The sequence below is a fragment of the Cohnella rhizoplanae genome, assembly GCF_948329515.1.
GTDB lineage: Bacteria > Bacillota > Bacilli > Paenibacillales > Paenibacillaceae > Cohnella > Cohnella rhizoplanae.
In genome coordinates this window covers 228,248-285,918 of record NZ_CAOJCN010000006.1, presented here as the reverse complement: position 1 = coordinate 285,918, position 57,671 = coordinate 228,248, and the positions used below count along the sequence as shown (strand labels likewise).

General features: G+C 61.7%; 45 protein-coding genes (2 of these 45 running past the window's edge). 13 read left to right on the top strand and 32 right to left on the bottom strand.

The annotated features are described in order from the left end of the window. The 14 genes from PQG80_RS12755 to PQG80_RS12690 all read right to left on the bottom strand — a co-directional run. Nucleotides 1–992, bottom strand: partial view of a glycosyltransferase gene (locus PQG80_RS12755; protein ID WP_271751739.1) — the 5' portion only. Its footprint begins 223 nt before the window's first position; only the first 992 of its 1,215 coding nucleotides appear in the window; its start codon is at nt 990–992; its stop codon lies off the left edge, out of view. Next, nucleotides 989–2,125 carry a glycosyltransferase family 4 protein gene (locus tag PQG80_RS12750; protein ID WP_271751738.1) on the bottom strand — a complete coding sequence of 379 codons (1,137 nt, stop codon included), beginning with the start codon at nt 2,123–2,125 and terminating at the stop codon, nt 989–991. Before PQG80_RS12750 ends, PQG80_RS12755 begins: the two co-directional genes overlap by 4 nt. Beyond that, a complete protein-coding gene (locus tag PQG80_RS12745; RefSeq protein WP_271751737.1) occupies nt 2,122–3,420 on the bottom strand; it encodes an O-antigen polymerase in 1,299 nt (432 codons plus the stop codon). The genes PQG80_RS12750 and PQG80_RS12745 overlap by 4 nt, the downstream gene beginning before the upstream one ends. 43 nt (nt 3,421–3,463) lie before the next feature. Beyond that, nucleotides 3,464–4,813, bottom strand: coding sequence for a UDP-glucose dehydrogenase family protein (locus PQG80_RS12740; RefSeq protein WP_271751736.1), 1,350 nt, complete (start codon nt 4,811–4,813; stop codon nt 3,464–3,466). Between the two features lie 15 nt (nt 4,814–4,828). Then, nucleotides 4,829–5,986 carry a glycosyltransferase family 4 protein gene (locus PQG80_RS12735; RefSeq protein ID WP_271751735.1) on the bottom strand — a complete coding sequence of 386 codons (1,158 nt, stop codon included), beginning with the start codon at nt 5,984–5,986 and terminating at the stop codon, nt 4,829–4,831. Between the two features lie 63 nt (nt 5,987–6,049). Then, a complete protein-coding gene (locus tag PQG80_RS12730) occupies nt 6,050–6,766 on the bottom strand; it encodes a sugar transferase (RefSeq protein ID WP_271751734.1) in 717 nt (238 codons plus the stop codon). Next, nucleotides 6,763–7,461, bottom strand: a complete 699-nt coding sequence (locus PQG80_RS12725; RefSeq protein ID WP_271751733.1) for a CpsD/CapB family tyrosine-protein kinase — start codon at nt 7,459–7,461, stop codon at nt 6,763–6,765. Before PQG80_RS12725 ends, PQG80_RS12730 begins: the two co-directional genes overlap by 4 nt. A 55-nt stretch (nt 7,462–7,516) precedes the next feature. Further along, nucleotides 7,517–8,626, bottom strand: coding sequence for a glycosyltransferase (locus PQG80_RS12720; protein WP_271751732.1), 1,110 nt, complete (start codon nt 8,624–8,626; stop codon nt 7,517–7,519). Between the two features lie 119 nt (nt 8,627–8,745). Continuing rightward, nucleotides 8,746–9,522 carry a YveK family protein gene (locus PQG80_RS12715; RefSeq protein ID WP_271751731.1) on the bottom strand — a complete coding sequence of 259 codons (777 nt, stop codon included), beginning with the start codon at nt 9,520–9,522 and terminating at the stop codon, nt 8,746–8,748. Between the two features lie 354 nt (nt 9,523–9,876). Beyond that, nucleotides 9,877–11,067, bottom strand: a complete 1,191-nt coding sequence (locus PQG80_RS12710) for a right-handed parallel beta-helix repeat-containing protein (protein ID WP_271751730.1) — start codon at nt 11,065–11,067, stop codon at nt 9,877–9,879. Nucleotides 11,068–11,248: 181 nt separating this feature from the next. Continuing rightward, nucleotides 11,249–12,946 carry a right-handed parallel beta-helix repeat-containing protein gene (locus PQG80_RS12705; protein ID WP_271751729.1) on the bottom strand — a complete coding sequence of 566 codons (1,698 nt, stop codon included), beginning with the start codon at nt 12,944–12,946 and terminating at the stop codon, nt 11,249–11,251. A gap of 662 nt (nt 12,947–13,608) precedes the next feature. After that, nucleotides 13,609–14,712, bottom strand: coding sequence for an acyltransferase family protein (locus PQG80_RS12700; RefSeq protein WP_271751728.1), 1,104 nt, complete (start codon nt 14,710–14,712; stop codon nt 13,609–13,611). A 74-nt stretch (nt 14,713–14,786) separates the two neighbouring features. Then, the gene (locus PQG80_RS12695) at nt 14,787–15,842 is read right to left on the bottom strand and encodes a hypothetical protein (RefSeq protein WP_271751727.1); all 1,056 of its coding nucleotides are present in this window, start codon (nt 15,840–15,842) and stop codon (nt 14,787–14,789) included. A gap of 177 nt (nt 15,843–16,019) precedes the next feature. Next, nucleotides 16,020–19,184, bottom strand: a complete 3,165-nt coding sequence (locus PQG80_RS12690; RefSeq protein ID WP_271751726.1) for a glycoside hydrolase family 44 protein — start codon at nt 19,182–19,184, stop codon at nt 16,020–16,022. A gap of 185 nt (nt 19,185–19,369) precedes the next feature. Between PQG80_RS12690 and PQG80_RS12685 the strand changes: the two genes are divergently transcribed. Together PQG80_RS12685 and PQG80_RS12680 are read left to right on the top strand one after the other, a co-directional pair. Then, nucleotides 19,370–20,983 (top strand): SWIM zinc finger family protein, encoded by a 1,614-nt coding sequence (locus PQG80_RS12685; RefSeq protein ID WP_271751725.1) that lies wholly within the window; start codon nt 19,370–19,372, stop codon nt 20,981–20,983. After that, complete coding sequence (locus PQG80_RS12680) at nt 20,980–24,063, top strand: DEAD/DEAH box helicase (protein ID WP_271751724.1); 3,084 nt, start codon at nt 20,980–20,982, stop codon at nt 24,061–24,063. The genes PQG80_RS12685 and PQG80_RS12680 overlap by 4 nt, the downstream gene beginning before the upstream one ends. Before the next feature lie 99 nt (nt 24,064–24,162). On the opposite strand, the gene PQG80_RS12675 is transcribed toward PQG80_RS12680, so the two are convergent. Beyond that, complete coding sequence (locus tag PQG80_RS12675; protein ID WP_271751723.1) at nt 24,163–24,336, bottom strand: hypothetical protein; 174 nt, start codon at nt 24,334–24,336, stop codon at nt 24,163–24,165. Between the two features lie 196 nt (nt 24,337–24,532). Here PQG80_RS12675 and PQG80_RS12670 point away from each other — a divergent pair, with 196 nt between their 5' ends. Beyond that, nucleotides 24,533–24,952, top strand: coding sequence for a GNAT family N-acetyltransferase (locus PQG80_RS12670; protein WP_271751722.1), 420 nt, complete (start codon nt 24,533–24,535; stop codon nt 24,950–24,952). A 131-nt stretch (nt 24,953–25,083) separates the two neighbouring features. Continuing rightward, a complete protein-coding gene (locus PQG80_RS12665; RefSeq protein WP_271751721.1) occupies nt 25,084–26,061 on the top strand; it encodes an SDR family oxidoreductase in 978 nt (325 codons plus the stop codon). Between the two features lie 309 nt (nt 26,062–26,370). Here PQG80_RS12665 and clpB read toward each other — a convergent pair whose 3' ends face one another. The 3 genes from clpB to PQG80_RS12650 all read right to left on the bottom strand — a co-directional run bounded on the left by clpB (nt 26,371) and on the right by PQG80_RS12650 (nt 31,381). Continuing rightward, nucleotides 26,371–29,034, bottom strand: coding sequence for an ATP-dependent chaperone ClpB (gene clpB / locus PQG80_RS12660; protein ID WP_271751720.1), 2,664 nt, complete (start codon nt 29,032–29,034; stop codon nt 26,371–26,373). Nucleotides 29,035–29,124: 90 nt separating this feature from the next. Further along, a complete protein-coding gene (locus PQG80_RS12655; protein ID WP_271751719.1) occupies nt 29,125–30,129 on the bottom strand; it encodes a DnaJ domain-containing protein in 1,005 nt (334 codons plus the stop codon). A gap of 316 nt (nt 30,130–30,445) precedes the next feature. Beyond that, nucleotides 30,446–31,381: a nucleoside hydrolase gene (locus tag PQG80_RS12650; RefSeq protein ID WP_271751718.1), complete on the bottom strand. Its 936-nt coding sequence runs from the start codon at nt 31,379–31,381 to the stop codon at nt 30,446–30,448. 157 nt (nt 31,382–31,538) lie between these two features. Here PQG80_RS12650 and PQG80_RS12645 point away from each other — a divergent pair, with 157 nt between their 5' ends. Continuing rightward, nucleotides 31,539–32,315, top strand: a complete 777-nt coding sequence (locus tag PQG80_RS12645; RefSeq protein WP_271751717.1) for an AraC family transcriptional regulator — start codon at nt 31,539–31,541, stop codon at nt 32,313–32,315. Between the two features lie 82 nt (nt 32,316–32,397). Here PQG80_RS12645 and PQG80_RS12640 read toward each other — a convergent pair whose 3' ends face one another. Then, nucleotides 32,398–32,832: a GNAT family N-acetyltransferase gene (locus PQG80_RS12640; protein ID WP_271751716.1), complete on the bottom strand. Its 435-nt coding sequence runs from the start codon at nt 32,830–32,832 to the stop codon at nt 32,398–32,400. 222 nt (nt 32,833–33,054) lie between these two features. Here PQG80_RS12640 and PQG80_RS12635 point away from each other — a divergent pair, with 222 nt between their 5' ends. Then, entirely contained in the window at nt 33,055–34,146 is a 1,092-nt protein-coding gene (locus PQG80_RS12635) for a cation diffusion facilitator family transporter (protein ID WP_271751715.1), read from the top strand. 44 nt (nt 34,147–34,190) lie between these two features. Here PQG80_RS12635 and PQG80_RS12630 read toward each other — a convergent pair whose 3' ends face one another. After that, nucleotides 34,191–34,493, bottom strand: coding sequence for a FeoC-like transcriptional regulator (locus tag PQG80_RS12630; RefSeq protein WP_271751714.1), 303 nt, complete (start codon nt 34,491–34,493; stop codon nt 34,191–34,193). 165 nt (nt 34,494–34,658) lie between these two features. Further along, nucleotides 34,659–35,522: a DUF72 domain-containing protein gene (locus PQG80_RS12625; protein ID WP_271751713.1), complete on the bottom strand. Its 864-nt coding sequence runs from the start codon at nt 35,520–35,522 to the stop codon at nt 34,659–34,661. 582 nt (nt 35,523–36,104) lie between these two features. On the opposite strand from PQG80_RS12625, the gene PQG80_RS12620 reads away from it, so the two are divergent. Continuing rightward, nucleotides 36,105–39,767 carry a CheR family methyltransferase gene (locus PQG80_RS12620; RefSeq protein ID WP_271751712.1) on the top strand — a complete coding sequence of 1,221 codons (3,663 nt, stop codon included), beginning with the start codon at nt 36,105–36,107 and terminating at the stop codon, nt 39,765–39,767. Here the strand turns inward: PQG80_RS12620 and PQG80_RS12615 are convergent. From PQG80_RS12615 to PQG80_RS12595, 5 genes are all read right to left on the bottom strand, one after another. Then, nucleotides 39,758–40,297, bottom strand: a complete 540-nt coding sequence (locus PQG80_RS12615) for an SRPBCC family protein (RefSeq protein ID WP_271751711.1) — start codon at nt 40,295–40,297, stop codon at nt 39,758–39,760. The two genes, PQG80_RS12620 and PQG80_RS12615, sit on opposite strands and share 10 nt — an antisense overlap. Before the next feature lie 118 nt (nt 40,298–40,415). Further along, nucleotides 40,416–41,522: a Ger(x)C family spore germination protein gene (locus tag PQG80_RS12610; RefSeq protein WP_271751710.1), complete on the bottom strand. Its 1,107-nt coding sequence runs from the start codon at nt 41,520–41,522 to the stop codon at nt 40,416–40,418. Further along, nucleotides 41,519–42,613 (bottom strand): GerAB/ArcD/ProY family transporter, encoded by a 1,095-nt coding sequence (locus tag PQG80_RS12605; protein ID WP_271751709.1) that lies wholly within the window; start codon nt 42,611–42,613, stop codon nt 41,519–41,521. The genes PQG80_RS12610 and PQG80_RS12605 overlap by 4 nt, the downstream gene beginning before the upstream one ends. Continuing rightward, nucleotides 42,610–44,034, bottom strand: coding sequence for a spore germination protein (locus tag PQG80_RS12600; RefSeq protein ID WP_271751708.1), 1,425 nt, complete (start codon nt 44,032–44,034; stop codon nt 42,610–42,612). The genes PQG80_RS12605 and PQG80_RS12600 overlap by 4 nt, the downstream gene beginning before the upstream one ends. 221 nt (nt 44,035–44,255) lie before the next feature. Then, entirely contained in the window at nt 44,256–46,139 is a 1,884-nt protein-coding gene (locus PQG80_RS12595) for a sensor histidine kinase (RefSeq protein WP_271751707.1), read from the bottom strand. A 318-nt stretch (nt 46,140–46,457) separates the two neighbouring features. On the opposite strand from PQG80_RS12595, the gene udk reads away from it, so the two are divergent. Beyond that, entirely contained in the window at nt 46,458–47,087 is a 630-nt protein-coding gene (udk, locus tag PQG80_RS12590; RefSeq protein WP_271751706.1) for a uridine kinase, read from the top strand. 376 nt (nt 47,088–47,463) lie between these two features. Here the strand turns inward: udk and PQG80_RS12585 are convergent, their stop codons facing one another. Both PQG80_RS12585 and PQG80_RS12580 read right to left on the bottom strand, forming a co-directional pair. Next, entirely contained in the window at nt 47,464–48,234 is a 771-nt protein-coding gene (locus PQG80_RS12585) for a MerR family transcriptional regulator (protein ID WP_271751705.1), read from the bottom strand. 85 nt (nt 48,235–48,319) lie between these two features. Further along, on the bottom strand, nt 48,320–49,477 hold the full coding sequence (locus PQG80_RS12580; protein ID WP_271751704.1) for a glycosyltransferase family 4 protein: 1,158 nt from the start codon (nt 49,475–49,477) through the stop codon (nt 48,320–48,322). A 198-nt stretch (nt 49,478–49,675) separates the two neighbouring features. Here PQG80_RS12580 and PQG80_RS12575 point away from each other — a divergent pair, with 198 nt between their 5' ends. The 5 genes from PQG80_RS12575 to PQG80_RS12555 all read left to right on the top strand — a co-directional run bounded on the left by PQG80_RS12575 (nt 49,676) and on the right by PQG80_RS12555 (nt 53,474). Further along, a complete protein-coding gene (locus tag PQG80_RS12575) occupies nt 49,676–50,209 on the top strand; it encodes a phosphatase PAP2 family protein (protein ID WP_271751703.1) in 534 nt (177 codons plus the stop codon). A 495-nt stretch (nt 50,210–50,704) separates the two neighbouring features. After that, on the top strand, nt 50,705–50,863 hold the full coding sequence (locus PQG80_RS12570) for an IS3 family transposase (protein WP_271751702.1): 159 nt from the start codon (nt 50,705–50,707) through the stop codon (nt 50,861–50,863). A 296-nt stretch (nt 50,864–51,159) separates the two neighbouring features. Beyond that, nucleotides 51,160–52,470 (top strand): hypothetical protein, encoded by a 1,311-nt coding sequence (locus tag PQG80_RS12565; RefSeq protein WP_271751701.1) that lies wholly within the window; start codon nt 51,160–51,162, stop codon nt 52,468–52,470. A 51-nt stretch (nt 52,471–52,521) separates the two neighbouring features. Further along, the gene (locus PQG80_RS12560) at nt 52,522–52,935 is read left to right on the top strand and encodes a hypothetical protein (RefSeq protein WP_271751700.1); all 414 of its coding nucleotides are present in this window, start codon (nt 52,522–52,524) and stop codon (nt 52,933–52,935) included. A 380-nt stretch (nt 52,936–53,315) separates the two neighbouring features. Continuing rightward, entirely contained in the window at nt 53,316–53,474 is a 159-nt protein-coding gene (locus PQG80_RS12555; protein WP_271751699.1) for an IS3 family transposase, read from the top strand. A 60-nt stretch (nt 53,475–53,534) separates the two neighbouring features. On the opposite strand, the gene PQG80_RS12550 is transcribed toward PQG80_RS12555, so the two are convergent. The 4 genes from PQG80_RS12550 to PQG80_RS12535 all read right to left on the bottom strand — a co-directional run. Next, nucleotides 53,535–54,446, bottom strand: coding sequence for an N-acetylglucosamine kinase (locus PQG80_RS12550; protein ID WP_271751697.1), 912 nt, complete (start codon nt 54,444–54,446; stop codon nt 53,535–53,537). Nucleotides 54,447–54,493: 47 nt separating this feature from the next. Then, nucleotides 54,494–56,080, bottom strand: coding sequence for a glycoside hydrolase family 3 protein (locus PQG80_RS12545; RefSeq protein WP_271751695.1), 1,587 nt, complete (start codon nt 56,078–56,080; stop codon nt 54,494–54,496). 79 nt (nt 56,081–56,159) lie between these two features. Continuing rightward, nucleotides 56,160–57,305, bottom strand: a complete 1,146-nt coding sequence (locus PQG80_RS12540) for an exo-beta-N-acetylmuramidase NamZ family protein (RefSeq protein ID WP_271751693.1) — start codon at nt 57,303–57,305, stop codon at nt 56,160–56,162. Nucleotides 57,306–57,308: 3 nt separating this feature from the next. Beyond that, nucleotides 57,309–57,671, bottom strand: partial view of a PIG-L deacetylase family protein gene (locus PQG80_RS12535; RefSeq protein WP_271751691.1) — the 3' portion only. Its footprint extends 342 nt past the window's final position; the window shows 363 of its 705 coding nt (coding positions 343–705); its start codon lies beyond the right edge, outside the window; it ends in the stop codon at nt 57,309–57,311.

Sequence of the window (57,671 nt, the reverse complement as noted above, 5' to 3'; positions counted from 1 at the left end):
AGCTCGGGCGTCTCGGTCACGACGACCGGCAGCCCCGCCGCCGCGTACTCGTACAGCTTCATCGGGCTGCGGCCCTTGTTGGCCGCATGGTCGCTGAGCGGCAGCAGGGCGACGTCCGCGTGATGAAGGTACTTCGGCACGTCCTTGTACTTCTTGGGGCCGAGCAGATGCACGTTGGGCCGGCCGGCGAAGACGGCGGCAGTCGCCTCGTCGTACGGTCCGATGACGACGAGGCCGAGCTCCGGCCAGGCGTCCGCCAGCTTGCGCAGCGCGCCGAGGTCGAGACGCCCGTCGAGCGCGCCTACGTATACGGCCCGGGGGCCCGGGATCGACCGCATGTCCTCGGGCTCGTCGCCGCCCTGCGCAAAGTGGGCGTACTCGACGCCGTTCTCGAGCAGCAGGCTCGGCAGCGCGGGGTTGTAGGGCCGCAGCTCGTCGAGCACCGGCTCCGACGTCGAGACCAAGCCGTGCGCCCGCGCCATGATGGCCGCCTCGGCCGCCTTGATCGAGCGGTCGCCCGTCATCTGGGCGTACAGGTCGGTGGGCCTGTACACGGTGACGGCGGGATTCACGATCCGGTCCAGCCCTGCGAACCGGGGCTGGTCGATGAGCAGCAGATCGACGCGGTCCATGCCCTGCGAGCGGAGCAGCCGCTTCATGCGCGGCAGCGTCCAGTTCTTGCCGGTACGGGCGTAGATCGGGCCGGCCAGCTCCCACGGCAGCAGCGACATCGGCACGCTGTTGACCGCCTGGTCGGGCTGCTCCTCCACCCCCCCGCGGTAGATCCGGATCCGCTCGCGGATGTCCCGGTCCTTGTACTTGAGCAGGTGCATCGGGCTGAGCGGCGTGCTCATGTGGATGACGCGATGCCCGAGCCGCTTCATCTCCCGGGCCAGATGGTGGGAGCCGACCACGAACGGCCCGCCCATGTACGTGTGGCTGGCGAAGACGATGTTCATCGGGTGCATCGGGTGCATCGGGTTCGGGTTCATCGGCTCAACCCCCTCTCCGTCTCCCGGACATAAGCCGGCGCGGTCGCGGACAGATGCGGCCGGATCGCGTCCAGCGTCTCCCGGGCGCACTTGTCCCAGGAGAAGAAGGCGGCGCGGGCGAGGCCGCGCTCGCGGAGCTGCGCCCGCAGCTCGCCGCTCGCCATGATGCGCTCGATCTTGTCCGCGATGTCCGCGGGATCGCGCGGATCGCAGTACAGCACGGCGTCCCTGCATACCTCGGGGATGGAGGCGGCGTCGGAGGCCACGACGGGACAGCCGCAGGCCATCGCCTCCAGCGCCGGGAAGCCGAAGCCTTCGTAGAACGAAGGGAAGACGAAGCAGGAAGCCCGGTCGTACAGGGCTCTCAGCTCTTCGTCCGTCACGTAGCCGAGCTGCTTGACCTCGCCGCCGATCCGTCCGCCCGAGGGCTTGAAGATCTTGCTGCTGCCGCCCGCGATGACGATGTCGAAGTCCGCGTCGTCCATCAGCTCGATCGCCTTGGCGACGGACGCGAAGTTCTTGTTCGGACTCATGCTGCTGACCGCCAGCACGTAGGGCCGCGTAAGCCCGTGACGCTCGAATACCGTCTCGTCCGGCTTGATCCGCAGAATATGCTCCCGGCCGTGGTAGATCGTCTTAATCTTCCGCTCGGGGATGCCGAAGTGCTCCGTCAGCTGCGCGCGGGAGAACGCCGAGCAGGTGAGGATCTGCTTGGCGTTCGCGCCGAGGACGCGCTGCAGCACCTTGTACCAGGTGCGGAAGGCGAAGGAGTACGTGTCCGGCGCGGCGTACACCGCCGCGTCGTGCATCGTAACCGCCTGGCGGCGCTTGGTCATCGGCCCCGTATTGCACAGGCTGAGCAGGAATCCGTCCGCGGATAGCGACGGCAGGCTAAGCTGCTCCCAGGCGTGGCCGGTCCCCCGCCCCCCTTGGCGCGTCTCGATATGGCGGAGCCCGGCGGGCTTCAGCTCGCCCTGCGGCGCCAGCACGGTGAATTCGTACCCTTCGACCGCCGCGTCGCGGCTGCCGACCATCGCATCGAGCGAGCGGAGAATCTCGATGGCGTACCGCTGGACCCCCGTGATCGGATGCGTCAGGAAGCGGCCGTTGATATAAATTTTTTGCAGCTTCATGTCCGGTTCACCCCCGAGAGCCGCCAGCTCTTGATTTTGCGCTTATTGTAATGAAGGACGAGCGTGAACAGCAGCAGCGCGACCCAGCAAGGGAAGAAGCGCCCGCTCGTGAAGTACAGGTACCGCGGGAATTCCAGGATGCCTACCATCCAGATGGGGTAGATAAGCATGCCGAACGTATGGTTGTTGCGGAAGTGCGCGTACAGCAATCCGCTGAAGTAGCCCAGGATCCCCATGTAGACCAGCGCGCCGCCGAAGCCGTAATCGTGATACGGCAGCATCAGCCCGGACGGATTGTTGAATTCCGGATTGCCCATCGTCTCCAGGATGTTGTTCAGCAGGTCTCCCGAGCGTCCGCCATGCGCCACTGCATAGGCGTCCCCGCCCGGCGCGATCTTCCATAACCACTCCCAGGTCTGATAAGGAAAAGCGACCGTAGGGAAGCCGAGCTCTCGTATGTAAAGCGTGCCTGTGTTGAGCGCGGTGACGTAATAGCCGAAAAAGCGGGTGACCACGAATTCCCAGAACGAAGGATAAACGTGGACGTAAAAGCTGAGCCAGGAACGGAAGTACTCGCTGATGCCGAAGAACAAGATCACGAACGCGATGCCGATGACCGGATACAAGCGCACGAGCGGCACCCGCTTGCCTTGCTTCAGGCGCATCGAGATCCAGATAATGACGGCCGGCACCATAATCTCCATCAGCGCGAGCCGCTCGGTGAAGAAGATCGAGCGCATCAGCGTGAGCAGGAACACGACCGCCATCGCCGGCAGGAACGTCTTTTTGCCGGTGATGCACTGGTAGTAGGTCGCGAGGATCGTAAAGGCGATGCCGAAGTTCGTGAACGACGTAACGCCGGTGATCTTGTCGAAGTTCTGCTTGATCGAATAGATGGCCCCCGGCTCGCCCTTCAGGACCGACAGGAACAGGGAGAGCGTGAACCCGCTGCGGACCATGATCAAAAAGTAGACGGCGTAGCCGAACAGCGTCGCGGCGAACAAGGCGTAGACGGCGAACTTGATGAAGTTGTCGCGCTTCAGGATCGTGTCGGACAGCACGGAGGCGGGCTTCACGCCCTTGTTCAGCGCCGAGGCCAGCAGTCCGCCCAGCGCGAAGGCCACGGCCGGGTAGACGGCCAGCCAGATGTTGTCGCTGTCGATGAACTTGTCTACCCGGTAGAACATCCGGTAGTTCGCGTCCGGAATCATATAAGCGCCCGTGATGACGACGCCGATCACCATGGCGAACAGGATGGTCGGATTCATCCACCATACCGACGCGTTTTTTCTCATATCGCGGGCACTCCTTCGTCTTGATGGCTCCTGCACGGCAAGCTTACCTGCCGTAGAATGCGGCGGGCTCCGACGCGAACTGCGACAGGCTGCCTACATGCGGCCGGCCGACCGAGTAGTATCGCAGATCCGCCTCGTTCACTTGCTCGCTCGTATACACGTTCCGGCCGTCGATCAGGATGTTCTGCTTCATGAGCGCCTGCACGTCCGGCAGGGAGAGCGCCTTGAACTCGGACCAATCCGTGAGCAGGCAGAGGGCGTCGGCATCCTGCGCCGCCTCGAACGGGGTCTCGCACCAGCGCACCTCCCCTTCCTGACCGAAGATGGCGCGAAAGTTGGCGGTCGCCACCGGGTCATACGCCTGTACCTCGGCACCTTCGGCGAGCAGCGCGCCGACGATGTCCAGCGCCGGCGACTCGCGCACGTCGTCGGTATCGGGCTTGAACGCCAGCCCCCAGATCCCGATCCGCTTGCCGCCCAGCTCGCCGAGCGTATGCCGCAGCTTGGTCATCACGTTGAACCGCTGGCCCTGGTTGACCTCGACGACCGACTTGAGCAGCTTGAACTCGTAGTCCACGTTGCCGGCGATCTGGATGAGCGCGTTCGTGTCCTTGGGGAAGCAGGATCCGCCGTAGCCGATGCCCGCCTGCAGGAACGACGGTCCGATCCGGCGATCGTGTCCCATGCCCTTGGCGACGTCCGTGACGTCCGCCCCGACCTTCTCGCAGATGTTGGCGATCTCGTTGATGAAGGAGATCTTCGTCGCGAGGAAGGCATTGGACGCGTACTTGATCATCTCCGCGCTGCGCACGTCCGTCGTCATGATGCGCTCGGTGAGCGGACGGTGAAGCTCCGCGAGCTTCTCGGCCGCCGCCGGGCTGTCCGCGCCGATGATGATGCGGTCCGGGTGCAGCGTGTCCGCGATGGCCGAGCCCTCTCTCAGGAACTCGGGGACCGAGACGACGTCGAACGGATGCCGCGTCAGCTGCGAGACGATCTCGCGGATCTTGTCGTTCGTGCCGACGGGCACCGTGCTCTTGGTCGCGATGATTTTGTAGCCGTCCATCTCGAGGGCGATGTCCTGCGCGACCTGCTCGATGAACGCGAGATTCGCTTCTCCGTTCGGCAGCGGCGGCGTGCCGACGCAGATGAAGATCACCTCCGCGGAGCGGATGGAGGACGACAGCTCGCCGGTGAAGCGCAGGCGGCCTTGGGCCCTGTTCTTCTCGATCAGCTCGCCGAGTCCAGGCTCGTAGATCGGCACCTCGCCGCCGTTCAGCCGCGCGATTTTCGCCAGATCCTTGTCGAGGCAGGTCACTTCGTTGCCGATCTCCGCAAAGCAGACGCCGGAGACAAGCCCTACGTAGCCGGTGCCGATGAAGGTCAATTTCATGGTTGTCTTTTCCCCCTATAGAACGGCCTGGACGCTGCCGGCCTGACGCGTATTTTGATGCAGCTTGTTCTCCACGTGCTGCTGCAGCTTCTTGCGGAACGACTCCGGCGAAAAGCGCACCGCGTTCTTGCGGCAGTTGGCCGCCTGGATCGCGCCGCCCTCCGCCTCGAACCGCCGCACGGCCGCCACGACTTGCGCAGCCGTCTGTTCCTCGAAGAAGACGCCGGTCGGCTGCGCGACGCCGAGCCCGCGCACGGTCTCGAGCGTCCCGCCCCTGCCGTAGGCGATCACGGGCGTCCCGCAGGCCTGCGCTTCGACAGGCGTGATGCCGAAGTCCTCTTCGGCCGCGAACACGAACGCCTTGGCCCGCTGCATGTGATCGATCAGCACGGCGTCAGGCTGGTAGCCGAGCACCTGAATGTTGGGCGCCTTGGCGGCCTGGGCCTTGACCTTGTCCATATCCGGGCCGTCGCCGATGACGACCAGCTTCTTGTCCGGCATCATGGCGAACGCCTCGGCGATCATGTCCATCTTCTTGTACGGAACCATGCGGGAGGCCGTCAGGTAGAAGTCTTCCTTGTCCTCGCGATAGGAGAAGGCGTTCACGTTGACCGGGGGATAGATGACGCTCGACTCTCTGCGGTACACCTTCCAGATGCGGCTCGCGATGAATTCCGAGTTGGCGATGAAGTAATCCACGCCGTTGGCCGTGCGGTAATCCCACATGCGCATGCGACTCAGCATCCACTTGGCCAGGGCGCCCTTGAGGCCGCGCTGCAGGCCGGATTCCTTGAGATACTGGTGCTGCATGTCCCAGGCATACCGGATCGGCGAGTGCACGTAGGAGATATGGAGCTGGTTCGGTCCCGTGATGACGCCTTTGGCGACCGCGTGAGAGCTCGATAGGATGAGATCGTAGGAGGACAGATCGAATTGTTCGATGGCGAGGGGCATGAGCGGCAGGTACTGTCTGTATTTCTTTTTGGCGAGCGGCATGTTCTGCAAAAACGAGGTCCGGACCTTGCGGCCCTTGAGGAAGCCCCGGTCCTTCTCCGGCAGGAAATCGACCATGGCGAACACGTCCGCCTCGGGGTACACCTCGAGCATTTGCTCGACGACTTTTTCCGACCCCGCGTACGTCGTCAGCCATTCGTGAACGATCGCTACCTTCATCTGGCTATCAACCTCCTGTCCGCGCTTGATGTTTTCTGGTTGTTCGATCGGTTATGCATGCGATTAATAGGCGCCCTTCTTGAGCAGCACGCTCCGTACCGTCGCCAGCAGGATCTTGATGTCGAGCGCGATGGACTTGTTGTACACGTAGTACAGCTCGAGGTCGACGCGTTCGGGATAACCGACTTCGCTGCGTCCGCTCACCTGCCAATAACCCGTGATGCCGGGCTTGACCGACAGGAATTCGCGCTTCTTGTCCCGGTATTCCTGGAGCTCCTGGGCCACGACGGGGCGCGGTCCGACGAGGCTCATCTCGCCCTTCAGCACGTTGAACAGCTGCGGCAGCTCGTCGAGGCTGGTCTTGCGGAGGAAGCGACCGATGCGCGTGATGCGCGGGTCCTCGTGCGGCTCGAGCTTGTAGTTGCTCGCGACGTACTTGGCGTACAATTCCTTGTCCTCCCGCAGCAGTTGCTCGGAGTTGGTGTTCATGGAGCGGAACTTGTAGATGTTGAACATGCTCGCGCCCTTGCCGATCCGATGCTGCTTGAAGAAGACGGGGCCCTTGGGATCCTCGAGCTTGACGAGAAGCGCAATGATGGCAAATACAGGGGAAAGGAGAATCAGTCCGATACCCGATCCAAGCAGGTCGATCGCACGCTTGGCGCTAACGAACAGGTAGTTGGTTCCGCTTGTCTTCACCGTAGGCTGAACGATAGGCTGTGCGGAAGCCGCGGCAGGTGCGCGGCTGGCGATCTCGAGCTCGTGGCCGACTAGACTCATGTGTGATCTCCTCCGTATCCGTAGTAGTTGGCGTAGTTGGATTCAACGATGCCGCGGCTGGTATTGTTCAGGACGGCGCCGAGGATATGCGCGCCGACGTGCTCGAGTCCCAGCCGGGTGCGGCGGACGGCTTCCTTGGTGACTTTGCCCGAGCGGGCGACGAGGACGACGCCGTCCGACATCGCGCCGACGATCTGCGCGTCCGCGAACGACGAGGCCGGCGGCGAATCGACGACGATGACGTCGAACTGCTCCTTGAGCTCCTCCAGGAGTTCTCGCATCGCTTCGGAGCCGAGCAGCTCCGAGGGATTCGGCGGCACCGTGCCCGCCGGGAGCACGAACAGCCCGGCGATATCCGTCTGCTGGATCGTGTCCTGCGGCATGCTCTGCCGGATCAGGATGTCGCTCAGCCCCGTGCGGCTCGAGCGGAAGAAGGCTTGTCCGACCGACGGCCGTCTCAGGTCGGCGTCTAGCAGCAGTACGTTCTTGTTCTCCTGCGCGTAGCTGATCGCCAGGTTGATCGCGGTCGTCGTGCGTCCCTCGCCCGTCACCGCCGAGGAGACGAGAATGACCTTGACCGCCTGTCCCATCGAGGAGAAGCGGATGTTGGTCCGCAGCTTTTTGTAAGACTCGGACACCGACGAGCCCGGGTTGGCCTTGGCGATCTGCCGCGGCTTGCTGTTATCTCTGCTCATTCTGATCCCTGCCTGTCCTTGAGTGTATGTGGGGTGGGCCTGCCCGGCCGGCGCCTTAGGCGTCGATCCGGCTCGGCATCCATTGATAATCGGCCGCCTGGCTCCTGTCGCCCGCCAGCACGGCATGGTAGATTCGCTCCAGCTCCTGCGTCTGCTCATTCAGGTCGAACGATTCGCACGTCCGCTCCCGGCTCCTCGCGCTCATCCGGCGCCACAGCGCTTCGTCGCCCAGCAGCCGGGCGATGCCGGACGCCAATCCGCGCCAGTCGCGCGGATCCGCCAGCAGTCCGGTCTCTCCGTCGCTCACCGCCTCCGGGATGCCGCCCGTGCGGAAGCTTACAGCAGGCAGCCCCATGGCGGCCGCCTCCAGGAAGGAGATGCCGAACGCCTCCTCCGCGCCGGACGGCGTAGGCACGCTCGGCACGGAGAATACCTTGGCCCGGTTCATCCAGGACTTCACGACGTCGGACGGCTGGGTCCCGAGGAACCGGTATTTCCGTAGCTTCCGCGCCGCCATCGACTCCAGCTCCGCGCGCAGCGGTCCGTCCCCGATGACGACGAGCTCGGCGTCCGGCCGATGCCGCTGCACCTCGCTCATAGCCTCGATGAGATACGCGGCGCCCTTCACCTCGACCAAGCGGCCCACGAACAGCACGATGTCGTCCCGGGATGATCGCGAATCGGGGGAAGGCTTGAACAACTGCGTGTCGACGCCGATGTAGTGCCGGATGATCTTGTCGGCCGGGAATCCCTGCGCGATCAGCTTGCCGCGGATGAAGTCCGATACGGCGATGAATGCAGCGGCATCCTGCTTGAGCAGCTCCCGCTTGCGGATATAATTGCGGTGCGTGTAGTAGGACTTGCGAGCGTACTCGTCCTTGACCGTCGCGTCGTAGCCGTGGAAGGTCACGATGAGCGGGATGCGCAGGCGCTTCGCGATCGGCGCCGCCATGACGCCGTCCGGACCGAAGTGCGCGTGCACCAGCCGGAAGTTCATCTGCTTGAAGCGGCTCTCGATCGGGAACCCCATCCCGGTGGCCTTGAACAGCATCTCGCGCAGCCTGCCTCCGGCATCCCCTTCGTTCAGGACGGTGACGCGCCCGGGGTCTAGCGCGAGGCCTTCTTTTCGCTTGCAGCCCGCATAATGGGCGCTGTAGATTCTCATGCCTTCCGCCTGCGAGCGGATAAAGGTTTCCGACGGCGCTAAAAGACTATCTCGGTAAATGAGGATGTTTCGTGATGTCATGGCCTGACGAGTCCGCCTCCTTCGCGTGCCAGGGAGTGTTAGCGCTGTTCCTTAGCAGGCCTCAGCTCTTGCTTGCCTCGGACGGCGGCTTCCCTGGCGAACGGAACCGCGGTGCGGATTCGGCCTTGCGCCAAGTCCTTTTGCTTGATTTTGCCGATGCTCGCGAGCATCGTGATGCCGAGCTCGCTCTCGATGTCGTCTTCGGTTCTGACCTTGTCGTCCAAGTAGTCGACGAGGAAGGCGATGCCGAGTCCCAGCAGCGCGGAGAGCAGGAAGCAGAAAATGTAGAGGACCGTATGACTGCTGTTGACGGGTCCCGGCGCCGCAAGGGGATCCGGCTCGGTGAGCACGGTAATATTGTTAAGCTTCATGAGCGAGGTGACGCTGCTGCGGAAGGCGCTCGATACGCCTTCGACGATCTTCACGGCGGAGCCGTAGGTGTCGTCCTTGGCGACCAGCGTGATGATCTGCGCGTCCTTCATCGTGTTGACCGCGACTTTGTCGCTGATCTGGGAGGCCGTCAGGCCGAGCTCGGGATGCTCGTCCGCGACGCGCTTCATGGTGGACGGAGACTTGATGATCTGCTTGTAGGTGTTGATGAGCATCAGGTTCGTGTTGATCGAGTTCTGGTCGATAACCTGTTGTCCGGCGAGCGTCGACTCCGTCTTGTTGACGATCAGATCCGTAGAGGCCTGATAGACGGGCTTCACGTATTGGTTGGTATACACGTACGCGGCCGTGCAGACGACGACGATCAACAGGGCGGGAATCCACCAGTATCTCTTGACGACCCTTAAGTAATGCTGCAGCTCCATTCCAGATAGCCTCCGCTTCGTTGTTTTAATGTTCTGCGCTTTACCTGACGGCTTGCTCATCTATGTCGTGCGCCATGGGTTTTCACATCGACCTTGGCAAACCTGGAACGAGATCGTCCGTTGGGCCTATACGCGCCGGAATCCTGCGAGAAATGTCCGGTTATGTAGGTTAGGGTCCTGGCTCGTCGGTAGGCCCTCCGTTTATCTCATTCTTGACCCCAACTTAAACACCCAAGTTCCCTTCTGAAACAAACATGTAAAATGTGGCAACGTTTTCATTGGGGTTTTCTCATTTTTGAAAAGCGCGAAAAAGCGCGCCGCTATCGCGCCGGCGCGCCCTTGTCAATAAAATTATTAAAATCCTGTGTTTCCGTCCAGATGGATGTTGCCGCCTTTGAAGTTGGTAGGCGACTTGCTAGAATCGCTGAGCACGTTGTTCGAGAAATAAATATTGCCTAGGTCTCCGTCCCCCCACACCCCGATGCCGTCGTTCACGGCGTTTTTGATCGTGTTCGCATCGAAGGTGATGTCGTCCAGTTTGCCGTGGGAGGCATAGACCAGAATGTTCGGATGGTCCCCGCTCTTACGCATGCCCGTATGCTCGATCGTATTTTTGACGACCTCGATGTTTTTCGTATCGGCCGTCTCCCATTCCTTCTCCACCGAGATATAAATGCCGGCCATCTCCGTGCGCTGGATCCGGTTGTTCTCGATCGTGACGTCCTCGCCGCCGACGACCGAGATGCCTCTGGCCTTGGAATCGTATCCGACGTCGTTGCCCGAGATCGTGACGTCTCGGGTCACGGCGCCGTCCTTGAGATAGCTGACGACCGCGATCGCGTCGTCGCCGGTGCCCGATACTTTGTTGTTCTCTATGCGGATCCGGGTGCTGCCGTCCGTGATATGGATGCCGTCGGCCCCCGTATTCTCGATCGTATTGCCGGCGATCACGCCGTCATCGGAAGCCTCCTCCACGAGAATGCCGGCCGTGCTCGATTTGTCGATGCGCATGTTTTCGATACGGAAGCCGTTCGCCGCCCGGACGGTGACGCTATTTTTCACATTGGCGCCGTTGCCCCGCTCTACCGTCTTCTCGTAGACGTGAGTCAGATCGCTCAGCGACGGGCCGCTTCCCTCCAGGTCGATCGAACCCCGTTCGGGATCGGTCGATACGATCACCGTCTTGTCCGTACCGGCTCCCCGTACCTCCACGCCGTTAATGACCCAGATATCTCCGATTCGGTACTCTCCCTCGGACAGGCGCAGTGGAATGCCCTCCGACTTGGCCTGATGCGTGCACGCTTCGAGCGTCTTCAGATCGTCTTCGCGATCGTCTGCCGCGGCCAGGCACGTGAGCGCGCCGTCCTCGATCTTCCATGCCGGCGGTTCGGCGGACGACGACTGCCCGGACGAGGCGCCAGGTTCGCTGCCCGGCCCCGCGGACTTGTCGTCCCCGTCTCGCGGCCACAGCAAAACGACGGCCAGAACCGCCAGCAAGGCGACTCCCGTCCACAGCGCATAGCGTTTTTTTCGGGTTCTCTCCATTCCAACCTCCAGGCTGCTCTATTTATAGTTTTATCGGACTTACCTGAGTTTCACCCTTTATGCACCTGGGTAAAACAATCTCGCACATTAAAAAACGTTAACAAGCCGCGCAAAATTAAAAAAAGCCAACCCGGAAATCCCGGATTGGCACCCCGTATTCGCACGAGGATCGAGGAAGCGATCAGAAGCCTTTGTTGTTGCTCAGATGAATGGTGCCTGCCGTGAACGTCGTATCCGCTCCGACCGGATTGACCAGCGTATTGCCCGTGAAGTAAATGTCCTGAATCTGTCCGCTGCCCCATACGCCGATTCCGCGGTGGGCCGCGTTCTTGATCGTGTTGCCCGAGAACGTGACGTTGTCGATGACGCCATGGGAGGCGTAGACCAGCACGTTCGGATGATTCTCCGGCTCATGGATGCCTGCATGAACGATCGTATTGCCCTTGACCGTAACCCGGTCGACGTTCACCGTGTTGTAGTTGCCTTCGCAGGCGATATAGATACCGGCCATGTAGGTGTCCTGGACCGAGTTGCCTTCGATCAGCACGTCCGTGCCGCCGACGACCGTGATGCCGCGCGCCTTGGAGAGATAGCCGACGTCGTTCTTGCGGATCGTGACGTCATGCACCGCAGGTCCGTCCTGCGCGTAACTTACGACCGCGATCGTATCGTCGCCCGTCGCTTTGACCTTGTTGCCTTGGATCAGCACGTCGCTGCTGCCGTCCGTAATATGAATGCCGTCCGCGCCGGTCGAGTCGACGGTGTTGTTCGTGATGGTTCCGCCTTTGGATGCGCCTTGCACGAGAATGCCCGCCGTGCTCGACTTGTAAACGTACACGCTGTCGATCGTGAAGTTCGTCGCGCCCCGTACGGTGATGCTGTTCTTCTCGTTAGAACCGTTGCCGCGGGCCACGGTCGTCTGATAGACGTGCTTGACGTTGCTCAGCTTGGGGTTGGCCCCCTTCAGATCGATCGAGCCGTTCAGCGGATCGGTCGAGATCAGGGTCGTCTTCGCCATGCCCGCGCCGATCAGCTTGACGCCGTTGATCGTCAGGATCTTGCTCAGGTGATATTCGCCGGTCGGCACGGATACGTACTTGCCTTGCGTCTTGGCCTTGTCCAAGCAAGCCGCGAACGCGCCGTAATCGTCCTTGCCGTCGTTCGCGACGGCGCCGCAGCTCTCGACCGGCAGCGCGTAAGGATTGGCGTTAGCCGGTGTCGCCGTCGACTTTACCGCTGGCAGTGCCGGCTTCGCAGCTGACTGGGCCGTCAAGGCCGCCGTCTTCGCAGGTTGCGCCGCGGATTGAGCTCCGGTAGCCGCCGTGAACGTTACCTCCGGGTCCCACATCGTGTGATCGTTGTTCATCGAAGCTCTGCTGTTCACTTGGAAGTAGATGGCGGTTCCTTTCTCTACTGCGATATCGCGAAGCGAGTGGGTCTTGCCCGTCGTCGTCGTGACGACATCGCTCCACAACGTCGTCTTGTCCTTCTTGATCGCCGCGAGGATGCCGTCGCCTTGGTCGTTGCCTTCCTTGACGGTGCCGCTGATCGCGACCGTCCCCCTGCCTGGCGACACCCATTTCAAGACCGCGTCGAAGTCCTTGCTCGGATGCATCGCGTCCTTGTTCACCCAAGGATAGCTGGCGTCCGCTGCGGCTTGCCAGCGCTTGTCGGCGGCGTTGTAGGCGAGATTGCTGTATACCGAGCCCGCGCTCTTCTGATAGAACCATTGGCTCTTCCCCTGCGCGGTGGAGAAATCTTGCGGTGCAGCATATATGTCGGCAACGTTGACGGCTTGGGCCTCTCTATCGGACATGAACGAATTCGCGATGCTAAGACCGAGAGCGAGCGCCATTGCCGTCAAACCGATATTTTTCAAATAAATAACCTCCGTATGTTTAAATAGGATTGAACCGGGGTAAAGACGGAGTAATAGCGATAACTGTAACTATAATTGATATATCGGATGCAACTGGGTGGACATGAAGACTTTGGCAGCGGACTTGGACATGCCAAATGTTGCCTGTCGCCTATTTTAGCATGGTTAAGCGGAAATAAAAGCGAAGAAATTATAATCTACTTTTAATAGAAGGAAGAAAAAACGGCGAGATCTTGCAAGAAGAGTAGGGGTGAAATGCGGACGGAAAAGATTCGGGAAGATCATTCTTGAAGGCTGTGCGGAACATCGGAAAACCGTCGAGCCTAGAGCGGTAAAGCGAAGAGGTGTGGAAGGTTGCCGGATGGCTGAAGTTAATCTGTCGTTTAAATCAACGAGATCAAATATACCATGTTAACCAAATTATTGTCAATATAGTATTTTTATATATCTTAAATTTTTAATCTTTGGAAGGCAAGTAAAAAGCAGGGGGCAGCGACGCGCGTCGCTGCCTCCTGTTTTTTTGTAGTCCGATCGCCTGGTACGATACCCTGCTTCCTATGCTACTCGCGAAGCGGCCTTCAATCTTCGCCGCGATTGGAGCCATCGCCTTCACTACAGAGGCGATGCCACTCTTGCGCCGGCTAGCGGTGCCATCGCCTTCTCTACGAGAGGCGATGGGTCCCCTGTGCCGGGAGGCGACCTGATCGTGATCGTTCGGCGCGATCGCGGACGCGACCTACCGCGTAAACGCCGTATGGGATGCGTTGCAGCAGCTCGGTAGCGGCCATGGCGAGCGCCGTGCTTATAATGAGGAGAATGCCCACATAGAGATAGCCGGACATAGGCATAAAAGAACGTAAAGCGAACGATGCCAGCGCAATAAAAACAAAATGGAGCCAATAGATTCCAAAGGAATAGTTGCTAACCTGCGTTAGCCAAGCCGGCACGCGTTTCAACAATAAGCCGATGGAAAACAATAATAACGCGGTGCAGCACGTGAGTAAAAACACGTCGATCCGCTTGGAAGTATTGACCGGAAACAACTGCGCCCTCTCCGCGGCGATACAGGCAGCCGCCGTGACCATAGTGACGGAGACGATCAGATAACGGCCTTTCGCAAGCACGCGCTTAAACGCTTCGAAGCGCGTGCCGCAATAATAGGCCAGCACGAAGTAAAACAGCCAGCCGAAAAGCGGAAGCGTAGACACGTTATACCAGATGTAATCGGCGCGTGGGATGGAAGGCGGACTAACAAAGTTGAAGAAGCCCAAGTAGGCGAGATTAACGAGCAGCGCTCCCGTCAACATGTAGGCCATCTTGATACGCGCGGCGTAGCGGACAAACAGCGCATGCAATAAATAGAATTGAAAAATGATGATGATAAAGTAGCCGTGAAAACCGCCGAAAAACACGTTAAGGACAATTTGCTTGAGAAACTCTACCGGACTGGAGCCTTCGACGATAAGAATTCTGAAGGCTGCATAAAAGACGGCCATGACCGCAAAAGGAATCAGGAGAAAACGCGCCCGTTTCGCAAAGAAACCTTCCGGCAGCTTGTCCGGATATTTGTAGGCCAATATGAACTCGGAAATAAACACGAATATGCCGGTGCCTACCTTTAATAGAAGCTTCAAAAAGACCAGGGAAGTCATACCTTGACCTTGCGAGCCCATATTGGCGTAATCGCCTTCAGCTTGTTCGATACAATGAACCAACACGATGAATAAGCATGACAAACCGCGCAATAAACTGATTTCCTTGATCATCACTGGACTCCAATCCCTTTTAGATACATATTGTATCACCAAAAGGGATAAGTAAATAGTCCTTAAGTCCGCGTTTAACCGACGCGAACCTTCCCGGCGATGAGCCGGACGATGGCCAGATAGCCGTGGCGCGCTTCCGGCGTCCAGCCGCTCCGGTACCGCTTCTCCCACGCGCGCTCGTCCTGCTCGAGGAAGCCCTCGATGGCCCGGACCCCGGCGAGATGCGCCGCGTCCGCGCACATGCGCTCCGCGTGGCGGAGGTACGCGCCGATCACGGGCATCGCCTGCTCGTAGTCGTCGATGTCCTCCGCCGGACCGCCCGCGATCAACGCGGTTAGGATGCCGCCCGCTCCCGCGAACAGCTCCGGGTCGATCGTCTCCGCCTCGAGCGCCTCCTCCAGCTCTCCCTTGAGCGCGCATGTGTAGGCGAGCAGGCCATCGTCGACCCGGTTGCGATAGCCCTCCCGCAGCAGCCAATCGCGAATCTCCTGCGTCTCCGGATCAAGGCGCTCCACCAGGTAGACGCGGCCCCAGCCATCGACGCAGCGTGCCAGCTCGCAGAGCGTCTTGCTCGCCTGCTCCATGCCGATGAGCGCGGAAGCCGCGTACAGCGTGAACTCCTCGTGCTTGCCCAGCGTGAACGCGAGCTCCTTGTGCCGCTCGCTGCCGTACTGGCTCAGCAGCGCGAGGCCGAACTTGACGACGTTGCGGTGCGCGCCGTGGCGCGCCATCCACAACGCTTCTTCGTACAGATTGCCGGCATGCAATCCAGGCAGCTTATGTAAGGCTTGCAGCGCAGGGCTGAGCGCGTCCAGCGACTCGTCGCGCATGAGCGCGATATAGGCGGCTCGCCGGTTGCGGACGCTGCGTTCGCGGCTGAGCCGGACGAGCAGTCGCGTCAACGGCTTGGCGGCGCCTTCGTCCCAGGCCTCGCCGACCGGAACGTATCCCTCCATCCCGTACTGGCGGAGGAAATCGCGCCGTTCGGGCTTGTCCGCATAATCGTCGTCGTCGGGCAGCGCCTGCGACTTGAGCTTGCCGTCCTGGCCCGTCCGCAGCACGATCGCGTCGTAGGCGGACGGTTGGCCGGCCCAAGGGTACAGCGGGGCTGCGGCTATGTTGCGAAGCATTCGGATGTCTTCCTCCCGACCGGCAATCGGTCTGGCTGCATCGGAGCCGGATTGCCGTTACGTATGTATTACCCGCCTGTCAGATATTGCATCTAAAATCCGGCGTCATCCGTCGAAGCATGCAAAAAAACGAGGCGCGCGGAACGGATCCGCGCGCCTCGCCGGTGGACGAGACACTTACTGGGTCAATACGATATGGGCGGCCGTCAGCTTCGGCAGCTTGTACGTGAAGGCGTTGCCCTGGATGTCCGCTACGTCCTGCAGCTCGACGATCTCGGCGCTCGAGCCGTCGAAGGCGTATACGCGCGCGTGCCGATATGGGGTCTCGCCGGCGATGCGGATCGTCGCGTTCATGGCGTAGTCGTTGTTTTTGTTCAACGCGATCAGGTGCAGCTCGCCGGCGCTCTCGTCCGAGATCGAGGCGTATACCGAGCTGTTCTCGACGTTGTTCGTCTCGGCCTCGACCTTGGTCGCGCCGAAGCCCGAGCCTTGGCCGTCGTAGCTGGTGAACAGCTTGACCGCGGCCGAGATGTACGGCGCCTCCTTGAGCCCGTTGACCATCTTCCAGAAGGTCGCGAGATGAACGCCGTATTTTCCGAAAATGCCGAGCACGTCCGCTTGCGCGATGCCGCCGTAAACGTTGTTTTCGCCGCCGTAGTTGTACTCGGTAATCGCGATCTTCGTGCCCGGATTGTAGGCGTCGATCGACTGCTGCGTCCGCGGCAGGATCGGCAGGAACGAGCTGTACCACTGGCCGATCCAGCTGTTCTCCGTATAAGTCGGGTCCCACAGCGACCGCGGCGCCTGCATGCGGGCTTTGTTCGCCTCGAGATTATTGTAGGAGGCCAGATCGGTGATGCGCGAACCGCCCGCCGAGATCTCGGGGTACCAATGATAGTCGACCGCGTCGAGCAGATGTGTGCCCTGCTGCGCGGAGGCCGCGCGGAACTTGTCCAGATAGTAGTCCATGAACCACTGGTAGCCGCCGCTCTTGAGCGACTCCCAGTCGTCGGCCGCGTGCATGCTGTATAGCTCGTCGAAGCTGTAGGAGGCCGGGCCGTACATTTCGGCGCGGGGATCTACTTTTTTGACCGCCTTGGCGAGCGCGATGCCCTTGTTCGTCACCTCCGCAGCGCCCGGCTTGTCCGGATGCATGTACGGATGCGTCTTCTGCCACAGGCTCGGCTCGTTGTCGATCGAGTAGCCCTTGATGCCGGTCGCGGTGCCCGCGTCGCCGAACCGGTGAACGAGCGAGTTGACGAATTCGTCCATATAAACGGCGTTGTCGTTCAAGTCGGGCGTCAGGCTAAACGGCGCGTTCTTCGCGGCGTATACCGGCACCCAACGATCCGAAGGGGCGGTCTCCCACGAATGGACGGCACCGTCCTTGTCCGCGGCGACGTAGCCGCCGGTCTGCAGCGTAGCCAGCGTGTACGCGCCCATCGCCAGCGACTTCTGATGGAAGCCCGCGATGCCGATGCCCGGCTCGTCCATATTGCCGCCGTAAGGCACGCCGCCGTAGTACCAAGGCACGTAGTTGTCGCTTCTGTGATCCCAGTCGTCGCCGGCATTGGAAGCGTTCGTCTCCCAGTTGTAGGTCGTCAGGCGGTTGCCGCCCGTACGGCGCGAGCCCCAATGCTCGGTACCGGTCAGATCGTCGTTCGTGCCGTAAATGTAAGGGCTGATCGGCGCGCGCTCGGCATCCGGATCGATGTCGAATTGTACGTCGAAGTCGCCGTTCGGCGTCAGCACGGTGTTGGTCACAAGCTTGTCGCTCCACTTGCCGCGCGTCTCTCCATCCTTGGCCCGCACCCGGTAAACGTGCTTTGTGCCTGCGGCCAAAGCGCTATGCGTGTAGGCAGTCTGCAGGCCGACGTCCGTCACGGCGCCGTCAACCTCGACCTCGTAGCCGGTTACTTCCTCTCCGAGCGGGGACCAGGTCAGCGCGACGCTGCTCTCCGTCGTCTTGCCGCGGACATTGACCGGCGCGGGCAGGTCCTGCTCGCCCAGCGTGCGGACGACGACGGCGCCGCTCCAGATGCCGACCTTGTCCCCTTTGCGCGTACGAACCTTGTACGTATGCTTCGTCCCCGGCTTCAGCCACGCATCCAGGTAAGACGTCTCCGCGATGCCTTGTACGATCGTGCCGTCCGCGCTTACGTCGTAGCTCGTCGCGCCGTCGACCGGCTCCCAAGACAGCAGAACTTCGGTCTCGGCGGGCTCGCCCGCGATGGCGGCCGGCGCGGCCGGGATGTCCAGCAGCTTCGGCTCGGCGCCCCATACAAGCTGTCCGTCGACATAAGCCGTCGTCTTGTCGCTCGCAGTAGACGAGGCAGCTCCCGTAAAGGAATAATCGTTGGTCTGCGTAAAGCTGGACCAATTGTCTTTGTTGATCCATGTATAGACGCCCGCCTTGGCACCCGGCTTCAGCACGCCGGCATCGGCCGAGAAGTCCAGCTCCAGATAGTAGTCGGCGGTCTCGGCGGGAACCGGCATCTTCACGAAGCGCGCCGTCACTTTTTCCTTGGCCACGGTGCTCCAGAAGCCGATCGTCAGCGGCCTTTCGTCGTCGATCGTGAAGTAGTAGCGCGCCGTCACGCCGCCCAAGTCGATCGGCGCCGCGCTCTTGTTGAAGATCTCGAGCTCCGGCGTCGGCATCTGCGCGGTCGCCTTGTTACCCGTCTTCACGCGCACCTCGAGCGCCGGCCCCGCCGGGGGCGTCGGCGTAGGCGTCGCGGTCGGCGCTGCCGTAGGCGTCGGCGTCGCGGTCGGCGCTGCCGTAGGCGTCGGCGTCGGCGAGCCGGCCGGCGTGCCCGTTGGCGTGGCCGTTGGCGCAGCGGTCGGCGTGGCCGTAGGCACCGGCGTCTGGCCGCCGTCTCCGCCGCCCGGTCCCGCTTCTACGTTGACGAAGGCCGCGCCGGCATGCCATTTATGGTAAGCGCTCCACCCGGCGCCGAACACGCCGAGGCTGATCGTATACTTGCCCGGCGCGGCGCCGGCCGGCACGCGCCAGGTGAACGCGACCGTTTTCTCGACGCCCGCCTTCAATTGCACGTTGTCCTTGAACGTTTGACCGACCTTTACGAGCGCAGGGTCGAACACCTCCGCGTCGAGCAGCACGGCTGCGTCCTCCGCGGACGTCACCCGCACGTCGATCGTCATCTCTTCGCCCGCCTTGACTGCGCCCGGCGTTACCGTCGCCGACGTGGCGTAAGATTCCGCGGCGGCATAAGCCTCTCTTCCCGCGCCCGCGGACGCTAGACTCCCCCATAATAGCGCCGTCGCGGCCATCGCGGCGATCGCTCTTTTTCCGATTCCTTTTTTCAGACCAGCGAATCTCATGAATCTCTCCCTCTCTCTGTGTAGTGCCACGTCAGCTTAACAGAGCGGGCGACCGCAATTATGTGTCCGGCATTACAAAAAACAAAAATTATCATCCTCATATCGCATCCGCAAGTACGAACATGTGTGCGAGAGATGGTATAATAAGAGCTCCAAGAAAACCGGAACCGAAGCGAGGTCTAGCGATGTTCACAGAAGATGCGCCGCCGGAAAACGACCCGCGGTGGGAAGACTTGCTGCGCCGCGCGGCAGAAGCGTTCGACGATCTGACGCTTAAGCGCGGCTATCAATATTACAAGCAGGGGCGCGCCGCGCTCGACGATCCCGAGGCTACGCGGCAATTGCATGCCACGGTAGCGGGCACGGAGTCCTACCGGACGCGGATCGATCTGGGGGACCTGAAGGGGAGCGAATGCACCTGTCCCGTCGGCCGCCCCTGCAAGCATATGGCAGCGGCGCTGATGGAATGGGCCGGCTATCACGGTTATCCGGTCCCGGCGCTAGCCAACGCCACGACGCTCGCGTCCCGCCCGCGTCCCGCCTCCGGCGCCGGGAAGCAGAACGCCGCGATCGAGCGTCTCGCGAGGGACGCCGCCCGGATCCCCGAGATGAGCGTGCCGGAGTGGCTGGACCTGTTCGACAGGTGTCTCGCGCCCATCGCTCACCAGGTGCGCAACACGCAGTACGTGAAGCAGGCGCTCGGGCTGTTCTATAAGATTAAGCCGGAGCTCGCGCCTGGCGCGGAGCGGATGTTCGAGCTGAACGCGCTGCTGTTCCTCATGCGCCATGCCGCCGAGACCCAGAGCAATCCGGCGCTCGGGTCGAATACGTACCTCGGCTACTTCACGCATCTGGCCGTGACGGACCTGCACGAAGCCGCGATGGGCTGCCTGGCGCGCCCGCTGCCTGACGTTGGCGAGCCGCTGCTGGAGAGCCGCCTGCGCGAGACGGCAGACGGTCTGCGTGCAGCGATGCTGACGCCCGGTCCGACGCAGGATTACGACCTCAAGCACTACTGCGCGCTATGGGATACGTGGCTCGCCGCGCGGCCCGGAAGCGAGGCGCTCTACGCGGAGGAGCTCCGCGCGCTCGAGGCTGCCGAACCGGGCCTGCCCGCGCAGAGCAGAGGCGCCTGGAATACGGCCGCGTTGCGCATGAGATTCGGCCTGTCCGACGACGAAGGCGCCCTGGCGCTGCTCGGGGGCGAAGGCGGGCGCCAAGGCGCGGCCTCCGCGGGCGGTCTCATGGAGCTGCTCGGCGAGCTGGCCAGGACGGAACAATGGGAGCGCCTGCTCCGCTGGCTGACCGCGCTCGCGCCCTGGATGGCGGGCAGGCGACTGCGGGAGCTCGAGGCGTATGCCGGCCTGTGGGACGCGGCCGTCGCCAAGCTGCCCGAGGCGGAGCCCGGGATGTGGGAGGCGCTCGAGTCGCTGCTGCCCGCCTCTCAATCGATCTACGAGGATCGGCTGCTCGCCGCCGGGCGGTACGAGGAGTGGATCGACATTCAGCTCTCGTTCGGCCGCGAGCCGCTCGACTACCGGGCCACCGAGCTGGCGCCGCTGGAGAAGCATGCCCCGCATGCGCTGCTTCCTTTTTACCATCAGGCAGTCGAACGTTACGTGGGGATGAAAAACAGAGCCAGCTACAAATCGGCGGTCAAGCTGCTCAAGCGGCTGGCCAAGCTGTACAAGAAATTGAAGCGCGAAGAGCGCTGGATCGAATTCTACGAGCTGTTCGAGCTGCGCCACAGCAGGCTGCGCGCGCTGCAGGAAGAGCTGCGGAAAGGAAAGCTGTCATGAACGCGCACCGGGATACGATCAGCGTCGACGTCCGCCTGAGCGAGCACGGCGACGCGTTGATATACGGCGTACTGGAAGGCTACGGCTACGTGCCCGGCCTCCTTCTGAAGCATAGGCTGTTCGCCTGGCACGAGGCTTCGTTCTACGGGACGAGCCTGGAGGTGAGCCAGGTGGAGCTGCCGGCGGGCGTCGATCTGATCCAGGGCAAGGCGGAGATCGTCGTTCTCCCCGCCGAGCATGTGCTCGCCTTCTTCGCGGAGCCGCGGCTGCTGAAGCACGTGGATTGGCGGATCTCCGGGCAAGGCCGCACGCTCTCGGCGTGGGCCCCGGTCCTCGCGGCTTGGGTCGAAGAGAGCCGGTATATCCCCCATCTCGAATCCTACCGCCGCGGCTTGCTTCGCTGGACCTGGGAAGGCGAGCTGCCGTCCGGGGCAGACGAAGAGGCGGACGATGAATTTCTGGAAGGCCTGCGCGCCGCCTACTCCGAGGCCGTGCGGGAGCGCCACTACGGCGCGGAGACGGGTTACGCCGATCTGCGGCGCGAGCATCCGCTGCTGTTCGACGCGAGCGCGGCGTCCGCGGCCGGCATGGACGAGCGCGGCTGGCTCGAGGCGATCGGCTGGCGGCAGGACGCGGCGCCGTTCCGGCCGGTCCTGCGGCTGCTCGAGCCGGATCCGGAGGGCGATGCGCCGGACGACTGGCGGCTGCAGCTGGCGCTCCAGAGCAAGCGGGACGAGACGGCCGTGCACGCCGCGCGGCTCGGCGCGGACGGCTCGATCTCCGGGCGCTGGCCGCCGGCCTGGAGCGACGAGGCCCGCGAACGCGCCGGCGGCTGGCTCGAGCGGCTGCGCGCGGTGCTGCCGCCGGCGCGCCTCGCCGGCGGGCCGCGCGACGTGCTGGCCGCGCCGCTGGACGACGAGGCCGCCTGGCGATTCCTATCGGCGGACAGCGACCGCCTGCTCGAAGCCGGCTGGCGAGTCCTGCTGCCGGCATGGTGGGAGGCCGCCAGCCGCAAGAAGCCCCGGCTGCGCGCCAAGATCTCGAGCGAGTCCGGCGGCAAGGGGAGCTCGCTGTTCGGCCTGGACGCGATCGTCGACTTCGACTGGCGCGTCGCGATCGGGGACGCCGACCTCAGCGAGGAGGAGTTCGCCGCGCTCCTCGCGCGCAACCAGCGGCTCGTCCGCTATCGCGGCCAGTGGATCGCGCTCGATCCCGCGCTGCTCGCGCAAATCCGGCGCATGATGACGGGCATGGACAAGTCGCAGGGCCTCTCGTTCCAGGACGTGCTGCAGCTCCACCTGCTCGGCGAGAACGAGGACGAAGGCGAGACCGAGGAGTCTGCGGCGGAGAACGCGGCGCGCGTGCGGCTCGAGGTCGAGCTGAACGAGCACCTCGCCGCGTTCTTCGCGCAGCTCGGCCGTCCTTCCGAGTGGCCGCTCCCCGAGCCGCCCGAGGAGCTGCGGGCGACGCTGCGGACTTACCAGCGCGAGGGCTTCGGCTGGCTGACCGCGCTGCGGCGCTTCGGGCTCGGCGCGGTCCTCGCGGACGACATGGGCCTCGGCAAGACGGTCCAGCTCATCGCCTACCTGCTGCAGCTGCGGCAGGATACGCCGCCCGAGCGGCGCCGGGCGGCGCTCATCGTCTGCCCCACCTCGGTGCTGGGCAACTGGCAGAAGGAGCTCGCGCGCTTCGCGCCTACGCTCGCGGTCAGCCTGCACTACGGCGGCGGCCGGATCGCCGACCCCGAAGCCTTCGGCGAGCTGACCGCCGCCTCCGACGTCATGCTCACGTCGTACGCGACGGCGTCGCTCGACCAAGAGCTGCTGCAAACTTATGTATGGTCGGCCATCTGTCTCGACGAAGCGCAGAATATCAAGAACGCGCAGACCAAGCAATCCGCCGCCGTACGCAGCCTGTCCGCGGGACAGCGCATCGCGCTTACGGGCACCCCCATCGAGAACCGGCTCGCGGAGCTGTGGTCGATCTACGACTTCATCGCGCCGGGTTATCTGGGGACGCAGCGCGCCTTCCAGGAGCGGTTCGCCACGCCGATCGAGCGGAACCGGGACGAGCGCCGCACGGCGGAGCTCAAGCGGCTGGTCGGACCGTTCCTGCTGCGACGCAAAAAGAAGGATCCGAGCATCCAGCTCGACCTGCCCGAGAAAAACGAGATGAAATCATACGTGCCGCTGACCCCCGAGCAGAGCGCGCTCTACGAGCAGACGGTCCATGACCTGCTCGAGCGCATGAAGAAGCTCGAGGGTATCGAGCGCAAAGGCGCGATCCTGGCCGCGCTCACCCGGCTTAAGCAGGTGTGCGACCACCCCGCGCTCCTAACCAAGGAGCAGCCCGCGGCGGCAAGCACCGCGGCAGTCGTCCCCGCCGGCGCAGCCGGTTCGGCTCCCGCGCCCGAGACGGCGCCTGCATTAGAACCGGCTCCGGCTGGGGAGACGGCGCGCGGAGCCAAGAAGGCGGCGGCCGACCCGGCCCCCGCCCCTTCCGAGGCGGAGCTCGCCGAGATGGTCTCGCGCTCCGCGAAGCTCGAGCGGCTGCTTGCCATGGTCAAGGAGCTGCGGGACGAGGGCGACCGCTGCCTAATTTTCACCCAGTACGTCGGCATGGGCGAGATGCTGCGCCTCGTGCTGTCGCAGGAGCTCGGCGAGCCCGTGCTCTATCTCAACGGCAGCACGTCCAAGACCGCGCGCGACCGGATGATCGAGCGGTTCCAGTCGCAGACGCTTCCGCAGGATGAGCAGCCCGGCGTGTTCATCCTCTCGCTCAAGGCGGGGGGCGTCGGCCTCAACCTGACCGCCGCCAACCACGTATTCCACTTCGACCGCTGGTGGAATCCGGCCGTCGAGAACCAGGCGACCGACCGCGCCTACCGGATGGGCCAGACCAAGGACGTGCAGGTGCACAAGTTCATCTCCCTCGGCACGCTCGAGGAGCGGATCGACGAGATGCTGGAGAGCAAGCAGCAGCTCAGCGACAACGTCATCTCCTCCTCCGAGGGCTGGATTACGGAGCTGTCGACCGACGACCTGCGCGAGCTTATCACCCTGCGCCGCGGGATCGGCTGACGGACGGGTTTGCCGCCGACGCGGTTTAGCCAGCACGCAATAGAAACGCCTCTTTGCGGGAGGCGTTTCTTTGCATTTCGTTCATCGGCCTGTCGGCTGTCAAATCAGCGGATAGTGACCCTCGTACCGGGGATGCGCGTAGTACGGCGGCCGTGGGCCGATGATCGGCAGGTTCAGCGCGACATCGTCCGCGTATACGATTTTCACCATAGCATCCGAATCATTCACGAGCAGCGCGTTCGCGCTTTTGCTAAACGAATACGGGATCTTCAAGGGATCATCCTCCATCGGCTCCACCGGGCTCCATCGGAGTCCCATCGGATCGTTTCACGCCATGAAGCTCGGGCTCATCGCTCTCCCAGCCTATGCGGCGGCCGCGCCGCGCGAGTATGTCCGATCCGGAACGAATCGTCGTATAATGATTCTTATACTTAAAACGAGCCGCATCTCGCGGACAAGGAGACTTTCCATGATTAAAGCGTTGATCCATGAGCAAGAATGGCTCGAGGCCTATCCCGTCATGCGCGAGCTGCGAACGCATCTCGACCGCGACGAATACCTCGCCCTTCTTCATGGCATGAAGGATGAAGGATATAAAATGTTCGCGCTGTACGAACAGGATCGGATCGTCGCGGTGACCGGCCTCATCGTGCTGACCAATTTCTACTTCGGAAAACATGTATTTGTGTATGATCTCGTGACGAAGGCCTCCGCGCGTTCCAAAGGTCACGGCGAAGTCCTGCTGGCGTACGTTCACCGTTACGCCGCGGAAAACGGATGCGCCATGGTCGCGCTGGAATCCGGAATATCCCGCGTCGAAGCCCATCGCTTCTACGAGAACAAGATGGGCTATCAAAAACTGGGTTATTCGCTGACGAAAAAGCTCTAACAGAACCTTATGCCCCACTGTCGGGGTCTAGGCACCTGTCTAGCCGCCGTGGCATACCGTGTGGAAAACGAACGAACCGGCAGGCGCTCCGGTTAACCGGAGCGCTCGGCACCGGTCCACGGGAGGCCCCCATGACCGACAAGCGAGAGAGCGAGCTCGAACAGATCAGGAGCTTGCAGCGGCAATTCGAAGTAGCGAAGCTGACCGATCCCTACCCGCTCTATCCGACCTATGGAACCGTCACCCAGTACGAGGACGTAGCCCTCAGCGTACCCGAGCAGCGCCAATACCGCCAGCCCGGCGTCGAGAGCCTGATGGTCCCGCGGCCCATCGTCGACAATCCGCACTATAAAGGCAGCGGCAAGCTGGCGGGCAGAGTCGCGCTCGTCACCGGCGGCGACAGCGGGATCGGCGCGGCGGCCGCCATCGCCTTCGCCAAGGAGGGCGCGGACGTCGCGATCTCCTATCTCGACGAGCACGAGGACGCGGAGCGGACGAAGGCTTGCGTCGAATCCTACGGCAGGAGCTGCCTGCTCCTGCCCGGCGACGTGCGCGACAAGGGCGTCAGCGAATCGATCGCGCACGATACCTTCAAGGCCTACGGCCGCCTGGACGCGCTCGTCAACAACGTCGGCATCCAATTTCAGCAGAACAGCCTCGAGGACATCACCGACGAGCAACTCGAGAATACGTTCAAGGTCAACTTTTTCTCTCATTTCCACACGACGCGGGCCGCGCTCCAATACCTGAAGCCCGGCGCTTCGATCATCGGCACGGCCTCGGTCGTCACCTATGTCGGCGAAAAAACGCTCATCGACTACACCGCCACCAAAGGCGCGATCGTCGGCTGGACGCGCGCGCTGGCCCGCAACCTGGCTCCGCAAGGCATCCGCGTGAACGCCGTCGCGCCGGGGCCGATCTGGACCCCGCTGATCCCGAGCAGCTTTTCCCAGGATCGCGTCGCCGTCTTCGGCACCGAGACCATGCTCGGTCGGCCGGGCCAGCCGTTCGAGCTGGCGCCCACGTACGTGTATCTCGCATCCGACGACTCCCGCTACGTCACGGCGCAGGTACTTCATGTAGACGGCGGCGCTTCGACCAGCTCTTAAATCCGCCGCATATTTTGGCTCGACGTGCATGGCGATCTCCGAGCGGCCCATTCCCTGAATATATTGCGTTTTGCGCCGGCACGGCGTTTTCCGCGCGGCGGCAGAAGTCTTCGCGGTATTTTAACGATATCCCCTTCCATCAGGGAACCGGATCTCCTCATCAGCTTATCGCAAACTTTGTATCCGGCTGCCCTGACCTCGATCCGTTATGTCCTGACCGAGGGGGATATCGTTCAAACGGCAAAAAACCATCCTCCGCCCTGGCGCGAACCAGGACGAAGGATGGCCTCGTCGATCTCAATTCAAGTATCAGACGGGCTGGAGCCGCTCGGCGGCAGGCCGGTCTGCGCCGTTATCAGACGAATCTGCCGGAAGGATCTCCACCGACAGGGCGCCGTCCGCCTCGTCGACGGTCATCGCGGAGCCTTCCGGCGCCGAGCCGGCGATCAGCGCTCTCGCTACGCGCGTCTCGAGGTGGCGCTGGATGAACCGCTTGAGCGGCCGCGCCCCGTATACGGGATCGAAGCCTTCCCGCGCGATGAACCGGATCGCCGCATCCGTCAGCCGCAGGTCGATGTCGCGCTCCGCCAGCCGCTCGCCGAGTCTGCGCGCCAGCTTGCGCACGATCGCTTCGATCTCGACGATGGACAGCGGCTTGAACAGGACGATGTCGTCCACGCGGTTCAGAAACTCGGGCCGGAAGTGGCCGGTCAGCTCCTTCATCACCCGGTCGCGCACCGCCGGCACGATGTCGCCGCCTGCGTCCGCGCCCTGCAGGAGATGCGGCGAGCCGATATTCGACGTCATGATGACGATCGTGTTCTTGAAATCGACGACGCGTCCCTGCGAGTCCGTCAAACGTCCGTCGTCAAGGAGCTGCAGCAGTACGTTGAATACGTCCGGATGCGCCTTTTCGACCTCGTCGAGCAGCACGACGGTGTAAGGCTGTCTGCGCACGGCTTCCGTCAACTGGCCGCCTTCCTCGTAACCCACGTATCCGGGAGGCGCCCCCACCAGACGCGACACGCTGTGCTTTTCCATATACTCCGACATGTCGATCCGGATCATGCCATCCTCCCGGTCGAACAGCGTGGCGGCCAGCGCCTTGGCCAGCTCGGTCTTGCCGACCCCCGTCGGCCCGAGGAACAGGAACGAGCCGATCGGCCGGTTCGGATCCTGAATGCCCGCCCGCGCCCGCAGTACCGCATCGGCGACAAGGCCGACGGCCTCCTCCTGCCCGACTACGCGCTCATGCAGCGTCTCCTCCAACCGCAGCAGCTTGTCGCGCTCGCCCTCCACTAGCCGCTTCACCGGTATCCCGGTCCAGCGCGACACGATGTCGGCGATCTCCTCCTCGGTCACCGACTCCCGCAGCAGGCGAGACTCGCCGTCCTGCTCGGCCGCCTCCTCCGCCGCCTTGAGCTGACGCTCCAGGTCGGGGATAATGCCGTAGCTCAGCTCGGCCGAACGATTCAGATCGTATTCTTCCTGCGCGTCGACCAGTTCCTTGCGCGCCTGCTCCAGCCGCTTCTGCAGGTCGCGGACGCCCTGGATCGCCGCCTTCTCCTTCTCCCATCGCGCCATCATGCCGAGATGCTTCTCCTTGAGATCCGCGAGCTCTCGCTGCAGCGCCTCCAGCCGCCGCCTGCTCGCTTCGTCGGATTCTTTTTTTAGCGCGGCCTCTTCGATCTCCATCTGCATCATGCGCCGCATGACCTCATCCATCTCGCCCGGCATCGAGTCGATCTCCGTGCGGATCATCGCGCAGGATTCGTCGACCAGATCGATCGCCTTGTCCGGCAAGAAGCGGTCCGCGATATAGCGATTGGACAAAGTACCCGCCGCCACAAGGGCGCTGTCGTGAATTTTGACGCCGTGGTGAAGCTCGAACCGCTCCTTTAAGCCGCGGAGAATGGAGATCGTATCCTCGACGTTCGGCTCGCTGACCAACACCTGCTGGAACCTGCGCTCGAGCGCCGGGTCTTTCTCGATATAAGTCCGGTATTCGTCGAGCGTCGTCGCCCCGATACAGTGCAGCTCGCCCCGCGCCAGCATCGGCTTCAGCATATTGCCCGCGTCCATCGCGCCTTCGGTCTTGCCCGCGCCCACGATCGTGTGCAGCTCGTCGATGAAGAGGATGATCCGGCCGTCGCTCTCCTTCACTTCCTTCAGCACGGCCTGGAGCCGTTCCTCGAATTCGCCGCGATACTTCGCGCCCGCGACGAGCGCGCTCATGTCGAGCGAGAACACGGTCTTGTCCTTCAGACCCTCCGGCACGTCTTTTCGCACGATCCGCTGCGCCAGCCCCTCGACGATGGCCGTCTTCCCGACGCCGGGCTCCCCGATCAGCACCGGATTATTTTTGGTTTTGCGCGAAAGGATGCGGATCACCCGGCGGATCTCGCCGTCCCTGCCGATGACCGGATCGACCTTGCCGGCACGCACCTCTGCGACGAGGTCCCGCCCGTACTTCTCCAGCACCTCGTAGGTCGCCTCCGGTTCCCTGCTGGTCACGCGCTGATGGCCGCGGATCTCCTTGAGCACCGCCAGCAGTCGCTCGCGCGTCAGCCCAAAGCCGTCGAACAGCTCGCGCACGTCGCGATTGCCGTCCCTCGGCGCCGATGCCATCGCCAGCACCGCGTGCTCGACGGCCACATATTCGTCCGCCATGGCGGCGGCTTCGCGCTCCGCCTGCTCCAGCACGGCCACGAGCGCCGGCGCAGCATAGCGTTTGACCGTATCCGAGCCGCCGACGCGCGGCCGCTTCATGAGCCGGTTCATCGCCTGCCGGTCCGCCTCGGCCGGCCGAATGTCAGCCCGCTGCAGCAATCTGGGCAGCAAGCCGTCCTGCTGCTTCAGCAGCGCGGCCAGCAGATGCAGCGAATCGATCTCCGGATGCCCGCTCGCGCCGGCCAGCGACTGCGCCCCCGCTACGGCCTCCTGGAGTTTCTGCGTATATTTGTTGAAGTCCATAGGTTCATCTCCCCTTGTCGTATAAAATGATGTCCTGCTTGCCCCGAATCGATGCTATTATTCATCGAGTCTTTGCCATTGGCGCCGTCGTCAGTCTGCCAGGCGCGTCTTGACGCCGGCTTGGAAATCGCTGCTCTCCGCCAGTCGGCGGTAGAGCTCCCGCTCCGCCGGGCTCGGGTTCGCGCCGACGACGATCTCCACGTCGAACAGAATGTCCCCGTATCCGCCGTCCCGGCGGCGCAATCCCTTGCCGGGAATGCGCAGCTGCTTGCCCGCGGGGAAGCCGGGCGGAATCCGCAGCTTCGCCTGCCCGCCGTCGGGCAGGCGCACGCGCGCCTCTCCGCCGAGTACCGCCTGCCAAGGCGCGGCCTGCAGCGTCGCCCGGAGATCTCCGTCATCGCCGATCGCATACGAGGCGTCGGGCGCGACGGCCAGCTCGATCAGCAGCGCTTCGCCTTCCCGGAATCCGTTCGCGCCGTCGCCCTTCAGCCGGATGACGGTGCCGTCGGCCATGCGTTCGGGGACGCGCAGCGCGATGTCTTTGGCACCGATTTTCACATGGACCTTGGCGCCATGCCAGGCTTGCTCCAGCGTCACGTCCAGACGGGCATGCCGCGTTCCGGTCCCTTCGCTATAAGGGTCGAAGCCCCCATCGTCTCGTGCCGACGCGCCGCCGAAGCCGCCGCCCATGCCCGCGAAGCCGCCCATGCCGGAGAAGCCGTCGATCCCGCCGCCTCTTCCGAAGAGCATGTCGTACAGCTCCTCCTCCGTCAGTCCTGACGCTCTCTGGCCGCTCCGGCCCCAGGCACCGCTATCCTGCGCGCCTTCACCATACCGGCCGCTTCCCGCTCGTCCCGCGTATTCGCCTCGTCGCATGGCGGCATATCGCAGCTCCTCTTCGTAAGCTTCCCGCTTGTCGTCATGGCTCAGAATATCGTAAGCCTCCGCGATTTCTTTAAACTTCGATTCGGCCTCGGGGGCTTTGTTGACGTCGGGATGCCACTTCTTGGCCAACTTCTGATAGGCCTTCTTGATCTCTTGCTTGGAAGCATCCTTGCCGACGCCGAGCGCTTCATACGGATTGCCGAATGTCATGGCACAACGCCTCCCCCGGGCGGATTAGTTCTGACCTTATCTGACCTTAAGATCATTATACGCCCCTGACACGCGTTCGCCAAAGGCGATAATCGATCGTTTAAGGCGATTTACGGCCGTCCGGAACGCTGAAGAGCAACAGAGGAGGCGTTATTGACCTTTTCTGACCAATAACCGACTATCGGAAATTCCCACTTGTCGCAGCCCAACTTGCACTCTCATTCGAAGAAACCCTTCTGCCTGCACCATCAAAAAATCCCCTTCGCCGCATCCTGCGCGAAGGGGATATCGTTCAAATATACGGCAAACCGCATCCTCAGGCTTCGCGGCCGCTCGCCCGGCCAAGCTTGGCGAACAGATCGGAGAAGATCGCGTCGCGGTCGACATGCGAGACGTATCGGATCTCGTGCCGGCCGGGCGCCGTCGCCCAGCGGCAGTCATCCGTTACCAGCGGACTTGGCGCGAGCTCGCTCGGGCACCACGCCGGCCGGATGAGCCAGGCGATCGCGGTCATGTCCCAGATGACGCGCGAGCGCCCGACGTGATCGTCCATGCATGCCCGGAACGTTTCGTACAAATAGGATCCGAGCGCCCCCTTGTCCTTGACGTGATCCCTCACCTCGGACAGCGTCGTCGTCAGATGCGACACGACGCCCATGCAGGGCAGCAGAACGAGCGGTACGCCCGAATCGAACGCGACGCGAGCCGCGTGCGCGTCCTGCGCGAGATTGAACTCCCGCGTATCCTTCCAATGAAACGCATGCCCGCCGAGCCAGACCAGCACGATCCGGTCCGCGATCGCGGGCTCGAGCAGCAGCGCCGACGCGACGTTGGTGATCGCGCCGATCGCGACGACATAGAGCGGGTCGTCCTCGCCTCGCGCCAATGCTCGTCGAATAAGATCCCGGGCCGCCTCGCTCTCGACCGGCGTCTCCGGACCGGGCAGATAGGCCGTGGATCCCCGGTATACGGGCAGGTCCTCCCGCCCGGCCAGCGTCCGGATTTTCAGAATTTCCCGGTAGCTCTTCTCCATGCCGTCGGCCGGACCGTCGGACAGCTCGTTGTGGAACGGCGCGGCATGGACGGCCTCGACCTCCACGGATTCGGGCGAGCGCAGCGCGTAGATCAGCGCGAACTGATCGTCGATCTCGTTGTAGGTATCCGTATCGAGCACGATGGATACTTTTTTTCCGGGATGCGCGAGCAGGGCGGTCCGGCGTTCCTGCGTCATCGATGTCCACGTCTTCGGCATTTGTCGCATTCTCCTTCACGATGTTCGAATTTGGCTGATGGAAGCGATGGCTTATGGTAAGATTTGATTTAAATTATATATATCGCGCCTGTCCGGTCGTATACCGATCCGGCCGGTTTATATCACGATTTGGCTGAATTCGAAGGGAGGGAGACGCTTGAGCGCACGGCTTGAATTCTTGTTCCCCGCGCGGCACGAGCCGGGCGGCGGCGTGAACACGCATCGGCACGGCTGCTACGAGCTGGTCTATTATGCGAAGGGCCGCGGCAGGACGCGGATCGGCGATCGCAATTACGAATACCGCGAGGGCGAGTATGCGTTGATCCGCCCCGGCACGAGGCACGACGAGCGCCACGAGGCGGAGACCGAGGTCCTTTGCCTTGGCTTCGCCCCGATGCGGGATACGCCGCTGCCCGAAGGCGTCTTTTCGGACAAGCCTCCCTCGGACGAAGACAACGCCATGGAGCCCCTCCTGCCGCTGCTGCTCAAAATGGCCAAGGAAATGCGGAACAAAGAGGAGGCCTACATGGATATGCTCGATCTGCTGACGTCCGAGCTCGTGCTGGTGCTGCAGCGCCGCAGGCCGCGGGGCGAGGACGCGACGACGCACGCGGAGGAGAAGTTCCGTTATGCGCTTAACTATATGAACGAAAACTTCCATCAGCGGGTGGACTTCCATGCGCTGGCGGCCATGGCCGGCTACAGCTTCGACCGGTATCGTCATTTGTTCAAGGAGCAGACGGGCATGTCTCCGGGCAGATACGTCCTATGCAGGCGGATCGGGCATGCCCGGGCGCTGCTCCGCGGAACGAAGCTCGGCATGGCCGAGATCGCCGCGAACTGCGGCTTCGCCGGCGATTCTCAATTCTGCAGCCAGTTCAAGCGCGAGACGGGCATGAGTCCTGGCGCGTATCGCAAATCTTCCTATTCCTAATTGACCGGGCGCAAAAAAAGAAGCGTCCGCAACGTGCCTGCGGTACGCTTCTGCGCCTGCTGCTGCCCGGCGCCGAATCGCGTTAATTCCGCTGCCAGACGTCCTCGTACTCCACGTTGCGCTTGAACTGCACGAGCGCATAGGAGCAGACGGGCACGATCTTTTTGCCCTCCGCCCGCGCCTCCTCGACGACTCTAGCGAGCAGCCGCCTGGCGATGTCGCCGCCCCGGTAAGCCGGCGACACGTACGTATGGTTCAGCAGCCAGACGTTCTCGCCGTCCGGCATGAACGTAATCTCGCCGATCTGCTCGCCGTTCTCGCGTACCACGAAGGCGTTGCCCTCTTTATGAATAATGCCGACCTCGTCTTTTTTCTTCCATCCCTTGAAGGTATCCTTCGCTTCCGTCACGGTATCCTTCACGCTGCCGATCGTATCCTGAACGTCGGACTTGATGCCGTCGATATGCCCTTTCATGCTATCCATCTCTTTCTTGATGCCTTCCATCGGACTGCTCATGGCAATCGCCTCCTCCAATAAGCCGCTATGGCATATACTACTATATACCCGCTTCGCCCCCGGTTATTCAGCCGTGCGTCCTGCTTGCTCGCTTTCCAGCGAATCCGCCTGCACCGGACCCGCGCCAGCGCGTTTCGTCATTGAACAATTTGGATAAACGTTTTATAATATGAGCAAGTATTCATATGTTATAACGCTCGCTAGACGGAAGGGCTGAAGGCAATGGACAAACGCAACGAACGGCAGACGGCCGAACCGCTCGGCGATCCTGCTCGGGGGAGCGGTCCGGACGGCGCGCATGCGCATTCGGCGTCTTGCTCGCACGCGCACGATCACGATCATTCGCACGGACATTCGCACGCCCACGGCGGCCATTCGCATCGCTCGCACGGTCACGCCCATCACGGCCACCATCACCACGGCATCGGCGGACATCACCATGGGCGGGAGGGCGACCGCCGAGGACTGACGATCGCCCTGGCGATCACGGCGGGCATCATGCTGCTGGAGTTCTTCGGCGGCCTGCTCACCGACAGCCTCGCGCTGCTCTCCGACTCGGGCCACATGCTGAGCGACACGAGCGCGCTGGCGCTAAGCCTGGCGGCGCTCTGGTTCGCCTCGCGCCCGGCCTCGGCGAACAAGACCTACGGCTTCCACCGCTTCGAGATTCTGGCCGCGCTGTTCAACGGCGTCGCGCTCTTCGTCATCGCAGGCTTTATCGTCTACGAGGCCGTCGGCCGCATGGCCGCTCCGCCGGAGGTGTCCGGCGGCCCGATGATGGCGATCGCCGCGGTAGGCCTGATCGCCAATCTCGCCAGCGCCTGGGCGCTCATGCGCCAGGGAGACGTGGAGAACAACGTCAACATGCGCAGCGCGTACCTGCACGTGCTCGGCGACGCCCTCGGGTCGGTCGGCGCCATCGCGGCCGGCGTCCTCATGTGGGCGTTCGGCTGGTATATCGCCGACCCGATCATCTCGATCGTCGTCTCGGTGCTGATTCTGCGCAGCGCATGGCTCGTCATCTCGCAGACCGTCCACGTGCTGATGGAGGGCACGCCGGCCGGCATCGACCACGACGAGGTCCGGTCCGCGCTGCTCACGCTCGCGGGCGTCCGCGACGTCCACGACCTTCATATCTGGACGATCACCTCCGGTCTCGACTCCTTCAGCTGCCATATCCTCGTCGAGGAAGGCGTCCAGTGCCAAGACGTGCTGCAGCGCGCGATCTCCCTGATCGAAGGCCGCTTCGGCATCGGCCACGCGACCATCCAGGTCGAGAGCGGCGCCATCCGGCACGGAGAGATTACCGTATAGCGACAGCAAAAAAGGGAGGCCGCGGCGCGCCGCGGCTTCCCTCTTTATTTGCGCTTGTTCAAAAAGCTGTTCTCCCTGCGCTTGCGCTCCTGCATAATCCGTTCCTGCTCGTAAACGTGCGCGACCTCGCTCTTAATCCGCATCGAGCAGTTCGTGCACAGTTTGCCTTTGCGGATCGGGGCCTGGCACAGATCGCACGCATCGGCCAGATTCGGATAATCGTATACCTTCAGCTTTCCTTTACGGATCCAGGACCGGATCGTCTCCGGCTTCTCGGACACCCGCTCGGCGAGCTCCTCCGTCGTCAGCTTGCGATTGCTTCTGAGCTCTTTTTCCATGAGATTCATCAGCGCATCCTCGGCGGCGGAACAGGCGGCGCACATCTGCCTGAGATTAATCTGATAGATCCTGCCGCATCCGGGGCAATGGTCCACGCGCAATTCGGAAATATGTCATCCCTCGCCCGTCTCGCTGTAGTTGCGTCTATCATACCACAGGGACGGCCGACTTCACTAGATTGCCGATACGGGATACCGCTCGTCCGCCCGGGCGGCGGCCGCGTCCGGCGCCATGCCGGCCAGCATGTCCATCAGCGCTTTGGCGTTGGGCGTCGCGTCTCCGGCCGAGTTGTTGTTGAACACCGCGTACACCGCGCCGGTGTCCTTCTCAAGCGCCAGCAGGCGATCCCGCCACTCGGCGAGCTCTTCGGCATCGTAATGGTACAGGTAGCGAAGCTTGCGCCATTCGGGATGTCCGCTCGCATGCCAGCCGCCTTCGTTGCGGCCGTGCAGTCGCACGTAGGTCATGTCGCCGCTGGTCGCGACCGGGACGATCGGGATCGAGCCTTCTCCCGCCTGCGGTTCGTCGACGACCGTATGGATCCACGATTCCTTCTTCATAAAAGCGAGCGTCTTGTCGCGGAACGCGGGGGAATACCAGCTCCGGTTGCGCAGCTCCAGCGCGCAGGGCACGTCGCCCATATATGCCCGCGTCCGGCGCAGCAGTTCGACGTTCTCGCGGGTGCAGTCGAACCACGGCGGGTATTGGAACAGCGCAGCCGCAAGCTTGCCCGCCTCGCGCATCGGCGCGATCGCCTCGTGGAATGCCTTGTACATGCTCTCTTCATCGTCGAAATAGTTTTTCTTGCCGCGAAGATGTCCCGTCATCCCCTGGTAAGCCTTCACGACGAACTGAAAGCCGTCCGGCGTGTCCGCCGTCCATTTCGCCGTATTCTTCACGGACGGTACGGCGTAGAACGAGCTGTCGATCTCCACGATGTCGAAGTGCTTGCTGTATTCGCGCAGCCGCTCGCCGGCCTTCGTCCGGCCGTAGAGCTCTTCGTGATCGCCGAAGCCCGTCAATCCGATTCGTATCATGACCGCCGCCTCCTTTGTGCATGATTGGCCAATATCCATATTTTACACGCCTGGAGCATGAATGAACGAATAAATGCGAGCTCGCTCGACCGACAATCGGCATGACCGGTTATTCTCCAAAAAATATAAACTGATTATTCTAAATAGACTATCTTTTCCGTCTGCTGCTGTGGTAGAATGCTGTTACAGGAAAGGAGGTGCGTCAACATTAGTTCCCATATGTTGAACGTATCCCTTACCCGATCCAGTCTCTAATCCGGCTGGAGGCGCGGGATACGGTTCAATCAAGCAGCGCCTTTCGGGTACGAGAGACCGTCTTCGGACGGTCTCTTTGTTTGATATCGGATTCTTTATTCCGCTCTCCTCTCCCCTTTTCCACCCAATCGACGCCTTAATTAGAGCGCTTACTTTTGCCGTCCGGCGGATTTTGTCGAATTTGACGAACTTCCCAGGTTGATACTAATATGGGGAAAGTATCCCTTCTAAATATGATTCTAGCATCTAGAATTCCTGTTCATGGAGTTCCGAAACGATGGGCTTCGTCGCCTGACATAAACGATCGCAGCACAGGAGGATTGGCGGATGGCTTTAGAGGGACGGGGGCTGGATGGCGCGCCGCTCTCGGCGGCACTCGGTCTGGATGGGGATCACGGTCTGCTCGGAAACCCGGCGTATGTCGTAGGCATCGGCGCTTCGGCCGAAGGATCGGAAGCTTTGGGAAGTTTCTTTGAGGCGATGCCCGACGACTGCGGCATGGTCTTCGTCGTCGTTCAGCGCCATTCTGCGGATCGCGATAGCCATACGATGGGCATCCCCGGGAAATTCACGGGGATGCCCATCGTGCTCGTCGAACAAGCGACCGTCATGAAGACGAATTATGTCTACGTGACTCCTCCAGGGATGGACCTGACGATCCGCGGAGACTTCCTTATTCCTGTCGCCCAGCCCGTTGGGAACGGGGAACCCCGCCTGCCGATCGACCGATTTTTCAAGTCGCTGGCCGAGGAAGCCGGGCGGAGCGCCGTCGGCATCGTCCTGTCCGGTACCGGGACGGACGGAGCGCGAGGCATGGGCTTCATTAAGAATGCAGGCGGTCTCGTCCTGACGCCGGACACCGGCATCGCCATGTTCGACAGCGTGCCGGGCAGCGCGATCCGCACGGACGACGCGGACCGGGCGCTCTCCCCGGGGGAAATGGGCGCGGCGCTGGTTCGCTACAGCCGCTCGCGCGCGGGCGACGCCCGCCAGGGCGATACCGGGGTCTGCCCGGCAGCAGCTCCCTCCGCGCTCGCCGCGGCCGGGCAGACCCCGGAGGATATCGTCGTCAACCGGCTTTTCGACCGGATCAAGCGATCCTGCGGCATCGATTTCGCCTACTACAAGCGGAGCGGCATTCTGCGGCGCATCGAGCGGCGCATGCGCCTGCGCGGGGTCCCGGACTATCCGGCGTACGCCGAATACGTGGACCGGCATCCCGACGAGCTGCTCGCGCTGCGCAAGGACATGCTGATCGGCGTCACCAACTTCTTCCGCGATCCCGAAGCGTTCGATGCGTTGTACGACCGCGTCCTCCCCGCCCTCTTCAAGGGCAATAGCCGGGAACGCGAGATTCGCATCTGGGTCGCCGGATGCTCGACGGGAGAAGAAGCGTACTCCGTCGCGATCCTCGTACGCAGATACTTGGATCTGACCGGCCGCTCGCATGCGGTCAAGATCTTCGCGACGGACCTGGACGGCGAATCGGTCGAGTACGCCAGCCAGGGCTTCTATTCGGAGAGCGCCGTGCACCGCCTGTCCCAAGCGGACATCTCCAGCTACCTCATCCAGAACGACGGGATGTACCGGGTGAGCTTGGAGATCCGGAAGATGATCGTCTTCGCGCCGCACAACTTGATCAAGGATCCGCCGTTCAGCAGCCTGGACCTGATCACGTGCCGCAACATGCTGATCTACCTGCAGCCGGAGATGCAGGCCAAGGTGCTGTCGCTCTTCCACTTCGCCCTGAATCCGGGCGCTTACCTGTTCCTCGGGCCGAGCGAGACGATCGGTCCGCTCGCCGACCGCTTCGAGCCCCTCGACCGCCGCTGGAACATCTTCAGCCGCAAGAGCGAGCCGGGCAGAAAACGGTCGACGGACATGGATGATGCGTTCAATGCCGTCCGGCATGATCCGTCGAGTTCCGAATGCGCTGCCGAATGCGCCTCTTCGCCGGACGACGAACTGCCGAAGCTCGCGAACGATCTATACCGTACGCTCGCCTGCGAGCATGTCCTGCCCGGCATGATCGTCGGTCCGGCCCATGACGTCGTTCAGCTGCACGGGGACATCGACGCGTTCCTGCTGCAATCCAAGGGCAGGGCCGCTTGGAATCTCTACAACATCGTCGACTCGGGCCTTGCCGTCGCGATCGCGACCGCCATACAGAAGGTCAGGCAGGAGAAACGCGAGATCGTCTTCCGTTCGGTCAAGGCGCGGACTGCGCATGGCGACAGGCTCGTAGACGTCACGGTTCGGCCGCTCTCTCTCAAGAGCATCCGCTACGAGCGGCATATGCTCGTGCTGTTCGAGGAGGCGGAGCGCGAGCTGCCGCCGCCTGCTATCCCTCCCGTCGCGCCGCAGGATCCTGATAGCGCTGCCAGGCGGATCGCCGAGCTGGAGCGGGCGCTCCGGCGGACGGAGGAGACGCTGCAGGCGACGATCGAGGAGCTCGAGACGTCCAACGAGGAGCTGCGGGCGACCAACGAACAGCTGACGGCGGCCAACGAGGAGCTGCAGAGCACCAATGAAGAGCTCCAATCCGTCAACGAGGAGCTCATCACGGTTAATGCGGAATACCAATTCAAGATTCAAGAGTTGACCGAACTCAACGACGACATGGTCAACTTCCTCGGGAGCACGCAGATCGGGACGATCTTCCTGGACAAGCGCCTGTGCGTCCGCCGGTTCACGCCCGCGATCACCAAGGAGATCAATCTGCTCGACATCGATTGCGGAAGGCCGCTCGCGCACATCTCCCACAGCTTCCGGTACGACAGCCTCGTCGAGAGCGCCGCGGAGGTGCTGAAGAGTCGGCTGCCGTTCGAGACGGAGATCCAGAGCAAGAGCGGCGCTTGGTACCATATGCATATCCTGCCTTATCGGACGACAGACAACTTCGTGAACGGCGTCGTGCTCACCTTCGTCGATATCACCGAGCTCAAGAGCTCCAACGAGGAGATGCTGCGGTTCTCCTATGCGCTGGAGCAGAGTCCCAGCATGGTCGTCATCACGGACGTCGCGGGTGCGGTGGAGTACGTGAACCCCAAGTTCGCGGAGACGACGGGCTTTGCCCTGAACGAGATTCGCGGGCGCAAGCTCGATCTGCTGAGCGACTGGGCAGCGGCGGAAGCGGATCTCCCCGACATGATCCGGACGATCCGGGCGGGCGGGACATGGAAGGGCGAGCTCACCAGCATGCGGCGGGACGGGACCTGCTACCGGGAATCGGCCAAGGTCGTGCCCATCACGGATACGGACGGCGAGACGATCCACTACCTGAAGCTGTCCGAGGATATCACCGAGCTGCGGCATGCCGAGGAGATGCTGCAAAAAAACGAGATGCTCTCGGCTATGGGGCAGCTTGCCGCGGGCATCGCGCACGAGATTCGCAATCCGTTGACCTCGCTCAAGGGGTTCACCAAGCTGATCTCTTCCGGCATCGCCAAGGAGAGCTATGCGGAGATCATGATGAACGAGCTCAGCCGCATCGAGATGATCGTCAGCGAGCTGCTCGTGCTAGCCAAGCCGCAGGCGCTCGACTTCGCGCACAAGGAGGCCGGCGCTATTCTCCATGACGTCGTGATGCTGCTCGAGTCGCAGGCGAATCTCAACAACGTCGAGCTGTTCTGCAACGTGGAGAAGGATCTGCCGCCGGTCCGCTGCGTAGAGAACCAGATCAAGCAGGTTTTCATCAATATGATCAAAAACGGCATCGAGGCGATGCCGGCGGGCGGGCGCATCCTGATCAGCGCCAAGCTCGAGGAGGAGCGGCACCTGCGCATCCGGTTCACGGACAACGGCCCGGGGATTCCCGAGAGCAAGCTTGCGCGGCTGGGGCAGCCCTTTTTTACCACCAAGGAAAAAGGAACGGGCCTCGGGCTGACGGTATGCTACAAGATTATGGAAAACCACCACGGCTCGATCCGCTTCCAGAGCGAAGTCGGCAGAGGCACGACCGTCACCGTCACGCTGCCAGTCTATGGATGACGGCCATGTCCGGCGCTCTCTAGGCCGCGCGCAGGCCGCCGGTACGGCGTGCGTACGCTGCCCGGGGCGACGTTCGCTGCCAGATAAGCGGACAAGCCGGCCATGCCGTCCTCCATCAGCTGCCGATGATTGCGGATGAAGACGGGACGCAGCAGCGGCGCCAGCGCGGACATCCAGCGCCGCGTGGTCTCGAGCTCCATCAGACAATGAAGCTCCGTCTCTCCGCCCACCGCGTGCAGCCGTATGACCGCGCGTCCCTCCAGATGGCCGGTCACGCGCAGCACGATCGCGTTCGGAGGGCGGCTGTCGACGACGGCCGCGTTCAGCTTGAGCGAATACAAGAGCCGGGTGCGGAATACCGACGCGTACGTATGGCCCCTGCCGTCGCCGGCATCGCCCGTCGCGATCCGCTCGATGCTTACGTTCGGCCACCAATTTTCGTACTTGAAGTCGCTGATCAGCGCCCATAATTTTTCTTTCTCCGAGCCGATGCGCCAAGCGTGCTCGAACCGATAGATCGAATCGTTCATACGCACCTCCGGCCAGCGGTTTAATATCATAGATATTTAACCACTTGAACCGGATTTGCCTACCGCGAAGAGAGGCGCCCCATGGGGTCGCCTCTCTTCGCGTATTCGGGCACATCCGTTAATCCTGGAGCAGCTTGAGGCCTTCATTGCGCATGTGGGACTTCACCTTCAGCGAGATCGATGCCCGCTTGTATATCGACGGCCACTTATCGTACGCCCGGACCGGCATCGACGATCTGAAGCGGTTGCCGAAGCCGAAGATGTCGGAGCCGGCCGCTTGCGTCTTGGCGAAGACGCGCGCGGCCCTTTCCTCCAGCAGCTTGTCTACCGCCTCTTGCATTCGGCTCGTATTCATCACGGCTTTATGCGGCGCGTCCATCAGCTTCATGGATACGTTCACGTTGATGCGGATGACCGGCTTGCCTGCCGACCACTCCGTATGGATTCGGGCTCTGGACGACTGGATCTTCACGTTGGCGCCTCCCGCCGTTTCGATCTCGAACGGGGACATTCGACCCGTGACGAGATCGTAGATGAGGGTTTCCGAGGGCAGGAGTACGCCCGCCATCTTGTCGCCGGCGAAATACGCGTTGCCCTGCAGGGCGAATCGAAAGGACGTGTCCTTGACCAGCAGCGGCACCAGACTTTGTTGAAGCGGATTATAATGTCTGCTGAACACTTCCCACAGCGTAACTTTGTTTTTTTGCGGCGTCCCGCCGGCATACTTCTCAAAGTATAGGCGGGTGTAGACGCCGGAGAGCTCCCCCGATGGATTCGGTCGCTCGAATAACGCCCCCATATCGCCGTCATACAAGGTGAATATCGCATTAATAGGCATCACCCTGTCCCGTACGATGAAATCCAGGCAATCATAGATCCCACGCTTCTCGGCCAGCTTGCGGTCGACCAGGATGGCTCTCGTCTGCGACATGTCCAGAAACTTGGGCATCCGGGCCCGCAGCTGGTCCAGGGCATCGACCGCCGTCGCGCCGTGCTGGCTGGCGGATAGGAAGTCCTTGGCCCCCCCGCCCTCCTGCTCGGAGTGGGGAACCGGAAACCTTAAAAAGACCGTCACGCCGGACTCGTCATCCCCGGCGAATCCCATCACCGCGACCAGCATCCGATTGTCGATATCTCGGATATCCCAGCAGCCCTGCAGCAGCGCCATCGGCAAGAGCATCGCCAGGGCGGCGGCCCGCCTCCATCGCGGCTTGCGTGCATTCATGCGCGCACCGACCTCCTCTCGCGGAGACGCGCCAACAGCAAGAAGAGCGGTACCAGCAGGACGAGGTATAAGCGGACGGGCGTGTCCATCCAGACCCCGTTCTCGATCCATTTCCACGACGGGATCAGCAGCGCGGATACGTACGTGCCGGCCCCGACCGCCAAGTACGCATATCGCCCGGGCAGCATCGGGAGCATCGTCCGGAGCGCAGTGACGAAGCAGTGCATCATCAGGCCGATGGTGAGAATGACGAAGAGGATGGCCGCCGAGATGAACACGGCCGTCAAGTTCTCGACCACGAGCCAGTAGTGGCTGATGGAGTCCATCTTGGACAAGAACGGAAAGGACAGCGCCTTGGAAAAGCCGACCCCGAACGTAAGCACGGGCAAGTACACCGCGCCTGCGATGATGGGCAGAAAACAGAGAGCGGCCGCGGCAAAAGGCCGCCAGAGCCTCCCGGGACGGCGGGCATGCTGCGCGGACGAGGCGAAGTACAGGAAGCCTACCCACACATAGGATGAAGCATAGAAATTCTTGCTGCCCAGGTATGCGGCATCGGAAGACCGCAGCGGCTCGTGCAGCGTGAATTGCAGGTCGCTCAGTCCCAGCAGCGTCAAGCCTACGATCAGCGGGACGCCGACCACAACGAATACCGCGGCGGCCCGCGTAATGGATGCGATCCCTCCCATCGCCAGGAACAACGCCACCCAAATGATGCAGTGCAGCACCCATAACGGCGTCGTATGCAGGACGGTCATCGAGATGATCTCGACGTGCGCGCGGGCGATCAACATCATGTCCCGCCAGAGATACCAGCCGAACGGTAGCGCGAACAGCAGCAGGCCCGGCCAGCCCAGCGAGCGCTTCACGACCGCGAACGCGTCGAGTCCGGGATGCAGCGCCAGGAGCTTGGCGAACGACCAGGCGCCGAGAACGCCAAGCGCGAGCCCGGTCAAGATCGGCATCCAATAGCTGCCCCCGGCCGTATGGAGAATCAAATTCGGATAGAGAAAAAAAGATTTGGAGCCGAATACCCCCAGCATCAAAAAGACATACTGGGTCTCCGACAGACGGAGCGCCCGGCCGCTCATCCTGACCGCTCCTTATGCCGATCTCTCCCGCGCTTGAACCGCATTAGGGGATCGCCGGCATAGACTCTGGCCCTGGGCCCGGCCGGGGACAAATAGGCGACGCCGAACGACTCCATGCGGGACAGGAAAACGACCATGATCGCGAAGGATAGGACGATGCCCAGAATGCCGAGTACGCCTGCGCCGATCAGTACGAAGTACTTCAGCACGCGCTGGACGAGTCCCATCTGATAGTCCACGACGATAAAGTTCGTGAGCGCCGTCGTAGCCGCGACGATCACGAGCAGGTTGCTGACGATATTCGCCTGGATGATCGCCTGTCCGAGCACGACGCCGCCGACCATCGTGACCGTCGCGCTGATCGTGCGCGGCAGCCGGACTCCCGCCTCCACGATGCAATCCAGCAAGAACAGGATGAGCAGCGTCTCCACGAGTACCGGATACGGCACGGCTTCTCGGCTCCCGGCGGCGGCCAGGCTGATCTCGAGCCGGTTCACGTCGATATTGACGGACGTGACCGCGACATAGAAGCTCGGCAAGAACAGGTTGGTCAACAACGCCATAAACCGGATCGTCCGCAAGAACACGGCGATAAACGGCATTAAGTACCAATCCTCGGCGGCTTCCCAGAAATCGGAGAATGCGCCCGGCGCAACGATGGCCCGCGGCGTGCCGTCCAATAGGATCACGACCTTCCCGCTGAGCAGCGAGCTCGCGAGCCGGTCCGGCCGCTCCGTCGTGATAGCAAGCGGGAACAGGACCGACCTGGCGCCGAGCAGCCGCAGCAGCTCCCCGGTATCCTGAATGCCGTCGACCTCGATCTTGGAAAATTGTTGTTGAATCCGTTGCACCAGTCCTTCGTCCGTTATGCCTTCCATGTAAAACATGCCGGACTGGACCGGCGCCACCTCGCCTACGGTCGTCTCCCACAGCTTGAGCTTGGGCGTCCGCATGCGCTGGCGCATCATGGCGACATTCGTGTGATAACACTCGTTAAACGCGTACATCGGACCCTGGATTACGTTCTCCGACTGCGGCTGCGTGACGCTCCGCTGCTGCCATTCCCCGGTCTCCAGGATGATGCCGGACGCCGAAGCGGGCGTGCAGAGCACGGTGCAGCCCCGGCACAGCGCCTCGATGCAGGCCTTTAGATCGCCCTCCGCGTATTTAGTGCCTACATACCGCTCCACGAGCGCCTCGTCCATCCGTTCGGCATCCGGGTCCAAGGCGAAGATCAGATGCTCGGAGCCGACCAGCGTCGTCAGATAACAAGAATATAGCTCTTGGGAAGCCGCCTCCCCGAGCCGAATCGCCTCGAAGTCCGCCATGTCCTTGAACGAGTCGCGCAGACCGGCGAGCAGCCCCGATCCCGGAACGGGCCGCAGCGCCTGCCAGATGGATCGCTTGCGATGACCGGTCATGTTCTTCCCCCCGTGCAGCTGACGCGCCGCAGGTTTTCCTTCATTATTCCGGAAGGGGGGCCTTATTATTCCTTAAAGGGGACACCGGCGGCAAGCCAGGGAGCGGCTGCCGACAGCAGTTGAAATTGCTTATAGCCGTGCGGAAGGGGTATAACGGGAAGCAAAGAGCGCAGCGGTACGGCGCGTGCAGCGGGTACGGCGAGTACAGCGAGTTGAACCGCTCAGCCGCCGGCGCCTTCGAACGCAGCCGTCTCCAGCGGCAACTCGAAGGTGAAGCATGTCCCTTCTCCCTCGACCGACGCCACCGAGATCGTCCCGCCCATCATGTCCACGAGGTCCCTGCAGATCGCCAGACCGAGGCCTGTGCCCTCGTGACGCCTGGCTCCGCCGGACTTCGCCTGGTAGAAGGGCTGGAACAGATTGCCCACCTCTTCGGCCGGTATGCCGATGCCCGTATCGCGGACGGAGAAGGCGACGCGCAGCCCGTGCTCCCGCGACGGCAGGCCTGCCGGTCGAACCGCGACCTCGATGCCGCCTTTGGCGGTGAACTTCACCGCATTGCCGATCAGGTTGATCAGCACCTGGCAGATCCGCTGCTCGTCTCCGCGCACCGCGTCCGCGACTTCGTCGCTGACGACGCAGGACAGCTCGAGCCCTTTTTGCTTGCATTGGGTCTGGAACAGCGCCGCCGTATCCCGCACGAGGCCCTTCAGGCTGAAAGGCGCGATCGACAGCTGCATCTTGCCCGCCTCGAGCTTGGAGTAATCCAGCACGTCGTTGATCGTCGCCAGCAGCAGCGCCCCGCTGCCGTGGATCACCTGCACGAACTCCCGCTGCTCCTCGCTGAGCTCCGTCTCGAGCATGATCGCGCTCATGCCGAGCACGCCGTTCAGCGGCGTGCGGATCTCGTGGCTCATCACGGCCAGGAAGTCGCTCTTGACCCGCAGCGCTTCCTCCGCGTCCCGCTTGGCCGCGAGCAGCTCGCGCTCGGTCTCTCTGCTGCGGGTGATGTCCTTGGAGATCGTATACACGTCCTGAACCCGCCCGTCCTCCAGCCAGGGCACCATGGTGCAGCTCAGGTGCACCAGATGTCCCGCCTTGTGGCGCACCGTCACCTCGACGGTGCCGGACTCGCCCCGGAGCGCCGCCAGAAAGCAGTTCTTAAGATCCTCGAGCTCGTCCGCGTTCACCATCTCCGTATGGAACCGGCTGGGGAGCTCGGAGGGTGCGTAGCCCATGATCCGTTCCGCTGCGGGATTGGCCCGGATGATGCGGCCGCTCGGGTCGTACAGGCAGACCATGTCGGGGTGATGCTCGAAGATGGACTCGTATCTGCGCTTGCTGGAATCGGCGAGCTTCAGCGCGAACCGCTTGTCCAGCAGTTGGCTGGCGATCAGGATCGCGAGAATAAAAATGGTCGAGACGCCGATAATGACGGCCAGCAGCGTATCCTCGGACTGCGTTGCCCCGTGGGCGGACGAAGCGCCGGCGTGCGGTCCGGCGAACGACACCGCGGCCATCCCCGTATAGTGCATGCCCGCGATCGCGGAGCCGAGCAGGAGCGCGAGGAGCAGCTTCGAGGCTTGGCTTGCCGTGCCGCCTTTGGCTTGGTTCATATGGGATAGCTTGAGCGCGGCGAACGATACGGCGAACGCGATCGCGACCGACGCTGCGACGAGGCGCCAGTCATAACGCTGGTCGTAGGGCATGCGGATCGCCGCCATGCCGCTGTAATGCATGCCGACGATCGCGACGCACAGGCACAGGCTGCCGACGGTCATGGACAGATGGCTGGCCAGATCGCGAGAGATCATCCAGAAGGCCGCGCAGGCGGCCAGCACGGGCAAGATCACGGAGACGACGAGCCAGCCCGGATGGTAGTGGATGCTCGTCGGGATATGATAGGCCAGCATGCCTATGAAGTGCATGGACCAGATGCCGAGCCCCATGGCCGCCGAGCCAAGCAGCAGCCATAATGCGCGGGAACCGCCCCGAAGCGACAGCACGCGCTCGTATACGAGGAGCGAGCAGTATGAGGAGAAAACCGAAATGAGCACGGATAAGAAGACCAGCGGGATATAATAGGAACCATGGAGTTCTGTCATGGAATGTCCTTCCCGGGCTGAGAGCAGCGTCATGGGCCCATAGGGAGATGGAATAGCGTAACATGGATCCGCAAATCGCTACTATTAGTCTAGCATAAGGCAGCGTTTACAAAAGGAATTGAAAAACCTATTTTTCCGACCTTCGTCGACAATCTTTTTCAATAGTATATAGGATAATCGTCGCGCGCGAAAAGGCCCTAATTTCCAGTTGTTCGGAATGCTGCGCCAAACGTTGCCCTGTGCTACAATACGGGGATTGAGTACGGCATTTCGGTTTACCGCACGACTATCAAGTATTAGGAAGGCTGATCATAGATTATGCTGATCATCGGCATCGCCGGCGGCACCGGATCGGGCAAGACCACCGTCGCCCGCTCCGTCATCGAGCGTCTGGGCACCGGCAAAGTCACGTTTATCTCTCAGGACAGTTACTACCAGGACTATCCGCACCTCAGCATGGAAGAACGCGCCAGAATGAACTACGATCATCCGCTGATGTTCGACATTCCCCTGCTCGTCGAGCATCTGAACCAGCTGAAAGCGGGACGTCCCGCCTATGCGCCGGTGTACGACTTCGGGGTCTACGGCAGGTCCGCCGCGGAGCGCGAGGAGCTGCGCCCCAATCCGATCGTCATCCTCGAGGGCTTGCACGTGCTCTACGAGGAGAAGCTCCGCGAGCTGCTCGACATCAAGGTGTTCGTCGATACGGACCCGGACGTGCGCATCCTGCGACGCGTCGTGCGGGACATCGAGGAGCGCGGCCGGACGATCCAGTCGGTATACCGCCAGTACATGGAGACGGTCAAGCCGATGCACGAGGCGTTCATCGAGCCGTCCAAGAAGTACGCGGACCTCATCCTGCCTGAGGGCGGACACAACCAGGTCGGCATCGAATTGCTCACGGTACTGACGGAGAAATACATGAACGGCGCCCCGCGCCGCGAGTAGCAGACTAAACGCGGGAGGCACCGCCGCGCGGCGGTGCCAGCTTGCTTTCTCCCGCCGACCGGTCACAGCACCGATTGTAGTTTCAACCAGCATTTCTTCCGCTCTCCACCTGGTCGATCTCCCGAAAGTAGTCTCAACCAGCTCTTGCGTCCTCTAATCCGCCGCTGATCCGATTGTAGTCTCAACCAGCGTCTCTTTTGCCTTACACCTGGCCGGGCTCCCGAAAGTAGTCTCAACCAGCGTTTCTTCATCGCCGACCGGCCGATTATCCGATTGTAGTCTCCGCCATCCATACTTTTGACTGCCGTCCGAAGTGCGATGACGCACGGCAAAAAGGGATGAAGCAGCGTCTCCTCTGCTTCATCCCCTTTGCTCATCAGGCTTCTATATCGCTTCGGCTCGTGTACGCCACGATCGCGTCCCGCAAAAACGCGGTCATGCCCGGCTCCTTTTCGTAATAAGCCGTGAACCGCTCGTCGTCGACGTACATCTGCGCCAACCCTGCGTGAGCCTCCTTGGAGTAGCTGCTCCACGAATAGGACAGCCAGCGCCGATGCAGCTCCGCCGTCCGCTGCGCCGCTTCGCCTGCGGGATCGCCGGTCTTGAACGCTTCGGCCAGCGACGCCGCCACTTCAACCGCGAGCCGGTTCATCTCCGCGTACTGCGCTTCGCTCATGCCCCTCAGCTTCGCGTTCGAGCGGTCGATCGTCTCGTCGCCGTACTTGGCGCGGATCTCCTGGCCGTACTTGGTCTCGTTGTCCGAGATCAGCTTATCTTTGAAGCCCTCGAACTTCTCCTCGTCGCTCATGTCTCTTCCTCCTTGACGGGAATCGATGGTGCGCTCGACGTTCGCGATCAGCGCGTCCAACCGTTCCCTTCGTTCGAGAAGCTCCTCGCGATGAAGCCGCAGCGCCCGCGCGCCGTCATAGTCCGGATCGCCCATGATCTCCTTGATCCGGTCCAATCCGACGCCGAGCTCCCGGTAGAACAGAATCTGCTGCAGCCTGTCGACCTCCGCGGCGCCGTAGATCCGGTAGCCCGACGAGTTGATTCTGGCCGGCTTCAGAATCCCGACTTCGTCATAGAACCGCAGCGTCCTGGCGCTGATGCCGGCCAGCCTGCCCAGCTTCTGAACCGTATATTCCATGCGATCGCCTCCCGACGACTTTACTGTAAACCTTGACGTTGCGTGAAGGTCAATACCTTATTTTCGAAAATTAGACCGTTATATTTTACACCGCCGGCGCTTCCCTGCCGATATCGGTCATCTGCTCGAGCAGCCGTCCGAACACTTCGTCCCAATCGTGCGTGCCCGCATACGCATGCGCCCGGTCCGAGATCGCGGCCCGAAGCCTCGGCTCGCGGTACAGCCGCGCGAGCGCCGCGGCGAACGCGTCCGCGTCGCCCGGCGGGCAGAGCAGCCCGGTCTCGCCGTCCTTCACGAGGTCGGGCAGCGCCCCCGCGTCCGCCGCGATCACCGGAAGGCCGCAGGCCATCGCCTCCAGCGCGACATTGCCGAACGTCTCCGTCGGCGACGGGAAGAGCAGCGCGCCCGACGCCTGCATCCAGCGCTGGAGCTCGGGCTGCGTCACGGCGCCGAGGAACAGCGCCCCGAGGCCGAGCTGCTCCGAGCTACGGCGCAGCTCGGCTGCCTGCGGCCCGTCGCCGGCCAGCACCAGCCGCGCGTCGGCGCCGGTCCCCTCCCTGAAGCGGCGGAACGCGAGCAGCGCGGTGCCCAGGTTCTTCTCGGGCGCTAGCCGGCCCGCGCACAAGACCGGGAAGCAGGTCGGGGGCAAGCCGTGCGCTTGCAGCCAGCCTCCCCGGTCCCCATCCCTGCGAAAGAGCGCGGCGTCGATGCCGCGGCTCCACAGGCCGAGTCCCAGCCAGCCGTCCCGCCGGCACTCCTCGAGCACGGACGGCGAAGGCACGAGGACGCGGCGGCAGGGGCGATGGAACCAGTGCAGGTAGCGCCGCAGGAGCGCGCCAGCCCAGCTGAAGTTGTAATAAGGCAGGTAGCGCGCGAAGTGGGTATGGTGAGAGGCGACGAGAGGAATGCCGTGCTTCAGCGCCAGCCTGCGGCCGGCGAGACCCGTGCCGAACGGCGTCGCCACGTGGACGACCGACGGCCGGAAGTCCAGCAGGCTGCGCTCGGCCGCGGCGGACGCCGGCATGGCCAGCCGACATTCCGGGTAGAGGGAGAACGGCACGCTGGCCAGGCGCTCGGCGGTCTCCGCGTAGCCGGGCGCCCTCCTGGGTCCGGCAGGCGCGTACACTTTGCAGGCAATTCCATTCCTCTCCAAATACGCGATCCATCGCTGCAGCGTCTTGGCTACGCCGTTGATCTCCGGGGCGTACGTGTCCGTGAACAAGGCCAGGCGGAGCTCGGTCATGCGGCGAATCCCTCCTCCGACGAAGCGGTATTACGCCCATCGTACCGCGGCCGGGTTAGCGCCGGATCAGCGGAGTGTCAATTCGCGGGATAACGCCGCCTTTACAGTTCGGGCGACCGGACTTCATCCCCCAATGACAATCGGCGGTTAGACTGAAATCACATAAGCCGCGCCCCCAGCGCCGAAGGAGAGATGGCCATGGCACAGTTCTACCGCATGCTCAGCCGCTTCGAGAGCGATTGGTTCCTTCATATTAACCTCCGGTGGAACCGGGAGGCGCTCACGCTGCTGTTCCGCCTCCTGTCGCTGACCGGCGGTGCCACGTTCACTCTTAGCATCTCCCTTGCGGCGGGACTCCTGGCCCCAGGAGCATGGGGCACGGCCGGCTGGCAGGCTCTGATCGCGGTCGCCGCGAGCCATATCCCCGTCATGCTCGCCAAGCGCGTATCTCCCCGGTCGCGTCCCTATCAAGTGCTCCCCCAGACCAAGATCGGCCCTAGTCCGCTGCGCGATCCGTCGTTCCCCTCCGGGCACACGACCGCGGCCTTCGCCCTGCTGACCCCGTGGATGGTCGCCAGCCCGGCGCTGATCCCGGTGCTGCTCCCGATCGGCGCCGGCGTGGCGCTGTCCCGCGTGTACTTCGGTCTCCACTACCCGAGCGACACCGCGGCCGGCATGCTGCTTGGCAGCTCCACGGCGCTGCTGGTCGGGGTCATGATGGGTGCGGTGTGAGCGGAAGAAGGGCAGCAAAGGCGCACGCATCCCCGCTTATCGCAAAGTAATGCTGAGGAATGCCTTATCGGCGCACGCAACCCCGCATCATCGGAAAGTAACATCGGGGAACGCCACTTCCGCGCACGCAGCTCAGATATGCGAGAAGCAACGCTGAGGGATGCCACCCCGAACCCTATGCGCGGACGAAAATAAGGGCCCTTCCGGTCTAAACTAGTCCCATAGACTGGACACTTTTAAAAAAGTGTTTAGGCTATGGGGGCCTTTTTGTATAGCATTAAGGGAATTTAAGCCTAGTCTGTCCTCATCGCAGACCCAATCCATATAGAAGAATGGCCAAGGCAACGCTATTATCGACGATTCTGGATGCTTCCACGGGAGAATTGCTGGCGTATAACCTTTCCAAACGCCTCATTCTTTCTTTGGCGATAGACACGATCAATCATCTCAAAAAGCAACGACGATTATAGCTGCATAGAGTCCTTCTATGGTCATATGAAAGACCAAGTTGCGAGTCGAAGTTGCTCCACACTGGAGGAACTAAAGCTGCAAGTCGATCGCTACATGCATGATTACAATCACCACAGACATCAATGGGAAGGAAAGAAGATGCCCCCTGTGCAGCACAGGAATCATCTTCTTTCGGTAGCTTAACACCCTTTTTTTAAAGTGTCATTGACAATGGGACCAGTTTACGCTCCCTCCTGCTCTTTCTTTATAACTACAACTGAGACATTAATCTTAGGACCCATACGTTATATTTTCAAAAGAGAGCATCGAATCGATGCTTTTTTTGTCTTTATAAATAATAAGTGAAATCAAGTTGATACAATTTCCATATTCTATAAAAAATCAACTTTACAGGTAAATGTGGAGGTATTATGATGGCTTATATTGGGGCATTAAGGAAGCCCTTACACCAATTTACTATATGGGAGGAATAATTAAGTATGACATTCCGAAGTAAGATGGTTACATTAGTTTCAGGAGTAAGCCTTTTTACTGTATCAGTATTCCCTGCTTACGCTAGCACAACGATACCCACAATAGTTGAGGCCTCTGACACCACTATTCTTTCTACTCCCAAAATTGAAATCACAACAGCAGACAAAGCACTTCAAACCAAGCCGGAAGTTATTCTAGAATCCTTAAATGAACTTGGAAATCCTGAGCCTGGAACTTACGTGACGGTGAAGGATATGAGTGACGCTAAGAAGGTTGTTTTCCAAGGAAGAACAGATGAAAATGGTACGGTAAAATTTACTTCTGTTGCATCGGATGAATTTCTAAAGAAGTCAATTGGAAATGTTGCGGATATAGTCTACGAAGTTTTCTTTGTAGTTCCTGGCGGAGAAGTGACTAGAAAAGTCTTGTCTGTCCCTCACATCAAAGACCCATCTAAAGTAGATAGTTTTGATCAAAAAGTCCTCGAAAAAACACGCGATAAAAAAGTATCTGTCAAGGCCACAAAAGCAAAGGACATTTCCAACAAGCAGGCTTTATCGTCAGAATCCACAAGCAATATCCAACCGCTTGGAACTGTTGGTACATGCGATATTCTGATGGATGGGTATAAGAGATGCACAACCGCTGCTCAGGATTACTCAGTATCAACTAAGGTTGGTAGTGTAAATGTCGGGAGTGGAGAGCAAGTTGATTTTAATCTAACCTCCTCTGCTAAAATTAGTTTGGCTGCTGGCTATAAGTTAGATTCTAATCCTTTCTCACCGTCTGGAAGTGTCAGTTTGTCGGCTGATACCTCAACTTCCGTAGATTACTCCTTCGGTGGAACATGCGCGTACTTTGGATCTACTCTCTACTGTGACACAGCGAGAAACGTATATGCTATGTATCAGTATCATTACGAGCAAACTAAATTGTATCGCTACGATGTCCTGCAAAGAACTGAAGAAACAGTAACGCCAATTGGTCTTGTTGGCGGTTCAACAGAGTATAGTTACACACAGGATTCAAACAACGCCCGTCCAGTTTCAAGTGTTATTGCAAATTCTTACGGCCCCTACTTTTCGGTTTATAATAAGTCAACAGGAAGCTCTTCTACAACAAAATCATATAAATCCGAAAGAACTTATGGGCTCGCGTTTACCGTAAACACTCCTGTTGGAGCTTTTCAAGGAAGTGCTACAACACAATATGCTAACTCACATACTATAAAGTGGTACGTTCCATCTGTAAGTACTACAACATTCTATCACTACGACTACAGCACTAACGGAGGAAGCTACTACGTAACTCACTAATAATTTAAGACCCATATTTCATAATATGGGTCTTGAATTTTGGAGGATGACATGCGCTTAAAAAGATTGTTAATTCTTCTTCTCCTTAGTTTACTTGTCTCTGCTTGTTCATCAAAACCAGAAATAAATAGAGATGAATTGCATCAATCTTCAGGAGTTATCAAAACAGTTGTCAAAGCTAGAGGGAAACTAATCACAGATTTGAACGAAAAGTATTTTCTTAGTCTGGCTGATTTCTCTCCCACTGGTGAAGATTTCGAGGAATATAATAAAAAATATCAAGATTCATCCGATTATCACGCTATCGCCATCACTGACAATACAAGGATTTACATGTTAGACGGGGATAAAAAACGTACTTTGTCGGTCGAGGAGCTAGAAAAGAACAGAGATAAGAAAGTTCAATTTTGGCTTTTTATTTATGGCTCTGTATTAGAGGCTATGGAAATAGATGTGATTAGTTAGCGAAAACAAGGAGATGCCACATTACAAACTGGCCCCCATAGACTGGACACTTTTAAAAGGTGTTTAGGCTATGGGGGCCTTTTTGTATGCCCGACTTTAGATGAGTTCAAGCGGTTATATTCTGGATGCTTCCCGGGAGAATTGCTGGCGTATAACCCTTCCAATCGCCTCACTCTTTCTTCGGCGATAGACACGATCAATCATCTCAAAAAGCAACGACGATTAAAGCTGCATAAAAATGCCTTTATCCAATCTGATCAAGACTGTCACTATACAAGTCCCCAATACAAAAAGCTCCTACGGAAGAACCGGCCAGGCCAGTCCATAACTAGGCGAGGAAACTGCTGGGACAATGCCCGCAAGAGTCCTTCTATGGTCATATGAAAGACCATGTTGCGAGTCGAAATTGCTCCACACTGGAGGAATTAAAGCTGCAAGTCGATCGCTACTTGCATAATTACAATCACCACAGATATCAATGGGAACGAAAGAAGATGACCCCTGTACAATACAGGAATCATCTTCTTTCGATTGCTTAACACTCTTTTTTGAAGTGTCATTTACACGGGTCATCCTCGATGACGGAAAGGCCCTCATCCCTACTGCAGCATGCGCAGCGCCATCAGCGCGGCGCCGGCCGAGGCGTCCCGGCGGGGCGTGATCGCCCGTACGCCCGGGCACGCTGCCCGCAGCCGGGCAACGAACGCCTCGCGCACCTGCTCGCTGCGCAGCAGCACGCTGCCCGCCATCGCCAGCTCGCCGTCGCCCAGCGACAGGCGCTCCGCGACCGGCAGCACCAGCTCTACCAGCTCGGCCGCGGTGCGCTCCGCGATCCGCAGCGCGGCCTCGTCGCCAAGCGCGCAGGCGACCGAGAGCAGCGGCGCGAGCGCAGCGATGTCCTGCTTGCCCGTGCTGCGGTCGTAGACGAAGCTGACGATCTCTCCCACGGTGCCGATGCCGAGCCGGTCATATACCATCTCCGTCAGCGCGGTCGCCGGCGCGCGGCCGTCATGGGACCGGACGACGGCCGCTAGCAGATCGCGGCCGATGCTGTAGCCGCTGCCTTCGTCGTCGATGAGGTAGCCGAAGCCCCCCGTCCGGTGAACCTGGCCCGACTCGCTCCGGCCGAAGCAGATCGAGCCGGTGCCCGCGATCAGGATCATGCCGTGCTCGCGCCCCAGCGCGCCGAACAACGCGGTCTCGTGATCGCCCACGACATGCACGCCGCCCCGGTAGCCGGCATCCCGCAGCGCGGAGACCAGACGGCCGGGCACCGCCGGGTTGCTGACGCCGGCCGCGCCGACGACCATCTGCGCGCAGGCGTCCGGCCCGCCGCAGGCTGCCGCGATCGCGTCCGCGATCTCCGCCAGGCTGCGCTGGATATCCGCCTCGTCCCGCCCGTTATAGTTGATCCCGCCGGACTCGAACGAGAGCGCCGTTCGCCCGTTCTCGTCGAGCACGGTGACGGCCGTTTTCGTGCCGCCCCCGTCCAGTCCCGCCGCATACTTCATCCGCGCTTCCCCGCCTTCTGTTCGTCATAATGGGCCAAGTCGTCGTCTCAGCGATGCCAGACATTCCCGATGCTTCCCGCCGGCGCGATCTCTCCCGCCAGCACCCGCGCGACCGCGTCCAGCGACAGCGCGGTATACTCGAACGCCGCGAGCCCGCATGCGATGTCGTCCAGCGCCTCAAGGTCGTACGGCTTGCCGAGGGCGACCGCCGTCACCCGTTTGCCCGCCGCCGCGAGCCGGCGTACCGCCTCAAGCTGCCCCGGGTTGTCGAGCCCGTTGTACAGCCCGTACACGACCTGCCCATAGCCCTCCGCCTCGCGCAGCAAGCGCCCGATCTCGGCCTCGTCCGGATCGATGGCCGCGAGCAGCCGCGCGCCGCCGAGCCGGTCCGCCATCGCGTCCGGGAAGCTGAGTCCCGCCCGCACCTGGCTGGACGCCTGGTCGGCGCGGTACGGGTAACTGCCCGCGAACAGCGTCCCTGTGCCGCCCGGAGCCACGGGCTCCAGACTCCCGCTCGCCAGACAGATGCCTGCCGCCGCGATCGCGGCCGCTTCCAGCCGATGCGCCTCGCAGCCCACCACGGACAACGGCGGCGCTTCTATGCCCGATGCGTATTTCCCCTTATAATACAGCACCTGATCGACCGCCGCTTCCAGCGTCTCCATCGGCAGCTCGCCGGACAGCACGGCCTGCTCGATGACCTGCGCCGTCTCCCGGACGAGCGACGGCGTGTGGCTGACGAACAGCAGGTGGATGCCCGCCTTCAGGGCGCCGAGCGCGCCTTGCGCCGTGCCGTAATACTTTTTCACCGCATCCATCTCCAGGCAATCCGAGACGATGAGACCCCCGTAGCCGAGCTTGCCCTTCAGCAGCTCCCCGACGATCGCGGGCGACATCGTCGCCGGCACCCGCCGCGGCTCGATCTCCGGGAACATCATATGCGCGACCATGATCGCCTCGGCGCCTTCCGCGATCGCCGCCCTGAAGGGCAACAGCTCCAGCGCCTCGAGATCCGCCAGCGTCTTGCCCGACGACGGCAGGCCCAGATGGGAATCGACCTCGGTGTCTCCATGCCCCGGGAAGTGCTTGAGCGCCGCCAGCACGCCGCCCTCCCGGAGGCCGCGCAGCATCTCGACGCCGTACTCGGACACCGTCTCCGCCGTATCGCCGTACGACCGGACGTTGATGACGGGGTTGCGCTTGTTGTTGTTGATATCGAGGACCGGCGCCAGATTGAAGTTGATCCCCAGCGCCCGCAGCTCCGCCGCCGTGATCCGGCCGGCCGCGCGCGCGTTCCCCGGATCGCCCGTGGCCGCGATCGCCATCGCGCCAGGGACGTTCACGGCGTCGCGCGGGAGGCGCGTCACCCGGCCGCCCTCCTGATCGATCGAGATCAACGCAGGATATCCTGTGCCCGCTTCGATCAACCTCTGCAGCTCTCCGCACAGCCGCGCGAGCTGCGCCTTGTTCTCCGCGTTGTGGGCGAACAGGATGATGTTGCCGATCTTCCATTCCCGCACGAGCGCTTCGAGATCCGCCGTGACGGCCGTCCCCGGGAATCCCGTGACGATCAGCTGGCCGATTTTCTCCCGCAGCGACTGCGGACGGGCGTACGCGCCTTCCTTGCTCGCCATGATCCGATTCCCCCCCAAAAGAAACGCGGCAACCGGGCGGCTGCGCATTCGCAGCGTTCCGGTTATCCGCGGCTTCGTTTTAATACAGATGGAACTGCTTCTTCGTCTCTCCGAACGCCAGGCTCTCCTCGCGGAAGCGCTCGAGCAAGCCGGGCACGTCCGCCTCTGCGCCATCCGCCCGGTACGCGTCGTCTCCGCCGAGCAGGTCGATGAACGGCCGCGACCCCTCGCGGAGCGGCGGCAGGAACGAGAAGGCCTCGTAATTCCGCTTGATCGCGTAGAGCAGGGACACGCCGGTCTCGAGCGGCCGAACTGAGCGGGCGTCGGTCACGTGAAGCTGCACGCCCCGGCAGAACGCGCCCTGATGCTTGGAGAAGGAAGGCTTGAAGTAAGCGGGCCGGAAAAAAACGCCGGGCAGCGACAGGCCGTTCATCTCGGCCGCGAGCCGTTCCGCGTCGATGTAGGGCGCTCCGATCATCTCGAACGGGAAGGTCGTCCCTCGTCCCTCCGACAGATTGGTCCCCTCGAACAGGCACGTGCCGCCGTACAGCAGCGCCGTCTCGAACCGCGGGATGCCGATCGACGGATGGATCCAGAGCCGCCCCGTGTCCGGGAACAGCATGTCCCGCGTCCAACCCTCGCAGCGGACGACGTGCAGATCGGCGTCCCAGCCCTGCTGCGCGTTCGCCATCGCTGCGACCTCGCCCGCCGTCAGTCCGTACCTCACGCAGAGCGGATAGCCTCCGACGAACGACCGGAAGCCGTCCTTCAGCACATTGCCTTCGACCGTGACGCCGTCCAGCGGGTTGATGCGATCCAGCACCACGAACGGCTTGCCCGCCTTCGCGCAGTCCTCGAGGGCATAGAGCATCGTGTAGATAAACGTATAATAGCGTACGCCGACGTCCTGGATGTCGTAGACGACCATGTCGACCGCGTCCAGCATCTCCTGGGTCAGCCGCTTGGAGTCGCGTCGGTACAAGCTATATACCGGCACGCCCGTCCGCTCGTCGGTATACGTATCGACCAGCGCGCCGGCATCCAGATTTCCGCGCACGCCGTGCTCGGGCGAGAACAGCGCCGCCAGCTCGTAGCGCTCGTGCAGCAGCTCGATCGTAGACTTGAAGCCGCGCGAGAGACCCGTCGGCGCCGTAATCAGCCCGAGGCGTTTCCCGTTGAATAAGCTGTCGTACCGCTCGAGATTGTCAACGCCGTTCAGGATCATCGCTTACAGCTCCGTTTGACGCAGGCGCAGCGTTTCTTCGGGGACCATGAACGTCTCCGCGTAGGTCTTGCGCGCCTCGATGCCGCGCACGCGGGCCAGATGCTTGTAGTATTCCATATAAGGGAAGGACTTGCTGCCGGTCACGAACCAGTGCGTCGACAGCGCCTTGATCCACAGGTCGTACGCTTCCTGGTTGAAGTCCACGTAGACGTAAGGGCGATAGTCGACGGCATCCTCCCAGTTCTCTGCGTAATACAGCTTGCCCGCGAAGGCAGCCGGCAGCTCCCGCTCGATCGAAGGCAGACCCGCGAAGAAGCGAGCGTCGTTGACGATCCGGTGCGTCGTCATATGATCCTTGTGCATGCT

Coding starts and splice junctions, on each gene's coding strand:
- PQG80_RS12745 (WP_271751737.1), bottom strand. CDS start 3,420: ATGAGAAAAAACGCGTCGGTATGGTGGATGAATCCGACCATCCTGTTC.
- PQG80_RS12685 (WP_271751725.1), top strand. CDS start 19,370: ATGTTCACAGAAGATGCGCCGCCGGAAAACGACCCGCGGTGGGAAGAC.
- PQG80_RS12690 (WP_271751726.1), bottom strand. CDS start 19,184: ATGAGATTCGCTGGTCTGAAAAAAGGAATCGGAAAAAGAGCGATCGCC.
- PQG80_RS12615 (WP_271751711.1), bottom strand. CDS start 40,297: ATGAACGATTCGATCTATCGGTTCGAGCACGCTTGGCGCATCGGCTCG.
- PQG80_RS12550 (WP_271751697.1), bottom strand. CDS start 54,446: ATGAAGTATGCGGCGGGACTGGACGGGGGCGGCACGAAAACGGCCGTC.
- PQG80_RS12605 (WP_271751709.1), bottom strand. CDS start 42,613: ATGAGCGGCCGGGCGCTCCGTCTGTCGGAGACCCAGTATGTCTTTTTG.
- PQG80_RS12700 (WP_271751728.1), bottom strand. CDS start 14,712: ATGATCAAGGAAATCAGTTTATTGCGCGGTTTGTCATGCTTATTCATC.
- PQG80_RS12740 (WP_271751736.1), bottom strand. CDS start 4,813: ATGAAATTGACCTTCATCGGCACCGGCTACGTAGGGCTTGTCTCCGGC.
- PQG80_RS12610 (WP_271751710.1), bottom strand. CDS start 41,522: ATGAATGCACGCAAGCCGCGATGGAGGCGGGCCGCCGCCCTGGCGATG.
- PQG80_RS12670 (WP_271751722.1), top strand. CDS start 24,533: ATGATTAAAGCGTTGATCCATGAGCAAGAATGGCTCGAGGCCTATCCC.
- PQG80_RS12680 (WP_271751724.1), top strand. CDS start 20,980: ATGAACGCGCACCGGGATACGATCAGCGTCGACGTCCGCCTGAGCGAG.
- PQG80_RS12580 (WP_271751704.1), bottom strand. CDS start 49,477: ATGACCGAGCTCCGCCTGGCCTTGTTCACGGACACGTACGCCCCGGAG.
- PQG80_RS12625 (WP_271751713.1), bottom strand. CDS start 35,522: ATGATACGAATCGGATTGACGGGCTTCGGCGATCACGAAGAGCTCTAC.
- PQG80_RS12695 (WP_271751727.1), bottom strand. CDS start 15,842: ATGCTTCGCAACATAGCCGCAGCCCCGCTGTACCCTTGGGCCGGCCAA.
- PQG80_RS12650 (WP_271751718.1), bottom strand. CDS start 31,381: ATGCCGAAGACGTGGACATCGATGACGCAGGAACGCCGGACCGCCCTG.
- PQG80_RS12725 (WP_271751733.1), bottom strand. CDS start 7,461: ATGAGCAGAGATAACAGCAAGCCGCGGCAGATCGCCAAGGCCAACCCG.
- PQG80_RS12565 (WP_271751701.1), top strand. CDS start 51,160: ATGACATTCCGAAGTAAGATGGTTACATTAGTTTCAGGAGTAAGCCTT.
- PQG80_RS12540 (WP_271751693.1), bottom strand. CDS start 57,305: ATGATCCTGAACGGCGTTGACAATCTCGAGCGGTACGACAGCTTATTC.
- PQG80_RS12640 (WP_271751716.1), bottom strand. CDS start 32,832: ATGAGCAGTCCGATGGAAGGCATCAAGAAAGAGATGGATAGCATGAAA.
- PQG80_RS12665 (WP_271751721.1), top strand. CDS start 25,084: ATGACCGACAAGCGAGAGAGCGAGCTCGAACAGATCAGGAGCTTGCAG.
- PQG80_RS12570 (WP_271751702.1), top strand. CDS start 50,705: ATGAAAGACCAAGTTGCGAGTCGAAGTTGCTCCACACTGGAGGAACTA.
- PQG80_RS12595 (WP_271751707.1), bottom strand. CDS start 46,139: ATGACAGAACTCCATGGTTCCTATTATATCCCGCTGGTCTTCTTATCC.
- PQG80_RS12575 (WP_271751703.1), top strand. CDS start 49,676: ATGGCACAGTTCTACCGCATGCTCAGCCGCTTCGAGAGCGATTGGTTC.
- PQG80_RS12635 (WP_271751715.1), top strand. CDS start 33,055: ATGGACAAACGCAACGAACGGCAGACGGCCGAACCGCTCGGCGATCCT.
- PQG80_RS12560 (WP_271751700.1), top strand. CDS start 52,522: ATGCGCTTAAAAAGATTGTTAATTCTTCTTCTCCTTAGTTTACTTGTC.
- PQG80_RS12750 (WP_271751738.1), bottom strand. CDS start 2,125: ATGAAGCTGCAAAAAATTTATATCAACGGCCGCTTCCTGACGCATCCG.
- PQG80_RS12710 (WP_271751730.1), bottom strand. CDS start 11,067: ATGGAGAGAACCCGAAAAAAACGCTATGCGCTGTGGACGGGAGTCGCC.
- PQG80_RS12730 (WP_271751734.1), bottom strand. CDS start 6,766: ATGAGTCTAGTCGGCCACGAGCTCGAGATCGCCAGCCGCGCACCTGCC.
- PQG80_RS12545 (WP_271751695.1), bottom strand. CDS start 56,080: ATGGCGAGCAAGGAAGGCGCGTACGCCCGTCCGCAGTCGCTGCGGGAG.
- PQG80_RS12600 (WP_271751708.1), bottom strand. CDS start 44,034: ATGACCGGTCATCGCAAGCGATCCATCTGGCAGGCGCTGCGGCCCGTT.
- clpB (WP_271751720.1), bottom strand. CDS start 29,034: ATGGACTTCAACAAATATACGCAGAAACTCCAGGAGGCCGTAGCGGGG.
- PQG80_RS12585 (WP_271751705.1), bottom strand. CDS start 48,234: ATGGAATATACGGTTCAGAAGCTGGGCAGGCTGGCCGGCATCAGCGCC.
- PQG80_RS12630 (WP_271751714.1), bottom strand. CDS start 34,493: ATGAATCTCATGGAAAAAGAGCTCAGAAGCAATCGCAAGCTGACGACG.
- PQG80_RS12555 (WP_271751699.1), top strand. CDS start 53,316: ATGAAAGACCATGTTGCGAGTCGAAATTGCTCCACACTGGAGGAATTA.
- PQG80_RS12620 (WP_271751712.1), top strand. CDS start 36,105: ATGGCTTTAGAGGGACGGGGGCTGGATGGCGCGCCGCTCTCGGCGGCA.
- PQG80_RS12715 (WP_271751731.1), bottom strand. CDS start 9,522: ATGGAGCTGCAGCATTACTTAAGGGTCGTCAAGAGATACTGGTGGATT.
- PQG80_RS12735 (WP_271751735.1), bottom strand. CDS start 5,986: ATGAAGGTAGCGATCGTTCACGAATGGCTGACGACGTACGCGGGGTCG.
- PQG80_RS12720 (WP_271751732.1), bottom strand. CDS start 8,626: ATGAGAATCTACAGCGCCCATTATGCGGGCTGCAAGCGAAAAGAAGGC.
- PQG80_RS12655 (WP_271751719.1), bottom strand. CDS start 30,129: ATGACATTCGGCAATCCGTATGAAGCGCTCGGCGTCGGCAAGGATGCT.
- udk (WP_271751706.1), top strand. CDS start 46,458: ATGCTGATCATCGGCATCGCCGGCGGCACCGGATCGGGCAAGACCACC.